Origin of the sequence: Ruminococcus sp. RTP21204st1_B2_RTP21204_210225, assembly GCF_040914135.1 — a bacterium.
Lineage (GTDB): Bacteria > Bacillota > Clostridia > Oscillospirales > Ruminococcaceae > Hominimerdicola > Hominimerdicola aceti.
Map to the genome: position 1 here is coordinate 1 of NZ_JBCPGA010000018.1, position 46,376 is coordinate 46,376.

At 46.7% G+C, this 46,376-nt stretch carries 42 protein-coding genes and 1 tRNA gene; 20 read left to right on the top strand and 23 right to left on the bottom strand.

Annotated elements, in window-relative coordinates:
- Positions 1-206 precede the first annotated feature (206 nt).
- Entirely contained in the window at positions 207-932 is a 726-nt protein-coding gene (locus AB5123_RS07990) for a LytTR family DNA-binding domain-containing protein (RefSeq protein ID WP_302839648.1), read from the top strand.
- Between the two features lie 166 nt (positions 933-1,098).
- On the opposite strand, the gene AB5123_RS07995 is transcribed toward AB5123_RS07990, so the two are convergent.
- On the bottom strand, positions 1,099-1,356 hold the full coding sequence (locus AB5123_RS07995) for a hypothetical protein (protein WP_286961772.1): 258 nt from the start codon (positions 1,354-1,356) through the stop codon (positions 1,099-1,101).
- Positions 1,357-1,375: 19 nt separating this feature from the next.
- On the opposite strand from AB5123_RS07995, the gene AB5123_RS08000 reads away from it, so the two are divergent.
- Both AB5123_RS08000 and AB5123_RS08005 read left to right on the top strand, forming a co-directional pair.
- The gene (locus tag AB5123_RS08000) at positions 1,376-2,257 is read left to right on the top strand and encodes a sensor histidine kinase (RefSeq protein WP_368364678.1); all 882 of its coding nucleotides are present in this window, start codon (positions 1,376-1,378) and stop codon (positions 2,255-2,257) included.
- Between the two features lie 122 nt (positions 2,258-2,379).
- Positions 2,380-2,976: an accessory gene regulator B family protein gene (locus AB5123_RS08005; protein WP_256321969.1), complete on the top strand. Its 597-nt coding sequence runs from the start codon at positions 2,380-2,382 to the stop codon at positions 2,974-2,976.
- A 643-nt stretch (positions 2,977-3,619) separates the two neighbouring features.
- On the opposite strand, the gene AB5123_RS08010 is transcribed toward AB5123_RS08005, so the two are convergent.
- From AB5123_RS08010 to AB5123_RS08035, 6 genes are all read right to left on the bottom strand, one after another.
- Positions 3,620-7,684 (bottom strand): hypothetical protein, encoded by a 4,065-nt coding sequence (locus AB5123_RS08010; protein WP_368364679.1) that lies wholly within the window; start codon positions 7,682-7,684, stop codon positions 3,620-3,622.
- A 59-nt stretch (positions 7,685-7,743) separates the two neighbouring features.
- Positions 7,744-8,130: a hypothetical protein gene (locus tag AB5123_RS08015; protein ID WP_117925392.1), complete on the bottom strand. Its 387-nt coding sequence runs from the start codon at positions 8,128-8,130 to the stop codon at positions 7,744-7,746.
- 178 nt (positions 8,131-8,308) lie between these two features.
- Positions 8,309-8,938 (bottom strand): LuxR C-terminal-related transcriptional regulator, encoded by a 630-nt coding sequence (locus tag AB5123_RS08020; RefSeq protein ID WP_368364680.1) that lies wholly within the window; start codon positions 8,936-8,938, stop codon positions 8,309-8,311.
- Entirely contained in the window at positions 8,935-10,185 is a 1,251-nt protein-coding gene (locus AB5123_RS08025) for an ATP-binding protein (protein WP_302836596.1), read from the bottom strand. The genes AB5123_RS08020 and AB5123_RS08025 overlap by 4 nt, the downstream gene beginning before the upstream one ends.
- The gene (locus AB5123_RS08030) at positions 10,182-11,843 is read right to left on the bottom strand and encodes a hypothetical protein (RefSeq protein WP_286961752.1); all 1,662 of its coding nucleotides are present in this window, start codon (positions 11,841-11,843) and stop codon (positions 10,182-10,184) included. Before AB5123_RS08030 ends, AB5123_RS08025 begins: the two co-directional genes overlap by 4 nt.
- 107 nt (positions 11,844-11,950) lie before the next feature.
- Positions 11,951-12,027, bottom strand: a tRNA-Arg gene (locus AB5123_RS08035).
- A gap of 17 nt (positions 12,028-12,044) precedes the next feature.
- Here AB5123_RS08035 and AB5123_RS08040 point away from each other — a divergent pair.
- On the top strand, positions 12,045-12,188 hold the full coding sequence (locus AB5123_RS08040; protein WP_272481044.1) for a manganese efflux pump: 144 nt from the start codon (positions 12,045-12,047) through the stop codon (positions 12,186-12,188).
- 52 nt (positions 12,189-12,240) lie between these two features.
- Here AB5123_RS08040 and AB5123_RS08045 read toward each other — a convergent pair whose 3' ends face one another.
- The 5 genes from AB5123_RS08045 to AB5123_RS08065 form a co-directional block, all read right to left on the bottom strand.
- Positions 12,241-14,127, bottom strand: coding sequence for a diguanylate cyclase (locus tag AB5123_RS08045; protein WP_051706229.1), 1,887 nt, complete (start codon positions 14,125-14,127; stop codon positions 12,241-12,243).
- 317 nt (positions 14,128-14,444) lie between these two features.
- A complete protein-coding gene (locus AB5123_RS08050) occupies positions 14,445-15,374 on the bottom strand; it encodes an acyl-CoA thioester hydrolase/BAAT C-terminal domain-containing protein (protein ID WP_286961751.1) in 930 nt (309 codons plus the stop codon).
- Positions 15,375-15,616: 242 nt separating this feature from the next.
- Positions 15,617-15,757: a FeoB-associated Cys-rich membrane protein gene (locus AB5123_RS08055; protein ID WP_181981505.1), complete on the bottom strand. Its 141-nt coding sequence runs from the start codon at positions 15,755-15,757 to the stop codon at positions 15,617-15,619.
- Entirely contained in the window at positions 15,754-17,760 is a 2,007-nt protein-coding gene (gene feoB, locus AB5123_RS08060) for a ferrous iron transport protein B (protein WP_117859321.1), read from the bottom strand. Before feoB ends, AB5123_RS08055 begins: the two co-directional genes overlap by 4 nt.
- Entirely contained in the window at positions 17,757-17,999 is a 243-nt protein-coding gene (locus tag AB5123_RS08065) for a FeoA family protein (protein WP_022287113.1), read from the bottom strand. Before AB5123_RS08065 ends, feoB begins: the two co-directional genes overlap by 4 nt.
- A 226-nt stretch (positions 18,000-18,225) precedes the next feature.
- Between AB5123_RS08065 and AB5123_RS08070 the strand changes: the two genes are divergently transcribed.
- The 14 genes from AB5123_RS08070 to hypE all read left to right on the top strand — a co-directional run bounded on the left by AB5123_RS08070 (position 18,226) and on the right by hypE (position 32,356).
- Positions 18,226-18,471 carry a TM1266 family iron-only hydrogenase system putative regulator gene (locus tag AB5123_RS08070; RefSeq protein WP_022287112.1) on the top strand — a complete coding sequence of 82 codons (246 nt, stop codon included), beginning with the start codon at positions 18,226-18,228 and terminating at the stop codon, positions 18,469-18,471.
- Between the two features lie 235 nt (positions 18,472-18,706).
- Positions 18,707-19,930 (top strand): [FeFe] hydrogenase H-cluster maturation GTPase HydF, encoded by a 1,224-nt coding sequence (gene hydF, locus AB5123_RS08075; protein ID WP_287214817.1) that lies wholly within the window; start codon positions 18,707-18,709, stop codon positions 19,928-19,930.
- A complete protein-coding gene (gene hydE / locus AB5123_RS08080) occupies positions 19,908-20,948 on the top strand; it encodes a [FeFe] hydrogenase H-cluster radical SAM maturase HydE (RefSeq protein WP_368364682.1) in 1,041 nt (346 codons plus the stop codon). Before hydF ends, hydE begins: the two co-directional genes overlap by 23 nt.
- A complete protein-coding gene (locus AB5123_RS08085; RefSeq protein WP_267301184.1) occupies positions 20,948-21,712 on the top strand; it encodes a nitrogenase iron protein NifH in 765 nt (254 codons plus the stop codon). Before hydE ends, AB5123_RS08085 begins: the two co-directional genes overlap by 1 nt.
- Positions 21,709-23,001: a nitrogenase component 1 gene (locus AB5123_RS08090; RefSeq protein WP_368364683.1), complete on the top strand. Its 1,293-nt coding sequence runs from the start codon at positions 21,709-21,711 to the stop codon at positions 22,999-23,001. The genes AB5123_RS08085 and AB5123_RS08090 overlap by 4 nt, the downstream gene beginning before the upstream one ends.
- The gene (locus AB5123_RS08095; protein ID WP_368364684.1) at positions 22,998-24,116 is read left to right on the top strand and encodes a nitrogenase component 1; all 1,119 of its coding nucleotides are present in this window, start codon (positions 22,998-23,000) and stop codon (positions 24,114-24,116) included. Before AB5123_RS08090 ends, AB5123_RS08095 begins: the two co-directional genes overlap by 4 nt.
- 33 nt (positions 24,117-24,149) lie before the next feature.
- Positions 24,150-24,911, top strand: a complete 762-nt coding sequence (locus AB5123_RS08100; RefSeq protein ID WP_117863063.1) for an AAA family ATPase — start codon at positions 24,150-24,152, stop codon at positions 24,909-24,911.
- Positions 24,904-26,205: a nitrogenase component 1 gene (locus AB5123_RS08105; protein ID WP_368364685.1), complete on the top strand. Its 1,302-nt coding sequence runs from the start codon at positions 24,904-24,906 to the stop codon at positions 26,203-26,205. The genes AB5123_RS08100 and AB5123_RS08105 overlap by 8 nt, the downstream gene beginning before the upstream one ends.
- Positions 26,202-27,269, top strand: a complete 1,068-nt coding sequence (locus AB5123_RS08110) for a nitrogenase component 1 (protein WP_368364686.1) — start codon at positions 26,202-26,204, stop codon at positions 27,267-27,269. Before AB5123_RS08105 ends, AB5123_RS08110 begins: the two co-directional genes overlap by 4 nt.
- Complete coding sequence (locus tag AB5123_RS08115) at positions 27,266-27,667, top strand: hypothetical protein (protein ID WP_022287103.1); 402 nt, start codon at positions 27,266-27,268, stop codon at positions 27,665-27,667. The genes AB5123_RS08110 and AB5123_RS08115 overlap by 4 nt, the downstream gene beginning before the upstream one ends.
- Entirely contained in the window at positions 27,667-29,946 is a 2,280-nt protein-coding gene (gene hypF / locus AB5123_RS08120; protein WP_368364687.1) for a carbamoyltransferase HypF, read from the top strand. The genes AB5123_RS08115 and hypF overlap by 1 nt, the downstream gene beginning before the upstream one ends.
- Positions 29,947-30,061: 115 nt before the next feature.
- Complete coding sequence (locus AB5123_RS08125) at positions 30,062-30,271, top strand: HypC/HybG/HupF family hydrogenase formation chaperone (protein WP_022287101.1); 210 nt, start codon at positions 30,062-30,064, stop codon at positions 30,269-30,271.
- Positions 30,268-31,320 (top strand): hydrogenase formation protein HypD, encoded by a 1,053-nt coding sequence (gene hypD / locus AB5123_RS08130; protein ID WP_337812116.1) that lies wholly within the window; start codon positions 30,268-30,270, stop codon positions 31,318-31,320. The genes AB5123_RS08125 and hypD overlap by 4 nt, the downstream gene beginning before the upstream one ends.
- A gap of 28 nt (positions 31,321-31,348) precedes the next feature.
- Positions 31,349-32,356, top strand: coding sequence for a hydrogenase expression/formation protein HypE (gene hypE / locus AB5123_RS08135; RefSeq protein WP_038670360.1), 1,008 nt, complete (start codon positions 31,349-31,351; stop codon positions 32,354-32,356).
- Positions 32,357-32,590: 234 nt separating this feature from the next.
- On the opposite strand, the gene hemL is transcribed toward hypE, so the two are convergent.
- The 10 genes from hemL to AB5123_RS08185 form a co-directional block, all read right to left on the bottom strand.
- Positions 32,591-33,850, bottom strand: a complete 1,260-nt coding sequence (hemL, locus tag AB5123_RS08140) for a glutamate-1-semialdehyde 2,1-aminomutase (RefSeq protein ID WP_337812115.1) — start codon at positions 33,848-33,850, stop codon at positions 32,591-32,593.
- A gap of 1 nt (position 33,851) precedes the next feature.
- The gene (gene hemB, locus AB5123_RS08145; RefSeq protein ID WP_046441174.1) at positions 33,852-34,820 is read right to left on the bottom strand and encodes a porphobilinogen synthase; all 969 of its coding nucleotides are present in this window, start codon (positions 34,818-34,820) and stop codon (positions 33,852-33,854) included.
- A gap of 13 nt (positions 34,821-34,833) precedes the next feature.
- Positions 34,834-36,294, bottom strand: a complete 1,461-nt coding sequence (gene cobA, locus AB5123_RS08150) for a uroporphyrinogen-III C-methyltransferase (RefSeq protein ID WP_337812114.1) — start codon at positions 36,292-36,294, stop codon at positions 34,834-34,836.
- The gene (hemC, locus tag AB5123_RS08155) at positions 36,291-37,151 is read right to left on the bottom strand and encodes a hydroxymethylbilane synthase (RefSeq protein ID WP_022287095.1); all 861 of its coding nucleotides are present in this window, start codon (positions 37,149-37,151) and stop codon (positions 36,291-36,293) included. The genes cobA and hemC overlap by 4 nt, the downstream gene beginning before the upstream one ends.
- Positions 37,148-37,768 carry a bifunctional precorrin-2 dehydrogenase/sirohydrochlorin ferrochelatase gene (locus AB5123_RS08160; RefSeq protein WP_337812113.1) on the bottom strand — a complete coding sequence of 207 codons (621 nt, stop codon included), beginning with the start codon at positions 37,766-37,768 and terminating at the stop codon, positions 37,148-37,150. The genes hemC and AB5123_RS08160 overlap by 4 nt, the downstream gene beginning before the upstream one ends.
- 2 nt (positions 37,769-37,770) lie before the next feature.
- Positions 37,771-38,883, bottom strand: a complete 1,113-nt coding sequence (hemA, locus tag AB5123_RS08165; RefSeq protein WP_337812112.1) for a glutamyl-tRNA reductase — start codon at positions 38,881-38,883, stop codon at positions 37,771-37,773.
- Positions 38,880-39,431, bottom strand: a complete 552-nt coding sequence (locus AB5123_RS08170; RefSeq protein WP_038670373.1) for a DUF3877 family protein — start codon at positions 39,429-39,431, stop codon at positions 38,880-38,882. The genes hemA and AB5123_RS08170 overlap by 4 nt, the downstream gene beginning before the upstream one ends.
- 63 nt (positions 39,432-39,494) lie before the next feature.
- A complete protein-coding gene (locus AB5123_RS08175) occupies positions 39,495-40,415 on the bottom strand; it encodes a LysR family transcriptional regulator (protein ID WP_022287091.1) in 921 nt (306 codons plus the stop codon).
- A 131-nt stretch (positions 40,416-40,546) separates the two neighbouring features.
- A complete protein-coding gene (locus tag AB5123_RS08180; RefSeq protein WP_038670375.1) occupies positions 40,547-41,116 on the bottom strand; it encodes a restriction endonuclease subunit S in 570 nt (189 codons plus the stop codon).
- 5 nt (positions 41,117-41,121) lie between these two features.
- Positions 41,122-42,183 carry a WYL domain-containing protein gene (locus AB5123_RS08185; RefSeq protein ID WP_337812111.1) on the bottom strand — a complete coding sequence of 354 codons (1,062 nt, stop codon included), beginning with the start codon at positions 42,181-42,183 and terminating at the stop codon, positions 41,122-41,124.
- A 369-nt stretch (positions 42,184-42,552) separates the two neighbouring features.
- On the opposite strand from AB5123_RS08185, the gene AB5123_RS08190 reads away from it, so the two are divergent.
- Positions 42,553-44,568: an AAA family ATPase gene (locus tag AB5123_RS08190; RefSeq protein WP_368364688.1), complete on the top strand. Its 2,016-nt coding sequence runs from the start codon at positions 42,553-42,555 to the stop codon at positions 44,566-44,568.
- A gap of 214 nt (positions 44,569-44,782) precedes the next feature.
- Here AB5123_RS08190 and AB5123_RS08195 read toward each other — a convergent pair whose 3' ends face one another.
- Positions 44,783-45,145 (bottom strand): hypothetical protein, encoded by a 363-nt coding sequence (locus AB5123_RS08195; protein WP_022287084.1) that lies wholly within the window; start codon positions 45,143-45,145, stop codon positions 44,783-44,785.
- A 92-nt stretch (positions 45,146-45,237) separates the two neighbouring features.
- On the opposite strand from AB5123_RS08195, the gene AB5123_RS08200 reads away from it, so the two are divergent.
- Positions 45,238-45,693 carry a hypothetical protein gene (locus AB5123_RS08200; protein ID WP_278635040.1) on the top strand — a complete coding sequence of 152 codons (456 nt, stop codon included), beginning with the start codon at positions 45,238-45,240 and terminating at the stop codon, positions 45,691-45,693.
- Positions 45,694-46,376 lie beyond the last annotated feature (683 nt).

A 46,376-nucleotide genomic window follows, 5' to 3' on the forward strand; every position in this document is an offset into this window, starting at 1 on the left:
TTGCTGTGTGATATATTAAAGCCCGTGGGCTTCCATATCGAGGGAATCCACGGGCTTTGTTGCGCTTTTTTTACAGCCCTTTTTTGTTTGCAGTCAGGTGTGGTCTTGACGCAGGGAGCTGTGAAACGCCTTATGGCTTGACCTTACGGTATAATTATGGTAATATAAAATCGTACATAGACTATGTTATAAAAGGACGTGAAAAAATGCGGATCGCAGTTTGTGATGATAATGCTGTTTTTCTTCAGTTTTTTAAATCTATGCTGGCAAATGAACTTGAATCAAGGTCGGTCAAGGCTGAAATAGAAACGTTTACCAAAGCTGAGAGCTTTTTTTACAGCCATGGTAAAAAGCCTTTTTCGGCTATATTTCTTGACCTTGATATGCCTGAAATGACCGGTTTTGAAGTCGCGCGGCAGCTAGGTCAGAATGGTAATTGCTTCGTGATCTTTGTGACAAGTCATCAGGAACTGGTTTATGACAGCTTTAATTTCAGACCGCTGAATTTTATCTGCAAAGATCCTGACGCTGATGTTGTGAAGGATAGGCTCCATATGGTAGCAGGACAGTTGACGGACGCACTGAAGCAGGAAAAGACAGTGGTTTTGGAGAATAGGGAGCAGGGAAGGATCTCTGTAAAGCTTCGGGATGTAACTTATATAGAGAGCAATAGCCACAGCATCATATATCATTTTGCAAATAATAAGGATACCATTGCAGTCAGAGATAGCATTGGCGAGATAGAAGAAGCTTATCGTAAATTTGATTTTATACGGGTACATAAAAAATATATCGTCAATCTGAAATATGTTTTTAACATAAGCCGTTCAAATGAAACAGTGATCTTCAAAAGCGGTTCAGTACTGCCCATGAGTCGGGGATATAAGAATGAAGTTGACGACGCTTTGACTGAATATCTGAGGAGAAAGTGATGACTATTACATTGTGGACGATATTTGAGATCTTGATAAACTTTTATCAGGGCGGTCTGGAAACATGGTTTATATATAAATTTCTTACGCCAAGATCTCATGAAAGGGCTAAGATATGGGCTGTTATATTTGCCGTTTGTGAAGGCTGTCTGGTCACTGCTTTTAATTATTTCACTGTATTTGAGGGCTTTGGAAGTGCTTTGTACTGGGCAAGTCTGCTTGTCTTTGTGTTTTGCTTTTTTAGTGACAATGCTGTAAAGAAATTTCTTTCCATATCCCTCTCGCAGGTTGCGATCTTGTTGATAACGTCATTGGAACTAAATGCTGTATCGTCATTTTTTAAAATATCCCTCAGGGAGCTTGTGGTCGAACAAAGCTTGCTTAGATTTGTAACGCTTATAATGATCCAGATATCTATATTCATTGTATTTAGATTAATACTGATGGCCTTTAAACATACAGATGATTATACGGCTTCAGATTGGGTGACGATAATTGCAGTGCTTATTATTTCGTTTTCTCTCGTTATGGTAATACATGAACTGTCACTTTCGGCAGACGATGGCCATAGGCTGTATATAAATCTGTCATATATGCTTGTCTTTGTTCTTAATATACTTATATTCTGGATAATAAATTCTTTGATAAAAAAGAATCAGAAGATCAAGGAAATGGAGATAGTCAAACTAAGAGAGCAGTATCTTGAGCAGTTTATCGGAAACGCCGAGTCGCAATATGACGCCATGAGAAAACTAAGGCATGATATAAAAGACAAATATGAAACGGTCAATGAACTGTTGAAAGTACAAAAAATAGATGAAACGAGAAAATTTATCTCAGAAAGCTTTGACCTTATCGGGAAGTCGGAGTCCTATGTTAAAACGAAAAATAATATTGTAAATGCTATCGTTAACGCAAAGCTTACGATGGCTTCTTCCTTGGGGATAAAAATATCATGCATAACAGTTTCAGATTTTGAGGGAATAAAGGGAACTGACCTTTGCGACCTGTTGAGCAACACGTTGGAGAATGCTATAACGGCATGCAAGGAAATAGCCGACGACGCAAATAAATTTCTGTATCTGAAGATCGACCGAGAAACGGATACATATACGTTTTTGATAAAAAATTCAATAGATTATTCTGTTATGGATAGTAATCCAAGGCTTACGACCACAAAGGCTGATAAAAAACAGCATGGTCTGGGGACCTCAATAATCAGAGAGATAGCAAGAAAATATAATGGCAGATGCGATTTCTATGAGTCGGAGGGAATGTTTTGCTGTCAGGTAACATTGATGGCAGATACAACGGCCCTGAACTAATTGTTCTGAACCGTTGCTGCATTTCGTGACAAAAACCTGCAACTCATTCCAAAAAGCTTGACATATTGCTGTTATTCTAGTAAAATTCAAATTAGGGTAAGACAAAAGCGAGGCGGTAGTTTATGGATCTTGTTGTATCGGGTATACTTAATTTTTTGACCGAGCAGGAAGCTATCGGCAAAGCAGATGAGGTACAGGATTTTTATCGGTATGGTATAGAGATAACTATCTCATCAATGTTAAACATTGTGCTTGTATTGCTTATGGGAGCATTGACAGGGCATTTGCTGGAAAGCGTAATATATTTGGCAGTGTTTATTGCTGTCAGGGTTATTACCGGAGGGTATCATGCAGATACATATTTCAGATGCAATCTGTTGATGTGTTCGACATTTATTGCTACAGCTTTTCTTAATGACAAGGTATGCGGATATATAAATATATGGGTGATCGCTGCCTTGGTTGTGTTTGAAGAGATAATAGCTTTTGTATTCTGCCCTGTGGAGAACAAAAATAAGCCTATAGAAAAAGATAAAAAGCCAAAGTTCAAAGCGATGGGAATGATAGTTTTTCTGTTGCTTGATCTGTTTGGCGGGGCGATTATCAATAGATATCAGATGGTTGGATCTATGATCCTGTTAACAAATCTATTAATTGCAGTTTTAATAATATCAGCGAAGATCAAAGGAAAGAGGTGTGATAAGAATGAGATCATTTAAGAAATTGCTTGCCAGCCTTATTGCCAGAGCGACTAAGAGAATGGGTATAGCTGCTTGCGGATGTGCATCAATGTATGGTGGCTATCAAACTAAAGAGCCAAAAAACATTTACAAGAATTAAGCGTAAAGCTACAAGAATTACGATAAGCATTACAAAGACTTTATCATTTCCCCTTTAAATCTTGTGATACTTGTAAATGAGGTAACATTAGCAGGAAGATAACTTCCTGCTGGTGTTACCGTTTTTTTTATTTGTAGTGAGTTTAAGCTTTTGACAGTGAGTAAATTTGCTTTTAGGCACAAAAAAATTCCGCCCTACAAAAGGATGCGCTGTACTATTCGGTTTTCAAAGAACGGGCGGAGGCTATAGAGAAAGCCCCCTCACTTTCCATGCTGAAAAGTTGAGGGGGCTACAACCAAGTTTTTTTAATTTTCTAAAAGATTTTTGCCTAAGGCATAAAGAAAAAGCGCCGGAGATTGCCGTCCCCATTCGGCTGGGGATACACGGTCAGAATGTGGGTGTCGCTTGCCGCCTTTCGGAAAGGGACTTGCTGGCAAGCTCGCTTTCAGGAAAATAGGCGGTGGCGGAATGATCCGTCACCGCCTATTGTGTTTAGGCTATTTTGATTTCGGAAGCGTCGGCTTATTTAACCTTGGATTCCTTTCTCTTTTTGCCGCTTACGCCCAGCAGAGTCAGAACGCCGCACAGAGCAGCCAGCCAACCGATGTGGTTGCTGCTGTCACCGGTCTGAGGACACTTGGTGGAGTCGTCATTTCCTGGCTTATTGGTGTTATTACCACTGCTGCCTGTATTGCTTGTGTTGCCGCCGTCGGGAAGCTTGTCGATGACCGTATTCTCGCTGCGCTTGGCGCCGCAAACGGTGCATTCCTCGTGCTTGATGCCGGTTGCCTCCTTGGTAGCGGCCTTGTCGATCTCCCACTGGAAGCTGTGTGGTGCCGTGTCGGCCTTGTCGCCGCACTCGCACTCATGCCAGTGGTTGGTGCCGTCATACTTCCACTCTGTACCGTAGCTGTGGGTATGATTGCTGCCTGTTGCAGGGATCGGTGCGGTTTCAAGAACCTTCTTGCAGACGGTGCATTCCTTATGCTTAGCGCCGTCGGCGGTTTCGGTAGCTGCCGTGTCAACGATCCACTCGCTGGCGCTGTGAGCCGCAATATCGGCCTTATCGCCGCACTCGCACTCATGCCAGTGATCGGTGTCGTCATACTTCCACTCGGTGCCGTAGCTGTGGGTATGGCTTGGAGGCGCATCCTTATAGGTGGCCTCGAGCTTCACATCATTGCCGGGCATGGTGAAGGTGGTAGTCGCCTTGGTGGCGTCTGCCAGAGTGACATTGCCCTCCAGCACGACCCACTTGTCAAAGACCTTGCCTGCCTCCGGTGCGTCCGCCGTAACGGTCACAACGGTGTTCTGCGCGATCTTGTCCGTGATAGGTATCCCTGCGGCAAGGGAGGCTGTGCCCTTGATGACCGTGACAACGTATCCGGTCGCAGCGGAGTTCTTTACGAACCTTGTCTCGCCGCAGTCGGCGCGCTGGCAGGTGTAGAGAATTCCTTCGCTCTTGCCCTGTTTTGCAGGTTTGCCGCCGTCCCAGTCGTGGCTGAGCTTATTAACGACATGACCGTAGCGGATAATCTGTCCGCAGCCGGCTGTGCACTGCTGGTCGCCGCTATAGCCTGAGGTGGTGCATCCGGGCTTAACCTCATTGATCAGCTTGTAGTTATCGGCAATTTCGTGGAGGGACGGGGTAGAGACGCCCTTCTGTGCGATCCTGTCGCACGATGTGCAGTACTGGTTGCCGGAATAGCCCCTCTCTGTACAGGTCGCCGTTCTTACATCCCGCAGTTCAAGGGGACCGCTATGCCTGAAGTCGCCGGTCTCGCCCTTTACGGTGCCGCCGCAAGCCGTGCAGCGGTAGTCGCCCTCATAGGCGCGGTGCCGACAGTCGCCCGATTTGGCGTTATAGCGTTTGCCACCATGGCTCGCGTCTGTGGTTGCCGAGTTTGCCGTGCCGTAGTAGTACAGCGGCTGCAGTGGACCGGTATGACCGGCGTTTGCAGGTGGGTAGATATCCGAACCGGCACTGATGACATGGCCGCAGTCTGCGCAGGCGGTGTCGCCGGTGTAGCCCTTACGGTCGCAGATCTGCTCCTTCGCATTGAGCACCGTGGTGCCGCCGCTGTGGTCACAGCCTGCATAGACAGGCTCAAAGAAGAAACTGCCGCCGCCGGGGGCACCCATGGCGCTGAACTCTGGGATCGTGCAGCCCCACTCAAGGGCGGAGCCGTTGGTCACCAGTTTGAACTGGGACTTCGCCTCGTTGGCACTCCAATTTTTATGAACCGGTGCAGTGCTGTCAGACACGTTGTATTCGCGGAGATACTCCACCTTCCAGCCGATGGCTTTCTGACCGGTTCTCTCCTCGGGATAAAGCTTGATCTTGTCGCCGGGCTTGACGATCATACGGGTTGCCCGACCGTTTTTCACCGTCACAAGGGCGGTGTCCTTTGTCCAATGATCGGTTCCTTCGTCATCATCCTTGTCGATTTTTGTCTTTGTGTACTCGCAAATGCTGCATTCAGCCTCCATGCCGCCTTTATCGCCCTCGGTATCGGGGGCTTTGACCACATTCCAGCGGCCCCAGCTATGGGGAACCATGATGAACTCCTCGCAGCCGGGAACCTTGCACTTTTCTGGGTGGGCATAGCCGGATTCAAGGATGAGCTGCTCCACCGTCTTGGTCGAGCCGCCGATGTTGAAGGTATACTCATAGATACTGCCGAAGCCGGTGCAGTCCCAGTTCCAGCCGTAATCATGGACATGGCTCTTCACAGGAACGATATAGTCGCAGACGGAACATCTGAGCACATCGACTCTGCCGCCGCCCACTGCGTCATAGCTTCTGTCAAACACAAAGGTATGCGGGAAGATGCGCTCCTTGGAGCCGGTGGTCATATAATGCGCTTCGTAAGAGCCTGCTTCAAACAGGCACGGGAGCTTGTGACCGTCGCATTTCGGGTCGCCGCCCACGACACCGTTATGGGTATTCCCATGCTTATCGACCCAAGTGACCTTGTATTCCGGCGTTTTCTCGCTGTCTTCCGTGGGCACACGCACACCCGCCTGCTTGTGGCTGTAGGCATGGGTGGCAGTCAGCTTTGCCTCCGCCGTTTTCATGGTGTCCGAAGGGTCACCCTTTCTGCCGATGATGCAGTAGTAGGAGTAATCCTCCTGGCAAGCCTGGGTGGAAACCGGCATCTTCAGTGTGGAGGTCGTCACACCCGTGTAAAACCCATCCTCAGGCAGCTTGTAGGGCGCCGCCGTGGGATTCTCATTATTCTTCCGATACCACTGATAGGTCAACTCGTCGCCCTTCAGGCTTCTTGCCGAGACAGAGAAGGTGACCGGGTTATTTTCATAGAACAGCAGGCCGTTTTCCGGCTCTTCGTTATAATCGTCGTAGATAGAGGTCTTACACTTGACGCCCCTCGGCTGGCGGTTGATGACGATGGAACTGCCGCTGATGTAGCCGCAGACCTTGCACACGCCCTTGACGTCAAATTCATGGTTGGCGGCATTCAGCTTTTTATCGTCACAATAGCGGCAGGGGTGCCAGTGCTGCGTTCCGTCAGCCGCCCAGCTGGCGGAGGCTATGTGGGTATGTCCGGCGCCGGCATGCTCCGTCTTCAGATGATCCTCAAAATCAGAGTCGCTGAAGCACCAGTCGTCATGATCGCAGCCCATAGCGCTTACGGCATCTCGGCAGCAGTCCTTGCAGCGCTGATCGCAGCCGTCCTCGCAGGGATCGCTGTCGTGGAAGCACAAGCCGCAGTCCTCACAGAAGTGATCCGCATAGTCCGTGTCCATTGCGCACATTCCCTCGGAGCAGTCGGAGTTGCCCTCGCAGCACTCCTTGCACATTTCGCAGGTTTCGCAGAACTCGTCCTCGTCCTCCTTATCCGTGACCCAGCCGTCGCAGCCCTGACAGATGTGCTCGTCCCACTCGGCGCTTTCCACGCAGGTCTCGCCGTCCGGGCAGCCGCCGCCCTCGGAGTTATCTCGGCAGCACTCCAGGCACAGGCCGCAGTCCTCGCAGGACTCCTGGTTCAGCAGGCATTCCTCACACTGCTCGCAGGCCGTGTGGCAATCGATGCAGTGGATGACGCCGGTATCATCGTCGTCCACGCACTCGTCCACCGAACCGAAGCAGCTGTTGCAAAGCGAGCAGTGCATCGGGTCGCTGTCATCGTTTGCGCAGTCATCGCAGAAGCCGCAGGAGTCGCAGATGGTTATGGAGCAGCATGGACCCTTATGGCATTCGCCGCACAGCTGGTCATCCTCGCCGATGTAGCATTTGCCGCAGGTCGAGCAGTGCGTGTCCTCCATGCAGTCGGCGCATTTGTAGCATTGATCGCACCAATTGGGTGTATTGAACAGACACTCACCACAATCGTTGCAGTGGAATTCAGCGAAGCAGTCGGAGTTGCAGTCAACAGTGCAGAACCCACAACCGTCGCACATATTCTCGCCCCAGTGATAGTGGTCGCAGTAGATACAATCTGTGCCGTCATCGTAGTCTTCCCAAAAGGCATGGGTATGGAGCTCCTGACTCGGCATCAGTGAGAACAGCATCACAAGCGCCAACAGGACGCTGGCGACGCGCCTTCGTTTGTTCGTTTTTGTCATACTATTATTCCTCCCTCATAATTATTTTGAAGATTTTTATGCTTTTTGTGTTGCCTGATTTAAACACTGTCGATGACCGAAGCAAAGTAGTTTTCGGATACCGAACCGAAGAGAAAAGCGTCTATCAGACCCTCGCGCTTTGCCTGCCGTACCTTTTCGGTCAAATCTTCATCTGTATCATCATCCACAAAGAGAATGACACGACAGCTTTCCGTGTTCCGTTTTACCTTGTCACGGATTGCCATTCGTTCTTTGAACATCCATGGCGAATACGCCTTGACCTCCATTAAAAGCACATCCGGTCGATGCGTTTTGCACCACTCGGCGGTTGCGTCCGGCGACTCGGAAATCACAACTTGGCAATCGTCCAATTTTTGCATCAGCATTCGCTCCATGGTGTGCGCATGGATATCGCTTTGAATGTCCAGAACGATTTTTTTCATCATTCATCACCACCTTCTAAAAGCACAATCCTAATCTTACATTATCTATTATACTGATTTTTTGGCGTTTGTCACTGGCACTTGTGCCAGTAACAGAAGAAAAATCTCGATTTTTTCAAAGATTTTTGCCTTTTGGGCGCGAAAAACCCCTTGACCGTACAGCCAAGGGGTTCAGTTTTGCTTATTTGTCTTTTAAGGTGACTACCATGAGCTTGTTTTCAATGGCGGTTGCAACCAGCGCTTCTCTGCTTTCAAAGCCGCTCTTTTCCACCATATCGTCCAGGTTCCAGCGAACGCCGTTTTTGGAGATGCCCAGCTTATCGGCAATTTCCTGATAGGTAAAGCCCTTTATATAAAGGCGTAGGATGTCTAACTGCCGGGGCGAGAAGACATCGGACATCGTACCCTCCATTTCAATGGCCGGAGCGGTATCGGGGAATACCTTTTCACCTGCAAGGGTGCGCTTTACCACGCTCATCAGCTCCTCTGTTCCGTGGTCCTTATACCACAGGCTGTCGGCAGCACCCATTTTGGCTCTTTGCAAAACTTGGGGATCGACAAGCGAGGTAGCCACAACGATTTTGATTTGCGGAAAAACCTTTTTGATGCGCTCTGCGGCGGCAAGACCGGAATGCTTATGATGCGTCTGCACATCCATAAGGACGAGCTTTACGGTGGCGTCGCAGTGCTTTTCCGCTTCAAAGGCGTCACGGAAAACGCCGACAAGATGAAACTCGCCGTCTGCCGCAAGACGGTCGACAAAGTGCTTTTGGATGTATAGATCATCTTCTACAAGTATAGTGTTTATCATAGGCTGATCTCCTTTGCGGGAATCGTAATCAGAAGAGCAAAGCGTGGATTGTGCGAAATATGCATTTCACCGCCGGAACTTTCAATACTGCGGCGAAGCGTTGACAGGCCGCTGCCTTCCTTTATCGGCTCTGTGGGTATTTTGCCGTTGTTGGTTATGGTAACATCATAGCGTTCGCCGCGCTGGGCAATGCGGATATATACCTCATTCCCGTCTGCGTGCTTGATGCAGTTGGTCACGCACTCCTTGGCGGCAGCAACGGTCAGCTCCTCGGCTGCGGTATCACGGGGCAGGTAGCCGTCGATTTTTACAGCCACGCCAAGCTGCTGTGCGGTTCTTTTTACCTCGTCCATTGTGCTGACAGAGGTGACACGGTTGCTTGCCAGCATACCGATGGCATTTTGCAGCGCCTCAAGCTTTCGCTCGGTATCCTCTCCGCTGTCTATGATGTCACGGATGGTCAGGAGGCTTCGCCCGATGGTATCGTGAATATAGACCTTTAGGTCAAGGCTTTCCTTCTCTTTGACATCGTTCTCCATGCGAGCGTACATCTTCCTGAGCTTTCGATTGACTTCTGCCAGTTCTTCATTTATTTCCTCTTGCTTTTGGTAGCCGTTATACAGCTCGGTTACATTGTGCGCCGTTATCTGCTGCCAGCGGTCATCGCTGTCCACGGTGATATTTTGTGTGCGAAACTGCCAGACGGTCTTGTCGGGCAGGATGTAGCAATCATTCTTGACGGTCACGGATCTGTCCGGCGCGCTCAGGGCATTTTCCATATCGCTTTTGATTTGCAGCTCGTGGCCGCAAAGGGCAAATGAGAGCCTGCGCATACGGTTGTTGCACAGGATGATCCTGCCGTTCGGGTCGGCAAAGCAGATGCCCATAGGCAGCTTATCGGTTGCTTCCTTAATGGAGAACGGCGAGAGCTCGTTCTTTTTACGGCGGTATTCCCGCGGCAGAGCAATGGCAAAGTGAACTGCCGCAAGGAAAATGGCAGCGGCAAATATCAGCCACGGTGCGTCCAGCAGAAATGCGTCCCCGATATTATCGGGATCTGCCTGAGAAACGGAGAATAGCAGCGGGATCATCACCGCCATAACTGCCAGACTCAGCAGGCTGCGCACCGGCTTATTGCTGCGAAGAAGCTGATACATAAACAGCCCGATCTCAAGGACGATCTCCACAAGCATGATAAACGGCAGCATGGTCTGCCAAAATTCAGAAAGGGAAGAAAATGCACTCATTTCCTGTCACCTTCTTTCGCTTCAAATACAAGGTGCTGGTATTCCTCGTCATCCTCTTTTTCACAGCGGATACTGTCTCCGCTTACCAAAGCGGAAAGGTCGGCTTTGCAGCACACATTCAGTGACAAGCGCAAGCCGTTTGCCTTTATGAGGCTTACCTGTATGCCTGTTAAATTCAAAATGTCGGCTTCAATAACCGATTCATAAAAATCAAATACAGCAGTCGCCGTTTTGCCGGAGAGCATGGAAAGAGATTCGTCCACATAGAGCGAGCTGCGGACGCCCAACAGCTTCAGCGTTTGGAGGGACTCATTGAAGGCACGGTGGAGTTCCGTTTCCGCTATTTTAATATCTCGGTCGGTAAGGAGCGTCAGATGCTTGCGGCGTTTAATATAGCTGCACAGCACGGCAATCTCGGCAAGGAGCGTTTTGGCACTGTCGGGATCGGTGCTTGAGATTCGGCGGTATTCCTTAGTGAGCTCTGCAATGCGGTCGATCTGCGTCTGCGTAGCGGAACGCAGGAGATCATACAGGCGGTTTTGCTCCTCCACCTTGCGGCGCTTGGCTTCACGCTTGTATTCATAACGGAGTATTTCGTTCCTGTCGGCAAGCTCGTCTGCAAGAAGCTCAGAGTCCTCCTTGATGTCACGCAAAGCCGACACATCCTCTGTCCATACGGCATAGCCGCCATCAATGGGCATGGTGTGAACGGTCAAGCCGCCCATCGTGACCGGGCTTTGCTCGGCTTTTTTCATCGTTTCCTTTGAGATAGGCGCAGTGTTTACAGCTGCATACCGAACGGTAAAGCCCTTGTCGGTGATCTCTGCCGATGTGCCGACAGAGGAGGCAAACAAGTCCACATAACGGCTGTTTGAATGTATATATCCACAGGCGATGCAAAGCTCAAAGGTCAGAATATACATCACACTTTGGAATGCGGCAATATCGCCGAACAAGTGGAGCAGCCAATCCGCACCCGCATAGTAAAGCACGCTGTAAACGATCGTCAGCAGCATAGGAACAATGGGCAGAAAGTGGAGCCTTCCTTTTTGCACACGGCATTTGAAAAACATAATTACGAGTGCGGCAAAGGCACACAGCACCTGCCAGCCTACAATAATGAAGTAGCCTATCGAGTAGCCGTTGTTTTTGTCTGTCCACACGGCGGCGTCCTTCGGAAAGGTAAATACGAATTGGTGCAGGTCATTTGTGAGCACGAGCAGAAGCAATGTGCCGGAGATGATCCACAGAATCGACATTCCCTTGGGAAATTTGTATTCGTCCGGCTTTCCCAATGACATGGCAATCAGCAGCGCCAGCATAGGCACAAACAGCATGGGCAGATAGAACAGATACCACAGGTAACGGACGGCATCCGGCTGCCAGAATATAAAATACTTTGCCGAACGGACTACCATCCATATGATGAGCAGTACTGCGGTGACCGTCATAAACCTGCACACCTGCTTTTGCACGATCCGCTGACGGACGGAGAGCCCCCAGGCGGCGAACAGACCGATATAGATAAAGCTACGTAGATAGGAAAACAGCATCGGGTAGAAGCTGCCCCTGCCCACAATTCGTAAGCAATATGCCAGTATCACGGCAAGTACAGCGATGCCGCTTGTTATGATAGTATTCTTTTTCTGTTCGGTCATAAACAGACCCCATTTCGCCTTCATTCGTGTTTGTTTACCTTTGGGTAGCAAAAAAGCCCGATATATTCGGGCTTTTCGCAGGAGACATCTTTTTTGTCTCCACATTATGGCGTTCCCGAGGTGATTCGAACACCCGACCTACCGCTTAGGAGGCGGTCGCTCTATCCAGCTGAGCTACGGAAACACATTACAATCGTTATTATATCACAGTTTTGCAATTTTGTCAAATGTTTATTTGACAAAAAAAGTTGGCTCGCCATAGCAACAAGTATCGACGCACTTGCAGTCGGAATAACGTTCGCTTTCCTGAATATCTTTCTTGAGGGAGTTGGCATACTCAAATAGCATAAAAACAAGGGCGGAAGTTTTCAAACTATCCGCCCTCTGGTTATGTCTGTTAGTCCCGCCGACTATGATGTTTACGCTTTTGCGTGTACATCTCACGATCTGACGCTTTCATAAGATCGTCGATCTCTTTCAACGTTTTCGGCTTTCCCGCCTTGTAGCCACAGCTTATCGACACATCATATGGCGACTTGCTTCTGCGATTGTACTCTGCAATGCTGCGGGATACCTTTTCGTAAAAGCTGTCTGCACCGTCTGTTTCAGCGATAACAGCTACAAATTCATCACCGCCGAAGCGTGAGCATATCCCACCCTCTGCAGTGCATTTTGTCATCAGCGACGCCACTGCCTTTATCGCCTTGTCACCCTCGTTGTGACCATAGAGGTCATTTATCTTTTTAAGGTTGTCCATGTCAATAGAGAAAACCCATACGCCTACGCCCTGTTTCTCAGCCTTTGAAATAAGCTTTCTTACGTTCTTGTAAAAGCCCCTGCGGTTATATATCCCTGTCATGGGGTCAAGCATATGTATCCTTGCAAGCTCTGCATTTGCCCTTTCAAGCCGCTGGCGGTTTTTAAAGCTCTCCATTATCTGATTGGTGTTGTTTATAAAACGTCTTGTGTTCTGGAAAAGAAAATATATAGGACTAAATGAATTTGCCGCATAGCCTATGACCTCGTCCTGAAAATGAAGCGGCGAGAACATTAAGCAGTTATGGCGTCCAAGGACTTGCTCCATATCAGGCAAAAGATCCTTGGTGTCAAAAACTTCACCGGTCTTGTATTTGTTGTCAAAAGTCTGCATGAAAACTCTCATCTGCTTTGTAAAGCTGTTATTAAAGCGTTCTCTCTGCCTCGTGTTTGACAGAAAATCAGAGTTTGTGCATACCCAGCTATAATAATCTCCCGAACGTGCCATTACCTTTGCCATTTCTTCTACGGTGTGACATTCCACTGATTTTGCAAGATAAGAGAACATATGCTGTTCGTGACCATCAGAATTGTTCATTCTGTGGTAAAGCTCAAGGATCTTGTCGCCTACTTCTCTCGGGTCTATTTTCTTACAACCGCATGACTGGGATATCCTCATGGTGTAGCTGACCTCTATTTTTTCAGGAAGAGGCACTCCGTTCATCATATGGTCTATGGCGTTTATTATCTTTTCGCCAAGCACATCATTGTCTACAGCCGCCGTTGTAAGACGAGGGCTGTTATACTGTTCAAGTTCGATGCCGTCAAAGCCCGTTACAATAACGTCTTCAGGCACTTTTATGCCGCGTTCTCTCAGTATGCTGCAAGCTGCTATCGCCATAGCGTCGTTTGCACATATTATCGCCTGCGGAAATTCCAAACTGCTTTCTAAAAATTTCTCCAATACTCCTTTTGTTGGCATATCCCAGAAGTCACCATAGCCAAGACGCTCAGGCTCAAATTCTATGCCGTTTTCCGCAAGCACCTTTTTGTATGCTTCTATACGCTCTTCTGAGAAAGCATTGCCCTTTACGCCAGCAATGAAATTAACTCTTCTGCAGCCGTGAAATTCGATCACATGGCGAACTATCTTTTCAAAAACGTCAGAGTAATTGAATGTCACACTGCAGCAATTATCCATTGTACTGTCAACGCATATGACAGGAACACCGTGTTCATGGGCACGCTTGCTTATCTCGTTGGAAATGCTGTCTCTTTTTATTGCCTCGGGCATTATTATAAGTACGTCAAGAATGTCATAATTTATAAGATCAAAAATGCTTGCTTCACCATGGTTGTAGGAAATGTTGTGATAAAGGTCGCAAAAGGTGTTAAAAAGAAGCACCTTGTAGCCCTCTTTTACACCCTTTCGGCTTATGGAAGATACTATATCTCTCACATAGTCAGATTGTACGCATGAAGTGCAGATACCTATTATTTTATATTTCGCTGTATCGCTTGTAAACATGGCTTGCTCCTTCGTCAGGGTCCCGATGACCCACCACTATCTATATAAAATAATTGTTTTTTGCTTTGATATGTGACTGCTATTAGAAAATATTCACATACCGTTAATTTTACCATATCCACACTCTGATGTCAATAGAAAACTCACAAAATTCACAAAAATCTTCTTTTTGAAAGCATTTATGCTGCTGCAAAAAATAACAGACCGACTTTCAGCTTTTTTCGCTGGAAGTCGGTCTTTGTTTATCGTAAAACATATCGAGCAAGGGGCGAACAGAGGTCGCTCCTACACAAAATAGCGTATTTTATGGGCTTTTTTTATTCAGCTACCCACTGTTTTAAAGCCGCAGAAAGTCGTCTGTCGATATCCTTTCTTGTCTGCTCGCACTCCTTAGGATAGTCCTTTGCAGCCTTGAAAATAAATTTCATTACGAATTTAAGTCCCACAGGAAGTGCTTTTCTGAGCATTGTCTCAGGAAGCACAAAGTGCGTTCCATGCTCGTAAGTCAGGGCTTCGTAATCGCACTCGTGAGGGCGTTCTTTCAAGCGCTTATCCATACGGCGGACGTATTTTCCTGCCTCCCAGAAGCTGTCGTCATCAGCACCCACCATTATAAGCTTGCCCTTGATGTTCTCAACCTTTATCATTTCTTCCTCTGTATGTTCTCTTGCCTTTTCAGAGTCAATAAAAAGGTGCGTGCTTCGTGTTATATCTCCCGAGCCTTTGGTTTCTTCTTCTATTTTGTGATAGTATTCAGGGTGGGCATAAACGAACGGCATATAGGCAAGCGGCTTGCCCTGCCATGAAAGTGTGGAAGCGTCAGGGATAGGCCATTCCTTGCAGCCGTCTTTTTCGCCCTGCTCAAAGCCCTGCCATACAAAGTCGCTTGGCGTAAGACCGAAAGTGAGTGTTATGTCAGGAAAATATGAAGCTGCCACAAGGGAATCCATTCCTGCCGTACTCATTCCCATTATGCCTATATTCTTGTTTCCATGGCTTTTGAGCCACTTTATAGCGGCCTCTATCCTTTCAAGCGGGAAGTTCACATGACCGTAGTTCTTCACGTCAGGTGACATACACATAACGTTCACGCCATTTTTGTGAAGCCATTTTGCTCCGCACTTTGCCATAAAGTCATTAGGATCGTCGCCGAACAGACCTATCATTGCGCAGTTTGCACCCTTTGGGTTTTCATAATATGTACCATAAAAACCGTCTTTCTCATTGCTAAAAAATTGTTTCTTCATAATACCGACCTTTCTAAGCTGGTTTTCTTTATAAAGTTAGACCGAACTAACCATATCTCAAAAAAAACAGGGTAGATAACTTCGCCCTAAGCTATATTATATCACATTTTTGCTTATTTGTCAGGTGTATTAACGAAAAAAGTTAGATGTATTGTAAATTTTTGATTTTCTTAGTGTTGCTTATATATTAATAAAATGGCGGAGAACGCATTCTTTTTGCAGTTCTCCGCTACTTTTATGCCTTATTTTTTGCCGCATCTGCTGTGACAGTGTGAGCAACAGCCACAGCATTTACCTTTTTTCTTTTGCTTTGATATACTTATTGCCGCTGCCACTGCCCATAAAAGCAGAAGTATCACCACTATCCAGTCGGCTGTATTCATAATAATGCTCCTATCTGATATACCGCACAGCCGCAAAGCCATGCCACCATGCACTGCATTATCACAACGCCTACTGTCTGTATCCTTGAATCAAGCTCTCTCTTTATGGTCGCCACCGCCGCAACACATGGGGTGTAAAGCAGGGTGAATACGAGAAAGCTCAGTGCGGAAAGGGTGGAGAATGCTCCCGAAAGAGCAGTGCCAAGGTTTGCAGTGCTTGTGTTCATCAGTACCGCCATTGTGCTTACTACCGCCTCTTTTGCAGTGAAGCCTGAAATAAGCGAGGTGGTCACTCTCCAATCTGCAAAGCCCAAAGGCTTGAATATTGGCGATATAGCCTGACCGATAAGAGCGAGCAGGCTGTCGGAGGAGTCTTTTACAACGTTGAGCTTTGCGTCAAAGGTCTCCAAAAACCATATTATGATAGTCGCAAAGAATATAACTGTGAAAGCTCTTTGTATAAAGTCCTTTGCCTTGTCCCAAAGAAGAAGTCCTACGCTTTTTGCCGAAGGAAGACGATAGTTTGGAAGCTCCATTACAAACGGCACAGGCTTGCCACGGAAAGCTGTATTTTTCAGTATCAGTGCAACTATTATCCCAAGCACTATGCCTGTTATGTATAAGCCTATCATCACAAGCGCCTGATATTTCTTGAAAAACGCTGCACAGAAAACTGCGTAAATAGGTATCTTTGCCGAACAGCTCATGTAAGGGGTAAGAAGTATGGTCATTTTTCTGTCACGGTCTGATACAAGCGTTCTCGTCGCCATTATGGCAGGCACTGAACAGCCGAAGCCTATGAGCATAGGCACAAAGCTTCGTCCCGAAAGACCGATCTTTCTAAGAAGCTTGTCCATTACGAATGCCACTCGTGCCATGTAGCCCGTGTCCTCCAGTATGGAAAGGAAAAAGAACAGCGTCACTATTATAGGCAGAAAGCTTAGAACGCTTCCAACGCCTGCAAAAACTCCGTCTATTATAAGGCTGTGTACAACAGGGTTTATGCCGTAGGCTGTAAGCCCTTTGTCTGCTAGGTCGGTGAGCTTGTCGATACCAAGGGAAAGCCAGTCGGAAAGCGTCGAGCCGATAACATTGAATGTGAGGAAAAATACAAGAAACATTATCCCGAAAAATACAGGCAGTGCAGTGTATTTTCCCGTTAAAATGCGGTCTATTTTTACGCTCCGCTTGTGTTCTCGGCTCTCGTGGCATTTCACAACGCTTATGGCAACGACTTTCTCGATAAAGTCGTATCGCATATCTGCAAGCGCCGCATTTCTGTCAAGCTTTGATTCGTCCTCCATTTCCACTATGCAGTGTTCGAGAAGCTCCAGCTCGTTTTGATTAAGCTCAAGCTGATCCTCGATATTCTTATCACCCTCAATAAGCTTTGAAGCACAAAATCTCGGCGGTATGCCTGCACGGTTTGCGTGATCCATGATAAGATGCACAACTGCGTGTATACATCTGTGCACAGCGGAATCGTCTGAGCAAAAGTCTGTGACAACAGGCTTTGTCTTGTTTCGGGCAGTTTCTACAGCCTTGTCGATAAGGTCTGAGATACCCTCGCCCTTTGCCGCACTTACCGGTATAACAGGTATGCCAAGTGCGTCGCTCATCATTTTTACGTCTATCGTTCCACCGTTGGCTCTTACCTCGTCCATCATGTTTAAGGCAAGCACCATTGGCACACGCAGTTCAAGAAGCTGTAAAGTGAGATACAGATTTCGCTCTATATTGGTGGCGTCAACAATGTTTATAATGCCGTCAGGCTTTTCATTTATTATGTAGTCACGGGTGACGATCTCTTCCTGCGTGTAAGGACGCAGTGAGTATATTCCCGGCAGATCCACCACAGTGCAGTTTTTCTGCCCCTTTATGTCACCGACCTTCTGCTCGACTGTTACACCGGGAAAGTTTCCAACGTGCTGATTGGACCCTGTAAGGGCGTTAAAAAGCGTGGTCTTTCCGCAGTTCTGATTTCCTGCAAGGGCAAATCTCATATATGGTCATTCTCCTCTGTTTTTTCTATCTCTATGTTTTTTGCGTCCTCTATCCTGAGCGTCAGCTCATAGCCTCTCAGTACTATATCAAGAGGGTCGCCCATTGGCGCACGCTTTAGCATTTTCACCTTTGTTTTGGGTATAAGTCCCATGTCGAGAAAACGCAGTCTAAGCGCACCCTCGCCACCTACCGCTTTTATCACGGCAGACTCACCCGTTTTAAGCTTATCAAGAGTCATTGTCTTTTCCTCCATAGCTATATTTTATTCTTATGTTTTATCTAAAAGAACTTCACAAAATAAGTTTACCATGGCTAACTTTACTTGTCAATAGTATATGCCATATATTTTAGTCAAATGTTATCTAAAAATTTTATTCAAATAGATAACTTCCAATTGACAACGCCAACAAATCGTGCTATCATAAAGTAAGACAAAGTACACTTTTACATTACGGGGGTGTTTTATGGATACCCGTGTGGCAATACTTGCAATAATCGCACACGATAACGGCTCTGCGCAGGAGATAAACGCAATTCTTCATGAGCATGCCGAGTATATAATAGGACGAATGGGTCTGCCATACCGAGAACGTGGCATGAACATAATAAGCGTGGCAGTTGACGCTCCGCAGGACGTTATAAATTCTCTTGCAGGCAAGATAGGCAGGCTTGAGGGAGTGACCGCCAAGACCCTTTATTCGCCACAGTAAAAATCTAATAAATATTTGTGACCCTGACGCCGAAAACGAGTTTTCTCCTTTAAGGCGAAAGAATACACATCAAGCAGAAAAAGTAAAAAGCAGATAGAAAGCCCTATCTCTACTCATGTAGGGGCGAACAGCGTTCGCCCGTGGATTAGGTTTTTTATGAGTAAGCATAGCCTTTTTTGTTATCAAAGCTGTATCCATAGGGGTATGGCTTATTTTTTTGAGAGGAGCTTTTGCAATGGGACTTAATGACGCACCAAGCGGAGAACGTATACATATAGGATTTTTCGGCAGACGAAACGCAGGAAAATCAAGCGTTGTGAATGCAGTAACAAATCAGGATCTTGCAGTGGTATCCGATACGAAAGGCACTACCACCGACCCTGTTACAAAGGCAATGGAGCTTTTGCCCCTTGGCCCTGTTGTGATAATAGATACCCCCGGCTTTGACGACGAGGGCGAGCTTGGAGAGCTTCGTGTGAAGAAAACTAAGCAGATACTAAATCGAACAGACTGCGCCGTTCTTGTAACAGACTGCACCTTGCCCCTTGGCGACTGCGAAAAACAGCTTATCTCAATATTCAAAGAGAAAAACATACCTTTTATCATAGCCAAAAACAAAGCCGACCTGCTCACTGATATCCCAAAAGAGGAGGGCGCAGTGTACGTCAGCGCAAAAGAGAAAACAGGCATAGAGGAGCTTAAAAACGCCGTTGCAAAGCTCACTGAAACAGATACCATGACCATGAAGCTTGTGGGCGACCTTATAAAGCCTGACGATATGGTGGTGCTTGTCACCCCTATCGACAGCGCCGCACCAAAGGGCAGGCTTATCCTGCCACAACAGCAGGCCATAAGAGATGTTCTTGAAGCAAACGCCTGTGCAGTGGTGGTAAGAGAAACTGAGCTTTCAGGAGTGCTTGGCAGGATAGAGAAGCCTGCACTTGTTATAACGGATAGTCAGGCTTTCGCAAGAGTTTCAAAGGATACTCCCGAGGATATCCCTCTCACCTCGTTTTCTATCCTTATGGCTAGATATAAGGGCTTTCTTGACGCCGCAGTAAAGGGCGTGAAAGCTATCGACGATCTTAAAGACGGTGACAAGGTGCTTATCTCAGAGGGCTGTACACATCACAGACAGTGCGGTGATATAGGCTCTGTGAAGCTTCCGAACTGGCTGAAAGAATATACAGGCAAGAATCTTGAGATAGTGCTGTCCTCAGGTCACGGCTTTCCAGAGGAGCTTTCAGACTTTGCGCTTTGCATACACTGTGGCGGCTGTATGCTCGGCTCAAAAGAGCTTACTTACAGAATGAAATGTGCTTGTGACGCGGGCGTGCCGTTCACAAATTATGGCATTGCAATTGCCTATATGAAAGGTATTCTCAAACGGAGCATAGGTGTGTTCCCACATCTTGTAAAGGAGCTTGAAGATCACAATGGCGGTCAGAGAACTTATTGATAAACTAAACTGCGAGAAAAAGCTTTCCCACGATGAGTGGGTGAAGCTTATAAAAGAATATGTCGAGAGCGACAGAGCCTATGCCGCAGAGCTTGCAAGGGGCATTTCGCAGGAAATGTTCGGCAAGGATATCTACATAAGGGGCATAGTTGAGTTTTCAAACATCTGCAAAAACGATTGCCTTTACTGCGGAATAAGGCGCTCAAACGGCAACGTGAGCAGATACAGGCTTACCGCTGAGGAGATCTTGCAGTGCTGTGACGAGGGCTACGGCTATGGCTTCCGTACCTTTGTGCTTCAAAGCGGTGAGGACGCTTTCTATGACAGAGAAATGCTCTGTGGTATCGTCAGCGAGATAAAAAAACGTCACCCTGACTGTGCGGTGACATTATCCCTAGGCGAGAAAAGCCGTGAGGACTATGAAGCCTTTTTCAATGCAGGTGCAGACCGGTATCTTCTCAGGCACGAAACCGCCGACGAGGAGCATTACAAAAAGCTCCACCCAGCCGAAATGTCTTGGAAAAACCGAATGGAGTGTCTTTCAGATCTTAAAGAGATAGGCTATCAAACAGGCTGTGGAATGATGATTGGCTCACCGTTCCAGACGGTGGAGTGCCTTGCTGAGGATATGGAGTTTATGTGCGGTTTCAAGCCCGAAATGATAGGCATTGGACCTTTTCTCCCACATAAGGACACGCCTTTCAGAAGCTGTCCACAAGGCTCATATGAGCTTACCCTCTTTCTGCTGAGCATTTGCAGGATAATGCTCCCCGACGTTCTTTTGCCTGCCACCACAGCCCTTGGTACTATAAACCCCAAAGGGAGAGAACAAGGGGTGCTGTCAGGTGCGAACGTCATAATGCCGAATTTGTCCCCTGTGGCAGTGAGAAAAAAATATATGCTCTATGACAACAAGATATGCACAGGTGACGAGTCAGCACAGTGCAGAGCTTGCCTTGAAAGACGAATGGAGTCCATAGGCTATAAAATAAAGATATCAAGAGGAGATCACATATAATGATAAAGCTTGCTTTTTACGGAAAAGGCGGAATAGGAAAGTCAACGGCGGCATCAAACGTCAGTGTTGCACTTGCACAAAAAGGGCTGAAAGTCATGCAGATAGGCTGTGACCCAAAGGCTGACTCCACCACATTTCTCCATGGGGGAGAGAGGATACCCACCGTTCTTGACCTTGTGCGAAAAGGCGAAAGCTTTGACCTTGAAGATATGGTAAGGGTAGGCTATAACGGCGTTGTGTGTGTTGAAGCAGGCGGTCCGGTCCCGGGGCTTGGCTGTGCAGGCAGAGGTATAATCGCAGCTTTGGAGGAGCTTGAAAAAAAGGGCGCATATGAAAAATATCAGCCTGACGTTGTTATCTATGACGTTCTCGGAGACGTGGTGTGCGGAGGTTTTTCAATGCCAATGCGAAAGGGCTATGCCGATAAGGTGTTTATCATCACGTCAGGCGAGAGTATGTCTGTATATGCCGCCGCAAACATCGCAATGGCGGTGGAAAATTTCAAAAGCCGTGGATATGCTTCACTTGGCGGTTTTATCCTCAATAAACGCAACGTAAAAAACGAGGAGGAAAAAGCGGCGGAGCTTGCGGCTGATTTTCACAGCTCTGTGATAGCCGAGATAGACCGAAGCGACCTTGTGAGCGAAGCTGAGGATATGCGCAAAACTGTCATGGAAGCTTTTCCTGACAGCACTGCGGCAGAGCAGTATAGAGCATTGGCGGATAAGATAGCCGAGCTTTGCGGTATGGGAGAAGAAAAATGATAAAAGAGAGCGGCATAAATATAACGAAGGCGGCTTTTCCTGCGCCTTTTGAAAGCGGTCTTGAATATAATCCCCCAACAAGGGGCGTGTGGAATATCGTCCATACCGGTATGCTTATCCCTGAGTCACGGCAGATATTTGTCTGCGCACAGGGCTGTTTAAGGGGCGTTATCCTCACTGCGGCAGAGATGAATGCCATGGACAGAATGTCATGGGTGACTGTTTCTGAGCAGGATCTGTATGACGGCACAATGGAGCAGGACGTTATAGACGGAGTAAGGGATATAATAAACAGGCTTGAGGAAAAGCCAAAATGCGTTTTGATTTTTCTAAGCTGTGTTCACCTTTTTGCAGGCTGTGACTATAAAATGATAATAAACGAACTGTCGGCATTGTTTCCGCAGGTGCATTTTATAGATTGCTACATGACGCCCACCATGAGAAAGTCTATCTCTCCTGACAGCCTTATGAGAAAACAGCTTTACGAGCCACTTGAAAAGTGCGAAAAGAAGCCTAAAACGGCGGCTATAATAGGCTGTGACAGAGCCACGGACGAAGCCTCCGAGCTTGTAAAAATAATAAACTCAGCAGGCTTTGAGCTTCTTGACATTACAAAGTGCAAGACCTATGAGGAGTATCTCTCCATGGCGGAAAGCTCTTTGAATATCACCTATATCCCCACGGCAAAGCCGTCAGGAGAGGAACTTGAAAAGCGACTTGGCACAAAGCATTTGTATCTGCCCTTGTGCTATGGCTATGATGAGATAGAGAAAAATTACAGCAGACTTTGCACCCAGCTTGGTGTGAAAACGCCTGACTTTTCTGCTGACAGAGAAGCCGCCGACAAGGCTCTTGCAAATGCCCTTGAGGTAGTAGGGGATTTGCCTATAGCCGTGGATTATACCGCTCTGCCAAGGCCCCTTGGCTTTTGCAGACTTCTTGCAGAGAAAGGCTTCAATGTGAAGCGTTGCTATGCCGACAGCTTTTCAGAGGAGGAAAGGGCAGACTTTGAGTGGCTGAAAGCCCATTGCCACGACCTTGAAATTCTCCCTACTGTGAATGTGAAAATGGAGTTTTCACAGTGCGAAGAAAAATATCTTGCAGTAGGTCAGAAAGCGGCTTTTTTCTGCCAGACCGATAACTTTGTTGATATAGTCGCAGGGGGCGGTGGATATGGCTTCGAGGGCATAAAAAGGCTTGCAGAGCTTATGGCTGAGGGAGCAGTAAACAAAAAGGACAGACGTAAGGTGATACAACACAAGGGCTGGGGGTGTGAAAGCTGTCTATGAATGCAAAAGTGATATCCATATATGCGGCGGATACTTCGGGAGTATGCTCGGCGCTTTATGAGCTTGGTGGAATGACCGTTGTCCATGACGCTTCGGGCTGTAACTCCACCTACGCCACCCATGACGAGCCACGCTGGTATGACCGCAAAAGCATGATATATATTTCTGCACTAACAGAAGCGGATGCCGTTATGGGCAATGACGGCAAGTTCATTCGTGATGTGGCAAAAGCGGCAGGTGAGCTTTCACCCAAATTCATAGCCATTTGCGGTTCGCCAATGCCTGCAATGACAGGCTTTGACTACAGTGCGGCCGCCGAGGAGATAGAGCGTGAAACGGGTCTGACCACATTTTTCGTTGATACCAACGGCACTCATTCCTATCTTCAAGGAGCAGAGGGAGCTTTCCTTAATATTGCAAAGCTTTTCTGCCGTGAGGGAAAAGAAAAGCAGGCAAATTCAGTGAATATTATTGGTGCAACGCCTCTTGACTTTTCGGTGAATACAAGCGTAAGCTCCATAAAAAAGTGGCTTTTGGATAACGGCTTTTCAGTGCAAAGCTGTTTTGCTATGGACAGCAGCCTTGATGAGATCTCTGCCGCACCACAGGCGGCTGTAAGCCTTGTTATATCCTCAGACGGGATAGCTGCGGCAAAGTATCTTTTTGATACCTATGGAGTGCCATATGTTGTGGGCGTGCCTGTGGGAAAAAGCTTTTCCAAAAAGCTTTCCGCTGACCTGAAAAGAGCAGTGTCAGAGGGCGTTTGTATAAATTCCTGCGGTGAAAAAGCTGTAGAGAATGCTCATATGATAGTTGCAGGGGAAAGCGTTTTTGCTTCTTCCCTTGGGGCTGAACTTGGCGCAAAAACTGTGGCGACAGTTGGCATAAGAAACAGCGAGGTGCTGTCAGGGACGGACATTTTCTGCGAGGAAGAAGCAGAGCTTGAAAAGCTTTTTTCACAGCATAAGACCGTCATAGCAGACCCGCTTTTCAGACCTATATGCAAAGGGGCAAGCTTTGTTTCACTGCCACACGTTGCTTTTTCGGGAAGATGTTTTCTTAAAGATATCCCCGATCTGATAGATAAAGATGTAAGCAAAATACTTAACCTATAAAAAGGAGGAACGTGCTTTCGCACTGATACTTTTATGATAAAAATAGCCGTTTACGGAAAGGGCGGAATAGGAAAATCCACAGTTACGGGAAACCTTGCCGCTGCATTTGCAAGTCTTGGGAAAAGAGTTATACAAATTGGCTGTGACCCAAAGGCTGACTCCACCATAAATCTTCTTGGGGGCGAGCCTGTTATGCCTGTGATGAATTATCTCAGAGAGCATGACGATGAGCCTGAGAGCATAGAGGAGATATCAAAAGAGGGCTATGGCGGAGTGCTTTGTATAGAAACAGGCGGTCCTACCCCCGGACTTGGCTGTGCAGGCAGAGGTATAATCACCACGTTCAGCCTGCTTGAAGACTTAAAGCTTTTTGAAAAATATAAGCCTGACGTTGTGCTTTATGACGTTCTCGGAGACGTTGTGTGCGGAGGTTTCGCTGCACCTATCAGAGAGGGCTACGCTTCAAAGGTGCTTATCGTCACCTCAGGCGAGAAAATGGCATTGTATGCCGCAAATAATATAAACAGTGCGGTGAAAAACTTTGCCGACAGAAGCTATGCAAAAGTCCGTGGTATCGTCATGAACAGGCGAAACGTTGAGGGTGAGGAAGAAAAGGTCAGAGCCTTTGCAGAAAGCGCAGGACTTGATATCGTTGCGGATATACCAAGAAGCGACGATATCATCAGATGTGAGGATAAGGGCATGACCGTCATAGAGGGCGAGCCTGACTGTCAGGCGGCAAAATGCTTTTTAAAGCTTGCACAGACCCTTATGCAGGAGGACAACGATGACTAAAGCGTTTTACATAACAGCGGCGGAGCTTGCCCAAAAGGGAAAAGATAATATCCCTGACGAGCTTCTTTCGGCAAAGCACCTTATCTACAGCTCTCCTGCAACATTGGCGTTCAATTCACCGGGAGCGCAGGGCTTTGGTGTAAAAAGAGCAGGCCTTGCAGTGCCAAATTCGGTTATGCTTCTTGTGGCTCCTGCCTGCTGTGGACGAAACACCACCATGCTCAGTGCGGAAAGCGGCTACGGCGACAGATTTTTCTACCTGCTTCTTGACGATACCGATATCGTCACAGGCAGGCACCTTACTAAGATACCGAAAGCCGTGGAGGAGGTATGTCAAAGCCTTGATCACACTCCCTCGGCGGTGATGATATGTATAACCTGCGTTGACGCTCTCCTCGGCACTGATATGGACAGAGTGTGCAGAAAATCCAGCGACCGAGCAGGCGTGCCTGTTGTGCCATGCTATATGTATGCCCTCACAAGGGAAAAGCGTCTGCCCCCTATGGCTTCAGTGCGAAAATCGGTGTATTCACTGCTGAAACCACTCAAGAGAAAGTCTGACGAGGTGAATATCCTCGGTTATTTCTCACCATTGCAGGAGGATTGCGAGCTTTATAGCCTGCTCAAAAGTGCAGGCGTAAAGACCATAAGGGAGCTTTCAAGGTGTGATACCTTCGAGGAATATGAAAAAATGTCGCAGGCAAATTTTTCTCTTGTACTCAATGCGGAAGCAAGATATGCCGCCCAGCAAATGGAGCAGGAGCTTAACATACCTTTTATAGAGCTTGCGAGAGTTTTTCAGGCTGATAAGATATCTACGCAGTATCGTCTGCTGGGTCAGGCGATAGGAGCGGAGCTTTGCGATAAAGAGTATTATGAGCAGACCATGGTGCTAATAGATGATTTCAGAGAAAAGCATAACGGGCTGTGCTTTGCAGTGGGCGAGTTTTCAAACTGCGACCCTATAGAAATGGCATTGGCTCTTATAAGATACGGCTTCAAGGTGGCGGAGATATTCGGAACTGTGGGAGAGCGAAATTTCGGCTTTGTGAAAAAGATAGCACAGCTCTCACCTGAAACAAAAATATATTCAAACCTCTCACCAACAATGCTCTTTTATGAGCCTGACGAGAGTGTGAACATTTATATCGGCAAGGACTGTGCATATTACCACCCTGACATAGCAGGAGCAGACTTTAATGACGAGATACAGCCTTTCGGCTATGCAGGAGTGAAAAAGCTGTTTTGTGACCTTGAAAAGGCGCTTGATTGGAAAGGAGCGGAGGATAAATGAAAAATCTTTTGAAGCTTTTGTCACCCTTTGCCCCTGACCAATCAGGTGCGTCGGCAGTGCTTTACGAGCTTGGAGGACTAATGGTAATATGCGACGCAGGCGGCTGTGCAGGCAACGTCTGCGGATTTGACGAGCCAAGGTGGTTTACCAAAAAGAGCGCAGTTTTCAGCGCAGGACTTCGTGATATGGACGCCATTTTAGGGCGTGACGACAGGCTCATCGAAAAGCTTTCTAAAGCCTGCCAGCAGATATCCCCTGCTTTCACTTCCATAATAGGCACGCCTGTGCCTGCTGTTATCGCAACAGATATGAGAGCGTTGAAACGAATGGCGGAGAAGAAAACGGGGCTTCCTTGCATAACAGCCGAGTGTACAGGCACGAACTATTATGACAGCGGCTCAGAGCCAGTGTGGATAGAGCTTTTCAAGACCTTTGCCACTGATAGCAAGCCTGTTCAGAAAGGCAGGCTTGGCATTATCGGTGCAACGCCTTTGGAGCTTAGTATCATAAGCCCCGAGAGGATAGTGGCGGAATATAAGGCAAGGGGTTGGGAGAATGTTATATGCTACGGCATGGGAAGCACACTTGATGATGTGAAAAATGCAGCTGCGGCGGAGAAAAATATAGTCTGTTCAGCGGCGGCAATAAAGGCGGCGGAGTATCTCAAAGAAAAGTTCGGCACGCCTTATGAGATAGAATATCCACGAAGCTGTCTGCCTGAGGAGATAGTGCAAAAAGCTGATAACTTTACGGATAAAAACGTCCTTGTGATACATAACCAAACAGCGGCTGACGCTGTGAGAAAGCTTATCACAGAAAAAAGCGGCAAGTGTCATTGCTCATCGGCAACGTTTTTTATGCAGAAAAAGGAGCTTTCACAGCAGAGTGATTTTTTCCTTGCAGACGAAAGCGACCTTTGTGACAATGTTGGTGATAACTATGATGTTGTTATCGCAGACAAGACCCTTAGGCGTGTTATGAAAAATTTCAGCGGCGAGTTTATAGACTTTCCGCATTTCGGACTTTCAGGCAGACTTTTGCAGGGAGAGAGTGAAAAGATATGACAGAAGAAATTATAGAGCGCCTTGAAGAATATCTCGGCTCAGAGGAGTTTGAATATGAAGCCGAAAACTGCATGGAGGAGCTTGACGAAAGCGGTGAGGGCATAAACGCAGTTTTGCCTTTGCTTAGATTTCTCGAAAGACACCCCATGGCTGATATCAGCATGACAAGTGCCGTGGTGAGATATATGGAGCAGTTTTACGGCAGAGGTTATGAGAACATTCTCATGGACTCCGTTCGTCGCAGACCTACAGTGCATACTGTGAGAATGTTAGGCAGGCTCAGAAATGCCGCCATAGATGAGGGTCAGGACGGTGAGGAGTTTGAGGACGTGCTTATAGACGTTCTCAGCAGTGAAGCCGAGGACGAGATAAAGGACACCGTCAGGGAGCTTATCTGATGAAAACTGAGATGATTCGTGTTTATGGTATCGTTCAGGGCGTGGGCTTCCGACCTTTTGTTAGCCGTGAAGCGTCAGACCTTGGACTTTGCGGCACTGTGGCAAACAAAGGCTCTTATGTTGAGATACACGCACAGGGCAGTGAAAAGGCTGTGGAGGACTTGAAAAAAGCCCTTGAGAGCCGTCCACCTGAGCGTTCGGTGATAATGGAGATAATTTCCGCCCATGCCGACGAACCGCCTTTTGACAGCTTTGAGATAATCGACAGCGAAAAGGAAAAAGGGGATATTTTCGTATCCTCTGACATCGCTGTGTGCGAAAAATGTAAGGCGGAGCTTTTCGACAAAACAAACAGAAGATACCACCACCCTTTTATAAACTGTACTCAGTGCGGTCCAAGGCTCACTATTATGGACTCTATGCCCTATGACAGAGTTCGCACCACAATGGCTGACTTTCCAATGTGCAAAGACTGCGAGGAGGAGTACACCGACCCTGCCACAAGGCGTTATGACGCCCAGCCTGTGTGCTGTAACAAATGCGGTCCGGAGGTCTATATCATAGGCAGTGAAAAGAAAGGCGCTGAGGCTATCACAGCCGCAAGAGAAGCCGTCATGGCAGGAAAGATAATCGCTGTCAAAGGCATAGGCGGTTTTCACCTTTGCTGTGACGCAAAAAACGAGAGCGCAGTGAAAAGGCTCAGAGAGCTTAAAAACCGCCCTGCAAAACCACTTGCCGTTATGCTGAAGGATATTTCTACCGCAAGGCGTGAGTGCGATTTTGGCGAAGTGCAGGAAAAGCTTCTCACAGGCTGGCAAAAGCCTATCGTGCTTCTTGATAAAAAAACTAGTGGAAGCCTTTGCGAAAGCGTTGCACCCGATAATCCTACAGTGGGAGTAATGCTTCCCTATGCCCCTTTGCACCTGCTTCTTTTTGATTACGATGACGGCGTGGAAATGACCGACAGCCTTGTTATGACCAGCGGAAACGTCCGTGGCGCACCTATCTGTCGAAGCGACGAGGACGCACTCAGCGAAATAGCAGGCTTCTGCGATCTGATATTATCCCACAACAGACGTATCTTGATACGCTCAGACGATACTGTTATGGATACATTTGAGGGCAAGCCTTACATAATAAGGCGTTCAAGAGGATATGCACCATTGCCTGTTATGACATCATGCAGTGATAAAGGTCAGACCCTTGCCATAGGCGGTGAGCTTAAAAATACGTTCTGTATCAGAAAGGGAAGCCTTTATTATCTCTCTTCCTATGTGGGGGATATGGCTGATATCCGCACTGTAAAGGCGCTTGAGGAGTCCGTGAAGCGTATGTGCGAACTTCTGGAAGCAGTTCCGCAAAACGTAGTCTGCGATATGCACCCTAAATACAATACAGTTGCATTTGCCGAGGGGCTTGACCTGCCTCTGAAAAAAGTCCAGCACCATTATGCCCATATTCTTTCCTGCATGGCAGAAAACGACTGTAGTGAAAAGGTCATAGGCGTATCATATGACGGCACAGGCTTTGGCACAGACGGCACCATATGGGGAGGAGAGATACTTCTCTGCGACCGCACAGGCTTTGAGCGTATGGGAAGCATAAAGCCCTTCATGCAGGTGGGCGGCGACCTTTCCTCTAAAGAGGGCTGGCGTATCGCCGCAATGATTGCAGGCTCAGCCTATGGGGAAAGGGGCGGAGAGATCTGTGAAAAGCTTGGTATTTGTACAGCGAAAGAGTACAAGCTTCTGTCCATAATGGCAGAGAAAAAAGTAAACGCAGTAAGCTCCACAAGTGCAGGACGGCTTTTTGACGCCGCTTCTGCGGTGCTTGGCATAAGGCGTTCTTCAACCTTTGAGGGCGAAGCTTCCATGGCGTTGCAGTTTGCGGCAGAAAAATTCAGCCGTGAGTCGTTTGGCATTTACGAGCCTATGGAAAAGCTCACTGCCGAAAAAGAGGGCAGGATAATGCTCTGCACTCAGGCTCTTATCAAGCGTCTTTGCCAGGGTATGCAAAATGGTGAGGATAAAAACCGCCTTGCCTATGAGTTCCATTCACTTCTTGCGGACATGACCGCACAGGCGTGCAGAACCATAAGCGAGAGAACAGGCGTAAAGGTCTGTGCCTTGAGCGGGGGAGTTTTTCAGAACAAGCTTCTGCTTAAAATGGTGAAGTGCCGCCTTGAAAAAATGGGACTTAGAGTGCTTATCCACAGCCTTGTGCCTGCTAATGACGGTGGTATAGCTTTGGGACAAGCGTTTTATCTGAATGAGGAATGAGGAATGAGGAGTGAGGAGTGAGGAATTAAGGTATCGCCTGCGGCGATTTATCTTATTTTCTGCTTTGTAAGTTCGATTTTGTGATATAAATTAATTTTTTTTTGGAGGTATTGATATGTGTGTAGGTTTATCTGCAAAGGTAGTAAGTGTAAACGAGGGCACTGCCGTTATTGACGCAAGCGGTGCAAAAAGAGAGGTATCTGCTGACCTTATCGACGATCTCGAGGTAGGGGATTATGTCATGGTACACGCAGGGGTGGCTATCGCAAAAATAACCTCTGACGATAGCGAAGAAACTGACGAGATAATGGAGAGTATCCAATGAACACTATAGAAAATGCAAAGGAGATAATAAGCTCCTACAAACGTGATGACGGCAAAAAGCTTCGCATAATGGAGGTCTGCGGTACTCACACCCACGAGATTTTCAAGCTTGGCATAAGAAAGCTCCTTCCTGAGAGCGTTGAGCTTATCTCAGGTCCTGGCTGTCCTGTGTGCGTTACCCCCATTGGCTTTATCGACGAGGCTTGTATGCTCGCTCTTGAAAAAGGTGCGGTGATATGCACATTCGGCGACCTTATAAGAGTACCCGGTACAGAAATGAGTCTTGCAGGAGCAAGGTCAAAGGGTGCGACAATAAAGACAGTCTATTCGCCCCTTGACGCAGTTTCATATGCCGAAAGCCATAGAGATGAGCAGGTGGTATTTCTCGCCGTTGGTTTTGAGACCACCACCCCATCAGCCTGCCTTGCAGTAGAAAAAGCGAAAAAGCTGGGGCTTGAAAACTTCTCTATTCTTGGTGCAAACAAGACCATGCCAAACGCTTATAAGGCTTTGGAGGGAAGTGCAGACGCATTTTTGTACCCCGGTCATGTCAACGCTATCACAGGCACAGCCGTGTGCGAGGAGCTTGTGAAAAAGGGCGTTTCAGGCGTTGTTACGGGCTTCACGGCTGCTGAACTTCTTACGGCTCTTGCTGTTACCATAGAGCTTTCTCAGCGTGGCGAGCCGTTTTTCAGAAACTGCTATCCTAGAGTAGTAAAGCCCGAGGGCAACCCTGCCGCCATAAAGCTTATGGAAAAGGTCATGACCCCCTGCGACAGCGAGTGGCGTGGACTTGGTATCATACCAATGTCAGGCATGATACTCCGTGACGAATATGCTGACTTTGACGCACGAAAGAAATTCTCCCTGCCGAAAATAACAGGCAAACCGAACCCAGCCTGCCGCTGCGGAGATGTTTTGCAGGGCAAGTGCAAGCCCTCAGACTGTAAAGTTTTCGGCAAGGTCTGCACACCGCTGCACCCTATAGGTGCGTGCATGGTGTCAAACGAGGGCGCTTGCTCGGCATATTATCAGTATGGCAATTTGTAAAATAAACTATCCGAAAAGAGGAATAATTATGACAGATAAATTTGTTACCCTTGCCCACGGCGCAGGAGGAAAGCAGACTTCCGAGCTTATCGACCGTGTTTTTAAGGAGCATTTCGCTAACCCTGACCTGACCGCCGACGATGCGGCCGTGCTTTCCATGGAAAAGGGCAAGATAGCATTCACCACAGACGGCTTTATAGTTTCCCCATACGAATTTGCAGGAGGAAATATCGGCAAGCTAAGTATTTGCGGCACTGTGAACGACCTTTCCTGCATGGGCGCAAAGCCTTTGTATCTCTCCTGTGCTTTCGTTATCGAGGAGGGCTTTCCAATGGATAAGCTTGAGGAGATAGCCGCCGCCATGGCAAAGACCGCTAAGGAAGCAGGTGTCGAGATATGTGCAGGTGACACAAAGGTGGCAGGAAAAGGTCAGGTAGACGGCGTTTTCATTACCACTACGGGCATAGGCAGGATAATGGACAACGCCAACACCTCAGGCAAGCTTGCTAAAGCAGGCGACGCCGTTATAGTGTCAGGTGATATCGGCAGACACGGCTGTACCATACTTTTAGCTCGTGACGAGTTCGGCATAGAGGCAGACGTAACAAGCGATTGTGCACCCCTCTGGGCAAACGTAAAAGCCATGTTCGACGTTACAAACGATATCCACGTTATCCGTGACGCAACAAGAGGCGGTGTAGGCACTGTTCTTTACGAGATAGCAGGTCAAAGCGGTGTGGGAATAACCCTTGATGCTGAGAAAATACCGGTGGCAGACGAGGTGAAAGGCGTGTGCGGTATGCTGGGCTTAGAACCATTGTATCTTGCCTGCGAGGGCAGACTTGTTATATTCGCACCAAAGGACAAAGCAGAGGATATCGTTTCTGCCCTTAGAAAGTGCAAAAACTCAGAGAACGCCGCTGTCATAGGCGAGGTCACAGAGGATAACGCAGGCAGAGTTGTAATGAAAACAGAGATAGGCTCACAGACCCTTCTCCCACAGCCTGGCGGAGAGCTTCTCCCTAGAATTTGCTGATATAAAAAATATTCTGCATAACACGTTGGCACATTGTAGGGGCGAACAGCGTTCGCCCGCCTGATTTTCTCGCAAACTTATGTTGAAAGCCGCATTTGGGAATATTGAGCCAAAAATTGCGTGGATATCATGAGTTTGTCAGGCAAACAAAACGGGCGAACACTGTTCGCCCCTACATATATGGAATATAAAAAACGGAACTGTTCAGCTTGATTTGAACAGCTCCGTTTTTTGTTATCTGTAAGACTCTATCGCCTCAATAGTCTTTGCTATATCCTCGTCACTGTGAGCAAAGGAAACGAACATTGCCTCGAATTGCGACGGTGCAGTGTAAATGCCGCTTTGAAGCATATGACGGTAGTATCTGCCGTAGCTTTCCGTGTTGCAAGCCCTTGCCTCATCATAGCTTTTCACTCTCTCGTCATTGAAAAATACCGTCATAAGCGAACCACAGCGATTCACGTTCAGACCCTTTTCCCTTATGGCATTCTCTATCATAGCCGACTTTCTGTCAAGCTCCTCATAGAAGTTTGGTATGCTTTCTATCTGCCTGATAGTTTCTATTCCTGCCGCCACTGCGCATGGGTTTCCCGACAGCGTGCCTGCCTGATACACAGAGCCTAGTGGTGCAACGCACTGCATTATCTCAAGCTTTCCTCCATAGCAGGCAAGTGGCATTCCTCCGCCCACTATCTTGCCAAGGGTAGTCATGTCAGGGATAACTCCGAAATATTTTGAAGCTCCCCCATCTGAAAGCCTGAAGCCCGTTATAACTTCGTCAAATATAAGCACAGTGCCGTGCTTTTTCGTTATCTCTCTGAGAAATTCAAGAAAGCCCTTTTCAGGCGGAACAACGCCCATGTTTGCGGCGCATGGCTCAACGATAAGTGCGGCTATCTCGCTGCCGTATTCCTCAAAAAGCTTTTCCACAGAAGCAGTGTCATTGTACTTTGCAAGAAGCGTGTCCTTTGTGCAGCCCTCTGTCACTCCTGCACCCGATGGGATAGCCTGCGTCATAAGTCCAGAGCCTGCCTTTACAAGCAGTCCGTCCGAGTGACCATGATAACAGCCCTCGAATTTTATTATCTTGTCCCTGCCAGTATATCCTCTTGCGGCTCTTATTGCACTCATGACAGCTTCCGTACCTGAGTTTACGAGCCTGAGCATTTCCATAGACGGAAAGTGCTTTTTTATAAGCTCAGCCAAGGTTATCTCGCCCTTGTGGCAAGCACCGAACGTAAGCCCCTTGTCGCAGGCGGCTTTCACAGCATTTATCACAGGCTCACAGCAGTGACCGAGAATGTTCGGCCCCCATGAGCATACATAGTCGATAAACTCGTTTCCGTCCTCGTCCCATATCCTTGACCCTTTCGCATGGTCGATAAAAAGCGGAACAGTGCCAACCGCCTTGCAGGCTCTGACAGGGCTGTTCACTCCACCGGGCATAAAACCGCAGGCAGTTTTGTAAAGCTGTTTAGACTTAGCAGTGTTCATGTCAGTTGTCCTCCTTTATCCATTTTGCGGCGTCAAGAGCATGGTATGTTATGATAATGTCCGCACCTGCACGCTTTATAGCAGTGAGATTTTCAAGAACGATACGCTTTTCGTCTATCCAGCCAAGCTGTGCCGCCGCTTTTACCATAGAGAACTCACCGCTTACGTTGTATGCCGCAATCGGCAGATCATATCTGTCCCTGGCGGCTCTGAGGATATCAAGATAGCAAAGCGCAGGCTTCACCATTACCATGTCAGCCCCCTCCTCGATATCGTCCTCTATCTCACGGAGAGCCTCACGTCCGTTGCAAGGATCCATCTGATATGACTTTCTGTCGCCAAAGCATGGTGCAGATTCTGCGGCGTCACGGAACGGAGAATAATATCCCGAAGCAAATTTTGCACTGTATGACATTATAGGAATATCAGTAAGAGCATTCTCGTCAAGCGCCGCCCTTATTGCCGCAACTCTGCCGTCCATCATGTCGGATGGTGCGATAATATCAGCGCCGGCCTTTGCAAGGCTCACCGCCATTTTGCACAGAAGCGGCAAAGTGCTGTCATTGAGTATCTTGTCGCCCTTTACAACTCCGCAGTGTCCGTGGCTCGTATATTCGCAAAGACAAACGTCCGCAATAATAAGTAGGTCAGGATAATGCTCTTTGATGTATCTTATTGCCTGCTGTGTAACGCCCTTGTCATTGTAAGCCTCCGTTGCAAGCTCGTCCTTTTTCTCTGGTATGCCGAAAATAAGCAAGCCCGATATACCGCTTTCTGCTATCTGCGGCAATATCTGCTCCAGATTGTCGATAGAATACTGATAAACTGTTGGCATAGAGTCAACAGGCTTCATGATGTTATTGCCCTCTGCCACAAAAATCGGGTAGATAAAGTCTGCCGCATTTAATCTTGTTTCGCAAACCATTCTTCTCATTGCTGGGTTTGCCCTTAATCTTCTGAATCTTCGCATTTTTATCTTCCTCTCACTTATCTGAAAGTATCTTTTGTATTATTCCCTCTGCTGTGCTTTCTGTTGGAAGCAGAGGGCCATTTATACCGTATTTTTTAAGCTCTGCCGCCGTCACTTCGCCTATGGAGATACACTTTGTATTCTCTGATAAGCTTCCTCCGCCACGGAAAAAGCTCCTCACTCCGCCTGCACTGGCAAACACAGCGTAGTCATCATCTATCTTCTCGCCTGTGCTGTAAACAGGCTCGTAAATATGAACATCATCAAAGTTCAGCCCTTTTTTAGCCAATGGCTTAACAAGCTCCGCTGACCCCTCCGAGGAGCGTACTATAAGAAGCCTGTCCTCACAAGTAAGAGTGTCCGAGAGCGTATTTCCAAGAGCCACGCTGTTGAATTTTTCAGGCATTATGTCTGCATAAAGCCCAGCCTTTTCAAGCTTCGCCCCAGTGCCTTTGCCTATGACAGCTATCTTCACTCCGCTTAGCTTTCTTATGTCAATACGGCTTTCTCTAAGCCTCTTCAAAAATATCTCCGCACCATTTGGACTTGTAAGAGCAACATGGCTGTAAAAGCCCTCTGAAAGCCGTGAAAAAGCTTTTTCCGTGACCTCATCGTGCAGCTCCCTAAGCTCAAATCCGCCGCAGCGGTGAGCATATGCCCCCAGGGCATTGAGCGATTTTATAAGCCGCCTTGAAAGCCCCTTTGTGGCAGTGACGGCTACAGAAACTCCATACAATGGAGGCAGGTAGGTAGGCGAAAAGTCAAGCCCGGCGGTTTCTCCAACTATTATCACAGCAGGCGCAGGCAAACCCTCTCTCTTCACCTTTTCAGCAATGTCGCCAAGACAGCCCTTTACAGCCCTCTGCTCAGGTGTAGCCCCCTTTGATATCACCGCCGCAGGAGTATTTTTGCCCATGCCGTTTTCAATGAGCCTGCCTGCTATCTCAGGGAGATTTCTAAGCCCCATAAGAAAAATAAGCGTTCCTCCGCATTTTGCATAGCTTTCAAAATGCTCTGGGAGCAGGTCGTTCGCAGTGTGACCTGTTATAACATGAAAGCTCCTTGAAAGTCCCCTGTGGCTCACCGGTATACCTGCAAGCTCAGGCACTGCCACCGAGGAAGTCACCCCTGGTATAAGGCTGTATGGTATGCCTGCGGCTTTGAGTGCAGTTATCTCCTCACCCCCTCTGCCGAACACAAAAGGGTCGCCGCCTTTTAGCCTGAGAACAACACCGCCCTCTGCGGCTTTTTCCACAAGAAGTGCGTTTATCTCCTCCTGCGTGGAGCTGTGTCTGCCTGCACGCTTTCCAACGCATATTTTCTCCGCACCGTCCTTGCAGAAGTCAAGCAAACGGCTGTCTATAAGGCTGTCATATATCACCACGTCACAGCTTTTCAGAGCCTCATAACCTCTCATTGTGATAAGGTCATAATCTCCACAGCCTGCCCCTGCTATTATAACTCTGCCGCTCATAGCTTATCAGTCAGCTCCTTAACAAGTTCAAATCTTTTTTCTATCTCTTTTTCGCCCTGAGCAAAATGCCCCTTGCCGTCTGAAACAGTGAGAGATATCTTTTCCCCATTTATCTCGCTGTATGCCCCCACAGGCACAGTGCAGTCCGCACCCAGAAGTCTTATCACCTCACGCTCGGTTTCAAACCTGAGCATAGTTTCCTTGTGTGATACCTGCGAAATTATCTCAGCCGCCTTGCTCTCCTTTGCACATTCCACTGCAATTATAGCCTGACAAGGTGCAGGCAAAAGTTCCCAAGGTTCAAACTCTTTTACCTCGTATTCCGAAAGGGAAAGTCCCAAACGCTCCGTTCCTGCCGCACAAAGTATTATGCCGTCATAAAGCCCATCAGAAAGTTTTTTTAGGCGTGTACCAACATTGCCTCTTATATCAGCAAACTTTGCGTTAGGATAAAGCCTTGCAAAGCCCCCGCGTCTACGCTGACTTCCTGTGCCAACAGTGAAAACATCACAATCGTTAAATACAACGCCTTTTTTGGTCACAAGCATATCACGATAGTTCCCACGAGGGCAAACTCCCGATATCTCCAGCCCCTCGCCCAGCGTAACAGGCAAGTCCTTTGCACTGTGTACTGCAAAGTCTATCTCTCCGCTTTGCAAAGCCTGTTCTATCTCCGTGACGAACACACCCTTGCCGCCTATCTTGTCAAGAGGTCTGTCAAGCTGTCTGTCGCCCTTTGTGGTGAAGGTGACTATCTCGGTATCACACTCAGGAAAAGCCGCCTTTATCATGTCAAGTACCATATAAGTCTGCGCCATTGCAAGTGGACTTTTTCTTGTGCCTGCTCTCAGTTTCATTTTCGCTCCTTTATCATCTCTATAAGCTGTTCCTCTGTTGGAAGCACGTCACTTTCAAGGCATTTTTTCAGAACCTCTGCCATAGCCTTTTTCCTAGCCTGCTCCGTGGATATATTTTCAAGGGCATAGTCACGGACTTTTCCCATGACCTCGCATATATCCCCAAGTCTGCCCTCTGTCTGCGATTGGATCGTCTTTCTCAGGTGAGAAGCAAGGGTAGGGCTTTTTCCGCCTGTTGAAATGCCAATGCAAACGTCCCCCTCTGTAACAATGGCAGGGAAGAAGAACGTACAGCTCTCAGGGTCATCAACTGCGTTGCATGGAATGTGCCTTTGCCTGCAAAGCTGAGAAATGTGCCTGTTTACACCGCTGTCCCCTGTGGCAGTTATCACAAATGTACTGCCGTCTATGTCGTTGTCCTTAAAAGCACGCTCAAAAAGTGTTATCATGCCCCTGCCTGCAAGTTCTCTTATCTCACCGCAAGCTTTTGATGCCACCACCTTTATTATAGGCGAAAAGTCAAGAAGCTTTTCGAGTTTTCTCAAAGCTACCTGTCCGCCACCCACCACGAGGCATGGCATATTCTCAATATTCGCAAAAAAAGGAAAGTATGGCATCGTCATTCTCCGTATTCTTTTATTACTTCTATAACCTTGCCGAAAGTCTGTGAATCAAGCTCCGACTTTAGTCTGAAAAACAGCTCTTTCGCCGAAACCTCGCAAAGTCTTCTGTCAAGACACTCAAACTGCGGAAGAAAATCATGGAACATAAGCTGCTTTTCAAGCTCGTCAGTTTCCTCTTCTATGATAAGCTTCGACCTCTCCACGCTGTCAAGCTTTTTGAGATTGTTTTCTTTGGCAAGCTCCGTGAAAAAGTCCATGTCTATAAGCCTGGCCCCTGCAAGCTTTTCCACGGCAGGGTCAATATCTCTCGGCACTGCAAGGTCTATAAAAAGCTTGTTTTCATTATCACTGAGCATATCCGCCGTAACAGTGTAGTGGGGGCTTGAAGTCGCCGAAATTATGCAGTCACATTCGCCAATGCGCTCATATCTCTTTTCGTATGGTATAAGCTCAAGCTTTGGATCGTCTGAAATATATTCCAGTGCATTTCTGTGGGAACGTGCCGTCGCAATAACAGTTACGTTCTTGTATGAAAGAAGATTTTTCAAGACCAGCGAACCTATCTCTCCGCTTGCTCCAAGAAGCATCACCCTGACATTATCCTTATAATGTGCCGCTTCCTTAGCCGCAAGAGTAGCCGTGGAAACGGAAGTCTTTGAAAGCTCCGTCTCCGTCTTTATTTTCTTCGCACAAGCGATAGCCCCTTGAAATATCATGTTCACCTCAGAGGAAAGCCCAATGCGTTCCCTTGAAAGATCATATGCACGGCGAACCTGTCCAAGTATCTCGTCCTCACCTATGACCGCTGATTCTATACCGCATGATACGCTGTAAAGCCTTTTTACTGCCGTCTTGTCTGTGAATATCATGACCTTGCGTTTGAGCTTTGCGATCTCCACTCCGCTTTGTTCACAAAGAAGCCTTATGCCCTCCTCAGGTGTTCCGCAAAAGTAAAGCTCCGTCCTGTTGCAGGTGCAAATAAGCACAGGTGAAAGGTCCTTTACGTCAAAAAGCAGCTTTTCACACTGAGCGCTGTCAAATGTGAAAAGGCTGCGAAAGGCTTGTCCGCAAAGCTTGTGATTTACGCTTATGCAGGTGAAATTTTTCATTTTTCTGTGTTATCTCCTGACTTTTCGGGATAAAGTGCGTCATAGTCAAGCTTGGTGAATCTGTGATATGTTATGCCGCCCAAGTCGTCCTGTAAACAGTATCGGCAGCCGTCAGGCTCTCCGTCTGGAAAGTATGCAAGCAGGTCAAATTCATCGTCAGGTGCAGCAGTTATAACAGCGTTCTTATTGTACTTTCTGAATATCTCAGCCGCTCTTTCAAGAGAACACCCCTCTTTTACCGCTCCGATAAACTCCACAAGAAACGGGCTTGCCTCCACCTTTTCGTGGATAGCCCTCACGCTCTCCTCTGATACCGTAACAGCTATCCTGCCGTCCTGAGCAAGCGAAGCCTTGCATGAAAGTATCTCGCTTTTGTATTCGTCTATGGCTTTTATCATTTCCTCAGTCGTAAGCTCGCCCCCTGTTATGGCATTGAGTGAGTCAAGAGGATAAAAAAGCGTCACCGCATTAGGGGTAAACCCAAGCTTTATCTGCGACTCTTTTATAGTATCGGTTATATTCTGTTCAAGCTTTATAAGCTCTGTCATGAAAATTCTCCTTTGTACATAATTCCTATAGGCTTTGTATGCTTTTATAATATCACATATTTCTCATGTTGTCAACCTTGTTTCCTCGCCTATATATTTTTTCAGTGCATTGATATAAAATTCCGTCAGTGGATTAGAAAGTACCTTTTTGTGAGTAACTATGCCAATGCGCATCGACCCCTCCGCTTCAAGGGGAACAGCTACGATATCACTGCCGTTGAGCTTTTCGTCAATAACGCCGCTGCAAATGGTGTAGCCGTTAAGACCGATAAGAAGATTAAAAAGGGTCGCACGGTCACGGACGCGGATATTCTTTGGTCGTTTTATGGTGCTTAGTATCTCCTCCGAGTAGTAGAAAGAGTTGTATTCCCCCTGCTCAAAGGATAAATAAGGGTAGGGGAGCAGGTCGTCAAGGGTCACCGACTTTTTCTGCGCAAGGGGATTTGCAGAGCCTACAAAAACGTGTGGCTTTGCAGAAAATAGCTCCGTGAATTTAAGCTCTTTGGACTTTATCTCCTTTGAAAGCACAGGCTCGTTGAAATCGTTGAGATAGAGTATGCCAAGCTCGCTTTTCATTCTCGCCACGTCCTCGATTATCTCGTGGGTCTGCGTCTCACGAATGCTGAAATCATATTCATCTCCGCCAAACTCTTTTATAAGGTCAACAAAAGCGTTCACCGCAAAGGAGTAATGCTGAGTGGATATGCAAAACTGCCTTTTGCCGTGTTGCTTTCCGCAGTATTTTTCTTCAAGAAGGCTCGCCTGTTCAAGCACCTGCCTTGCATAGCCCAAAAAGACTTCACCCTCTTTTGATACCGTTATGCCCTTGTTTGTGCGTATGAATATAGTGATATTCATTTCCTTTTCAAGCTCACGGATAGCGTTGGTAAGACTAGGCTGAGAAATAAAAAGCGACTGTGCCGCCTCGCTGACAGTACCTTTCTCCGCCGTAGCCACCACATATTTAAGCTGCTGTAAGGTCATATCTCCACCCCTTTTCAGATATATCCTTATTATATAGCGTATTTATGAAATTTTCAAGTGGAAGAACGCTTCCAAACAATATAAAAGATCCGCACAGCGACACTCTTTTGTACGCAATGCGGATCAATTTTCTATCTCATCATCTCTATATCCTCATAAAGCCCCTCTATATCAGCTTTAAGCCGTCTTATCTCATGAAGACGATGTCGGTATTTTTCGCCGATCTCTCTCTGCTCCTCCATAGTCGGCAAAGGTATCTCACACTCTTTCAACCCCTTTGTGTGCAATATCCTTAGTACCTTTCCGCTGCGACAGCCGTCAAGCATAGCCTTTCCCTCTGCCGATGAAAGATAAGCCGCAATATAGTAAGGGTCAGCCTTCTCCTTGTCAAGTCCTATCCTTATCAGCGTGGGTGAAACAAGAAGCTTTCTGTCCCCCATATCGCCTGCACATATCACCTTGAAATTCTTGTCCGTGGTAGAAAGTATCACATCTCCGTCCTTTATGGCATATTTCTCAAAACGCTTGCTGTCATAAACTATCTCAATGCAGTTTTCCGCAATAACGCCGTCGTCAATGTCCACAAGCCTTAGATATTCGCATGGCTTAGTAAACTCATTGTCCGAAATATAGCTCTCCGCCATAAGTCCATGACTTATCTCCTTTATGATATCTCCGAAATTAACTGTATTTACATTCATTTTAGTCACCTCTCTTGATTTCCATACATCTCAGACAATGCCGAGATCTCTTCTTTTACAATATCCACAGCCCTCTTTGGCGAGGTCAGCTTCACAGCTTTTCTGTTAGCTATCGCCCAGCGTACAGCCGTCTGGATATTTGCCCTGAACGTCACGTCATAGATATCGTCATTATCTATGACCTTATTGCAGGTGAACTCATTCCCGAATGTATCAAGCACAAGACTTATGTCTTTCTTTTTTATGTTGATATGTACACGCTCCACAGTCCCGTCAAGCATATACCTGTTAAGATTTTTGTATTGCACAGGCTTTAGATCCCTCGGAACATTGCTAAGCGTCTTTACATCTCTCATAGAGCCGTCCTCTTCGCAGATACTCGCCTTTAGGATCTTGTCTATCCTGAAATGACGAAGATCATCGTAACGAACATCACTTGCAAGGAGATAGTAAAAGCCGTCTGCCATAACGATGCCATAAGGGCTGAGCATAACACGTTGAAGCTTTATACCGCTCTGTGGGTCGCTCTTAGTGAAAAGCTTGCCGTTCTTGTCATAATCGCTTATGGTAACATCAAGCTTCCTGTTGGTGTTCATAGCCTCTTTGATATTTTCTATCACCAAAAAAATGCTCTTGTTGCCATAGTGAAAGGTCTCTCTGAGATTGGCTTCCTTGCTCTTTGTGTTACCCGTAGATAAGATGTTTATCTTTTTTATCAGATCCCTCACATAGTCCGCAGGGAGCATTGGCGAGTATATGATGCTGTCTGCCAGAAACTCATATTCCTCAGCGGTGATGTCAGAGGCGTAGTAAATATCTGTGATGTATTTTTTATCGCTTTTATCATCATCATCGTTGTCATTGTCTGCGATGAAAACATTGCAGCTTTCATCGCCTATTATGCTCTTTAAATGCTGAGCCACCGTCTTGCGGTTAGGCTTTATGCCAAGCTTTTCCTCAAGATAACCGCAGATCTGCTGCTGAGTAAGGGGGTGCTTTTCGTCACTGTGTTCTTTGAGTATCTCAATGATCTTGTGCGAAAGCATATCTGTTTTTGTATATGACATTTTTGCCCTCCTGTTCTGTGATATCTTTCTTTCAATATATCACTTTTGCTTTATTTTGTCAATTGTGTGCCGCTAAGTTTTTGTATCATAAAAGGATACACCACCTGCTTTAGCACCTAACAGGCAGCCTGTGCCCGAAATCCGCCGTCAGCATATTTTTCTCGCCGCCATTTCTGCGGTGTATATCTTGCTCTTATCCATTGTATCAAGTCCTTTCTTTTTGTGTTGCTCTTATCATATCACCCACCATGGGTAAAATTTCGGATATTAAAAACTTCCGCTATGTCCACATTTTTGAACATTCCGGGTGCTATAATGCAGATACAGACGAAAAACAAGAATGAGAAAAGACCACGGAGGCGGATTTTTATGCGTTGTTACAGAGCAAGATGTATACTTGAAGAGTCTATTATCAGAAGAACAAGAGATAATGAAGAAGAGTACGATACATTTTTTGATGAGAAAAACCAGCTTATAAACGAGTTCAATGAAATGGCACGCACCATGTCCAACAGAAACTGTGCCTTTATATCAAGCGCCGTAAAAGATCAGGCGACCATAGGGGTAATGATGACAGACATTGAAGCCGACGTGAAAGCCTATGTAAAGAACTTCTTTTCATTTATAAAGCTTGAGTGCGTGGATATAAGCTTCGAGGAAATAACAGTGGAAACGTTCAAAAGAATGATCCCCAACGGCTATCATGATAATTTCAAGTTCGATGAAGACCTGTTGAATGACTATGAACTGGACGACCTGTTCAGTAACTATAGAAGATCGTACATAAACGAAAATATCACAAAGTCCATTGATAAAAAAGACGCTCTCGCCGTAGCAAAAAAATATCTCTGCTCAGATACCTTTGAGCCTGAGCTTAAGAGAATATTCAGAAAGAACAGCGTCGGTGTAACAAAAGGCATACCGGTACATTATTTGGTCCAAAGCGATAATGCCCATAGGCTTGCCGATACCCTTGTAAGCTCCCTGTATTCAAATAACAGACTAGGCTGTGCAAGATATACCGTTCTCGACCTTTATAATTTATCAGCCCGAAGCTCAGATATCCGTGAACTGTTCCGTGTTTGCAGCGGCTCTACTATCATAATGAATTGTTGTGGTTTAAAGTGTACCAACAGCGATAATTGTACAGCCGATGAAACTATCCCCGATATTATATTTGACCTCATCAATGCCTACAAAAACGAGATACAGTTTATTTTTACCTTTTCAAATGACGGACCTTCTCTCCCTGACGCTGTGGAAGAAAAGCTCGGCGCTATCACATTCGTGAAGCTTGCGGACGATACTGTAGAAAACGAAGATGCACATAAATATCTCAGAAAGCTTTGCAGAGAAGAGAATACCTCCTGCGATAAAGACCTCCTTTCCCTGTGCGCAAAGGATACCCCATATAGAGCAAGCGAGCTTATGGGTATGTACGATACTTGGTATTCAAATGTCCTGAAAACAAAAATCTATCCCCAGTATTCAAACTTCAAAAAGCTCTATGACAGGGAAGAAGCCAAGGAGATAAAAGGCTCTGCCTACAGCGAGCTTCAGGAGCTTATCGGACTTGATTCCGCCAAGAGCGTTATCGAAAAGGCGATAACATATTCAAAGGCGCAGAAAATTTTTGCCGATAAGGGCATGAAAGAAAGCCGAACAGCCATGCATATGGTGTTCACAGGCAACCCCGGCACAGCAAAGACCACAGTTGCAAGGCTGTTTGCAAGAATACTCAAAGAAAATGGCGTGCTTTCTAAAGGCGACCTTATCGAGTGCGGACGTTCCGACCTTGTTGGAAAATATGTTGGCTGGACAGCCGTTCAGGTGAAGAATATGTTCAAGAAAGCTAAAGGCTCAGTGCTTTTTATCGACGAAGCCTATTCCCTTTGCGATGACCGCTCTGGCTCTTATGGCGACGAAGCCATAAACACTATCGTGCAGGAAATGGAGAACAACCGTGACGATATGGTAGTCATTTTCGCAGGCTATCCAAAGGAAATGAACGACTTCCTCGACCGCAACCCTGGCCTGAGATCAAGAATTGCGTTCCATGTCAATTTTGAGGACTATACCGCCGAGGATCTTCTTAGTATCGTCCATCTTATGGCTAAAAACAATGAACATAAGCTTGCCGACGACGTTGATGAAACGCTCCTGCCTTTTCTTGAAAGGGTCTGCAAGAAGCCGAATTTCGGCAACGGCAGATTTGCAAGAAATCTTATAGAGGGAGCACTGTTCGGTCAGGCACTCAGGCTCACAAGACAGAATTTCAGTACCATGACAATGGACGATATCGTGACCCTAAAAGCCCGTGACTTTGACCTCACCGAGGACGATACCCTCGAAGAAGAGCCAAAGCATATAGGCTTTAACAGATAAAGATATGAGTATAGACCAACAGACCGCTATATCCCCGACCTGAACACCGCCAAGTGCTTCAAACGGCATTATGATAACGAAAAGTTTCTTTCCAAAATAAGAAATAAGCTTGTCTATGAAATGTGGCTCTGCGGACATTTCCATTTAGATCGTACTGTGGGCAACGTGAGATTTCTCTATGACGATATCTATGAGATAAAATAAAGCGCAGGCACTATGGAGCATACGCTCTGTAGTGCCTGCTTCCGTCATTTTTGACCCTCACAAAATCAAGCTCATCAAGCCCGAACAGCCTTGTAAGCTCCGCCAACATCTCCTCACTGTTCAGCGCAGGATTAAGATATATCACAGCCTTGCCGCCCTTTATCTCCACTCTGCCCCGAGGATAATAATTGTACTCTTTCCCATGTGTTACGTTTTTCGGCAGTCCCTCCCAGGTCAGCCTGTGATTGAAATTATCCCCCGACTTTGAGTTAAGTCCACTGCCGTCACCAATAACATTTCCCGATTTGTCGCACTCTAACTTCTTTGTATATAATTCACCCTCGATAAGCCAGAATATTCCCTTGTATATCATATTATTCACCTCAATATGATAATACCGTTTCCTATGTCCAAAATTGCACACATAGGTTGAGATATTATAATATCAGTGAAAGGGGCGATACCATGGTAACATCAAAATCAGTTGAAAAGAACAACGAAGAATGGTACAACAAAACCGTGCAGATATTTGAACGCTCATACCGCACAGACGCAAGCTTTGTGATATCTCACATAAAGTCTGCTCAGAAAAAGTTCACCTGCCAAGGCTATCTTATCACAGCCGCAAAAGGGAAGCCCCTCAAAGTCTTTTCGGGCGAGAGTGAAGCCGTAGAAAAGCAGTTGCAAAACAGTAAGATGCCATATTCACAGCTTATCACAGTGCAAAATAACAGGTCCTTGCAAAATGCCTATATAGCCTATACCAAGGATAAACAAAAGCTCACAGAAGCCCTGAACAACAGCGGCTTCACCGCCATAGAAGATGTGGACAGCTTTATGTCAGACTATGATAAAGTAATGATAAGAGTTGCCGAAAACATCTCACAACGGCATTTGTTCGACAGCATAGGACTATGGTAGGGAGGTGACAACATCGTGACGATCCCCTGCGAGCGAAGCCCACCAGATTTGGTGTGCTTGACTAAAAAATCCCCGCCCTTGACTTCCACTTTATGAGTACGGCTGTCTTTAGGAACATTATTAAGTTTGAGATATTGTCATCAATTTGTACGAGTGTAAAGATAATCTTCCATATTTGATATAAGTAACAAACTTCTATTAAATCGTTATCGTCGCTTCTTCATATCTATTGCTATTTTCGGAGCATTCAATTCTGACGGTCAGTTCTGTTCACCTTCTCTACTTTCTGCATAGATTCCTATTTTTAATTGCAGCTCTTGATTTGTATGGCGATCGTATTATTGCTTAAGGATCTAATTTCCAAGTTATTTAATATCGCTTTTCAGTTCACAATAAGCAACTTTTTCATTATTATAAAACATATAAAATCTTTCTCCTTTATTGAAGTCAATATTGCGATCTGATATAGGAATGGATTTTATATTAGCGTCAAAAGACTCTGATGATATAAATTTAACATCTTCTATCGAAACACAAAAAGTATGTGAAATAGGCTTATCATTTATATCTACAAAGCAAATAGGGAAAATTCGTTTTTCTGAAAACAAGGCGCTGTAAAAAAAGCGCAACAAAGCCCGTGGATTCCCTCGATATGGAAGCCCACGGGCTTTAATATATCACAC

Coding starts and splice junctions, on each gene's coding strand:
- AB5123_RS07990 (WP_302839648.1), top strand. CDS start 207: ATGCGGATCGCAGTTTGTGATGATAATGCTGTTTTTCTTCAGTTTTTT.
- AB5123_RS07995 (WP_286961772.1), bottom strand. CDS start 1,356: ATGAATATAGATATCTGGATCATTATAAGCGTTACAAATCTAAGCAAG.
- AB5123_RS08000 (WP_368364678.1), top strand. CDS start 1,376: ATGGCCTTTAAACATACAGATGATTATACGGCTTCAGATTGGGTGACG.
- AB5123_RS08005 (WP_256321969.1), top strand. CDS start 2,380: ATGGATCTTGTTGTATCGGGTATACTTAATTTTTTGACCGAGCAGGAA.
- AB5123_RS08010 (WP_368364679.1), bottom strand. CDS start 7,684: ATGACAAAAACGAACAAACGAAGGCGCGTCGCCAGCGTCCTGTTGGCG.
- AB5123_RS08015 (WP_117925392.1), bottom strand. CDS start 8,130: ATGATGAAAAAAATCGTTCTGGACATTCAAAGCGATATCCATGCGCAC.
- AB5123_RS08020 (WP_368364680.1), bottom strand. CDS start 8,938: ATGATAAACACTATACTTGTAGAAGATGATCTATACATCCAAAAGCAC.
- AB5123_RS08025 (WP_302836596.1), bottom strand. CDS start 10,185: ATGAGTGCATTTTCTTCCCTTTCTGAATTTTGGCAGACCATGCTGCCG.
- AB5123_RS08030 (WP_286961752.1), bottom strand. CDS start 11,843: ATGACCGAACAGAAAAAGAATACTATCATAACAAGCGGCATCGCTGTA.
- AB5123_RS08045 (WP_051706229.1), bottom strand. CDS start 14,127: ATGTTTACAAGCGATACAGCGAAATATAAAATAATAGGTATCTGCACT.
- AB5123_RS08050 (WP_286961751.1), bottom strand. CDS start 15,374: ATGAAGAAACAATTTTTTAGCAATGAGAAAGACGGTTTTTATGGTACA.
- AB5123_RS08055 (WP_181981505.1), bottom strand. CDS start 15,757: ATGAATACAGCCGACTGGATAGTGGTGATACTTCTGCTTTTATGGGCA.
- feoB (WP_117859321.1), bottom strand. CDS start 17,760: ATGAGATTTGCCCTTGCAGGAAATCAGAACTGCGGAAAGACCACGCTT.
- AB5123_RS08065 (WP_022287113.1), bottom strand. CDS start 17,999: ATGACTCTTGATAAGCTTAAAACGGGTGAGTCTGCCGTGATAAAAGCG.
- AB5123_RS08070 (WP_022287112.1), top strand. CDS start 18,226: ATGGATACCCGTGTGGCAATACTTGCAATAATCGCACACGATAACGGC.
- hydF (WP_287214817.1), top strand. CDS start 18,707: ATGGGACTTAATGACGCACCAAGCGGAGAACGTATACATATAGGATTT.
- hydE (WP_368364682.1), top strand. CDS start 19,908: ATGGCGGTCAGAGAACTTATTGATAAACTAAACTGCGAGAAAAAGCTT.
- AB5123_RS08085 (WP_267301184.1), top strand. CDS start 20,948: ATGATAAAGCTTGCTTTTTACGGAAAAGGCGGAATAGGAAAGTCAACG.
- AB5123_RS08090 (WP_368364683.1), top strand. CDS start 21,709: ATGATAAAAGAGAGCGGCATAAATATAACGAAGGCGGCTTTTCCTGCG.
- AB5123_RS08095 (WP_368364684.1), top strand. CDS start 22,998: ATGAATGCAAAAGTGATATCCATATATGCGGCGGATACTTCGGGAGTA.
- AB5123_RS08100 (WP_117863063.1), top strand. CDS start 24,150: ATGATAAAAATAGCCGTTTACGGAAAGGGCGGAATAGGAAAATCCACA.
- AB5123_RS08105 (WP_368364685.1), top strand. CDS start 24,904: ATGACTAAAGCGTTTTACATAACAGCGGCGGAGCTTGCCCAAAAGGGA.
- AB5123_RS08110 (WP_368364686.1), top strand. CDS start 26,202: ATGAAAAATCTTTTGAAGCTTTTGTCACCCTTTGCCCCTGACCAATCA.
- AB5123_RS08115 (WP_022287103.1), top strand. CDS start 27,266: ATGACAGAAGAAATTATAGAGCGCCTTGAAGAATATCTCGGCTCAGAG.
- hypF (WP_368364687.1), top strand. CDS start 27,667: ATGAAAACTGAGATGATTCGTGTTTATGGTATCGTTCAGGGCGTGGGC.
- AB5123_RS08125 (WP_022287101.1), top strand. CDS start 30,062: ATGTGTGTAGGTTTATCTGCAAAGGTAGTAAGTGTAAACGAGGGCACT.
- hypD (WP_337812116.1), top strand. CDS start 30,268: ATGAACACTATAGAAAATGCAAAGGAGATAATAAGCTCCTACAAACGT.
- hypE (WP_038670360.1), top strand. CDS start 31,349: ATGACAGATAAATTTGTTACCCTTGCCCACGGCGCAGGAGGAAAGCAG.
- hemL (WP_337812115.1), bottom strand. CDS start 33,850: ATGAACACTGCTAAGTCTAAACAGCTTTACAAAACTGCCTGCGGTTTT.
- hemB (WP_046441174.1), bottom strand. CDS start 34,820: ATGCGAAGATTCAGAAGATTAAGGGCAAACCCAGCAATGAGAAGAATG.
- cobA (WP_337812114.1), bottom strand. CDS start 36,294: ATGAGCGGCAGAGTTATAATAGCAGGGGCAGGCTGTGGAGATTATGAC.
- hemC (WP_022287095.1), bottom strand. CDS start 37,151: ATGAAACTGAGAGCAGGCACAAGAAAAAGTCCACTTGCAATGGCGCAG.
- AB5123_RS08160 (WP_337812113.1), bottom strand. CDS start 37,768: ATGCCATACTTTCCTTTTTTTGCGAATATTGAGAATATGCCATGCCTC.
- hemA (WP_337812112.1), bottom strand. CDS start 38,883: ATGAAAAATTTCACCTGCATAAGCGTAAATCACAAGCTTTGCGGACAA.
- AB5123_RS08170 (WP_038670373.1), bottom strand. CDS start 39,431: ATGACAGAGCTTATAAAGCTTGAACAGAATATAACCGATACTATAAAA.
- AB5123_RS08175 (WP_022287091.1), bottom strand. CDS start 40,415: ATGACCTTACAGCAGCTTAAATATGTGGTGGCTACGGCGGAGAAAGGT.
- AB5123_RS08180 (WP_038670375.1), bottom strand. CDS start 41,116: ATGAATGTAAATACAGTTAATTTCGGAGATATCATAAAGGAGATAAGT.
- AB5123_RS08185 (WP_337812111.1), bottom strand. CDS start 42,183: ATGTCATATACAAAAACAGATATGCTTTCGCACAAGATCATTGAGATA.
- AB5123_RS08190 (WP_368364688.1), top strand. CDS start 42,553: ATGCGTTGTTACAGAGCAAGATGTATACTTGAAGAGTCTATTATCAGA.
- AB5123_RS08195 (WP_022287084.1), bottom strand. CDS start 45,145: ATGATATACAAGGGAATATTCTGGCTTATCGAGGGTGAATTATATACA.
- AB5123_RS08200 (WP_278635040.1), top strand. CDS start 45,238: ATGGTAACATCAAAATCAGTTGAAAAGAACAACGAAGAATGGTACAAC.